The sequence below is a fragment of the Cedecea davisae DSM 4568 genome, assembly GCF_000412335.2.
In the GTDB taxonomy this organism is placed as follows: Bacteria; Pseudomonadota; Gammaproteobacteria; order Enterobacterales; family Enterobacteriaceae; genus Cedecea; species Cedecea davisae.
On record NZ_KE161030.1, the window covers coordinates 1,366,031 to 1,423,701 of the forward strand.

General features: G+C 52.5%; 41 protein-coding genes and 3 pseudogenes (1 of these 44 cut by a window edge). 20 read left to right on the forward strand and 24 right to left on the reverse strand.

The window, feature by feature from the left end:
- The 14 genes and pseudogenes from HMPREF0201_RS23310 to HMPREF0201_RS06455 all read left to right on the forward strand — a co-directional run.
- Nucleotides 1–2,180: pseudogene (locus HMPREF0201_RS23310) on the forward strand (hypothetical protein); the annotation flags it as partial.
- On the forward strand, nt 2,177–3,031 hold the full coding sequence (locus HMPREF0201_RS06405; protein WP_016535701.1) for a hypothetical protein: 855 nt from the start codon (nt 2,177–2,179) through the stop codon (nt 3,029–3,031). The pseudogene HMPREF0201_RS23310 and the gene HMPREF0201_RS06405, both read left to right, overlap by 4 nt.
- 726 nt (nt 3,032–3,757) lie before the next feature.
- Nucleotides 3,758–4,066, forward strand: a complete 309-nt coding sequence (locus tag HMPREF0201_RS06410; RefSeq protein WP_055696350.1) for a hypothetical protein — start codon at nt 3,758–3,760, stop codon at nt 4,064–4,066.
- Nucleotides 4,067–4,111: 45 nt separating this feature from the next.
- A complete protein-coding gene (locus HMPREF0201_RS22435; protein WP_071704081.1) occupies nt 4,112–4,369 on the forward strand; it encodes a PAAR domain-containing protein in 258 nt (85 codons plus the stop codon).
- Between the two features lie 89 nt (nt 4,370–4,458).
- The gene (locus HMPREF0201_RS06415; RefSeq protein ID WP_244878503.1) at nt 4,459–5,532 is read left to right on the forward strand and encodes a hypothetical protein; all 1,074 of its coding nucleotides are present in this window, start codon (nt 4,459–4,461) and stop codon (nt 5,530–5,532) included.
- 26 nt (nt 5,533–5,558) lie between these two features.
- Entirely contained in the window at nt 5,559–8,930 is a 3,372-nt protein-coding gene (locus HMPREF0201_RS06420) for an ImcF-related family protein (protein ID WP_016535705.1), read from the forward strand.
- A 98-nt stretch (nt 8,931–9,028) separates the two neighbouring features.
- On the forward strand, nt 9,029–10,798 hold the full coding sequence (gene tssF, locus HMPREF0201_RS06425) for a type VI secretion system baseplate subunit TssF (RefSeq protein ID WP_039898059.1): 1,770 nt from the start codon (nt 9,029–9,031) through the stop codon (nt 10,796–10,798).
- On the forward strand, nt 10,762–11,841 hold the full coding sequence (gene tssG, locus HMPREF0201_RS06430) for a type VI secretion system baseplate subunit TssG (RefSeq protein ID WP_016535707.1): 1,080 nt from the start codon (nt 10,762–10,764) through the stop codon (nt 11,839–11,841). Before tssF ends, tssG begins: the two co-directional genes overlap by 37 nt.
- 69 nt (nt 11,842–11,910) lie before the next feature.
- Nucleotides 11,911–12,438 (forward strand): type VI secretion system lipoprotein TssJ, encoded by a 528-nt coding sequence (gene tssJ, locus HMPREF0201_RS06435; protein ID WP_016535708.1) that lies wholly within the window; start codon nt 11,911–11,913, stop codon nt 12,436–12,438.
- A gap of 4 nt (nt 12,439–12,442) precedes the next feature.
- A complete protein-coding gene (locus tag HMPREF0201_RS06440; RefSeq protein ID WP_016535709.1) occupies nt 12,443–15,007 on the forward strand; it encodes a type VI secretion system Vgr family protein in 2,565 nt (854 codons plus the stop codon).
- Complete coding sequence (locus tag HMPREF0201_RS06445; RefSeq protein WP_016535710.1) at nt 15,004–16,557, forward strand: hypothetical protein; 1,554 nt, start codon at nt 15,004–15,006, stop codon at nt 16,555–16,557. Before HMPREF0201_RS06440 ends, HMPREF0201_RS06445 begins: the two co-directional genes overlap by 4 nt.
- Nucleotides 16,554–17,690, forward strand: coding sequence for an Imm72 family immunity protein (locus tag HMPREF0201_RS06450; RefSeq protein WP_016535711.1), 1,137 nt, complete (start codon nt 16,554–16,556; stop codon nt 17,688–17,690). The genes HMPREF0201_RS06445 and HMPREF0201_RS06450 overlap by 4 nt, the downstream gene beginning before the upstream one ends.
- 76 nt (nt 17,691–17,766) lie before the next feature.
- Nucleotides 17,767–18,024, forward strand: a pseudogene (locus HMPREF0201_RS22440) (phage baseplate assembly protein V); the annotation flags it as partial.
- Nucleotides 18,025–18,814: 790 nt separating this feature from the next.
- Nucleotides 18,815–19,744 (forward strand): annotated as a pseudogene (locus HMPREF0201_RS06455) (Imm72 family immunity protein); the annotation flags it as partial.
- A 461-nt stretch (nt 19,745–20,205) separates the two neighbouring features.
- Here the strand turns inward: HMPREF0201_RS06455 and HMPREF0201_RS06460 are convergent.
- From HMPREF0201_RS06460 to HMPREF0201_RS06490, 7 genes are read right to left on the reverse strand one after another with little or no spacing between them, the layout of a single operon-like run.
- Nucleotides 20,206–21,216, reverse strand: a complete 1,011-nt coding sequence (locus HMPREF0201_RS06460; protein ID WP_016535715.1) for a family 8 glycosyl hydrolase — start codon at nt 21,214–21,216, stop codon at nt 20,206–20,208.
- A gap of 34 nt (nt 21,217–21,250) precedes the next feature.
- Complete coding sequence (gene bcsD / locus HMPREF0201_RS06465; RefSeq protein ID WP_016535716.1) at nt 21,251–21,721, reverse strand: cellulose biosynthesis protein BcsD; 471 nt, start codon at nt 21,719–21,721, stop codon at nt 21,251–21,253.
- Between the two features lie 8 nt (nt 21,722–21,729).
- A complete protein-coding gene (locus HMPREF0201_RS06470; RefSeq protein ID WP_016535717.1) occupies nt 21,730–25,557 on the reverse strand; it encodes a cellulose biosynthesis protein BcsC in 3,828 nt (1,275 codons plus the stop codon).
- 4 nt (nt 25,558–25,561) lie between these two features.
- Complete coding sequence (bcsB, locus tag HMPREF0201_RS06475; RefSeq protein WP_016535718.1) at nt 25,562–27,952, reverse strand: cellulose biosynthesis cyclic di-GMP-binding regulatory protein BcsB; 2,391 nt, start codon at nt 27,950–27,952, stop codon at nt 25,562–25,564.
- Complete coding sequence (gene bcsA / locus HMPREF0201_RS06480; protein WP_016535719.1) at nt 27,949–30,063, reverse strand: UDP-forming cellulose synthase catalytic subunit; 2,115 nt, start codon at nt 30,061–30,063, stop codon at nt 27,949–27,951. The genes bcsB and bcsA overlap by 4 nt, the downstream gene beginning before the upstream one ends.
- 10 nt (nt 30,064–30,073) lie before the next feature.
- Nucleotides 30,074–30,862, reverse strand: a complete 789-nt coding sequence (bcsQ, locus tag HMPREF0201_RS06485; protein ID WP_016535720.1) for a cellulose biosynthesis protein BcsQ — start codon at nt 30,860–30,862, stop codon at nt 30,074–30,076.
- Nucleotides 30,853–31,329 (reverse strand): hypothetical protein, encoded by a 477-nt coding sequence (locus tag HMPREF0201_RS06490; protein WP_016535721.1) that lies wholly within the window; start codon nt 31,327–31,329, stop codon nt 30,853–30,855. Before HMPREF0201_RS06490 ends, bcsQ begins: the two co-directional genes overlap by 10 nt.
- Before the next feature lie 627 nt (nt 31,330–31,956).
- On the opposite strand from HMPREF0201_RS06490, the gene HMPREF0201_RS06495 reads away from it, so the two are divergent.
- Both HMPREF0201_RS06495 and HMPREF0201_RS06500 read left to right on the forward strand, forming a co-directional pair.
- Nucleotides 31,957–32,766, forward strand: coding sequence for a winged helix-turn-helix domain-containing protein (locus HMPREF0201_RS06495; RefSeq protein WP_016535722.1), 810 nt, complete (start codon nt 31,957–31,959; stop codon nt 32,764–32,766).
- A gap of 12 nt (nt 32,767–32,778) precedes the next feature.
- Nucleotides 32,779–33,264 carry a hypothetical protein gene (locus tag HMPREF0201_RS06500; protein WP_016535723.1) on the forward strand — a complete coding sequence of 162 codons (486 nt, stop codon included), beginning with the start codon at nt 32,779–32,781 and terminating at the stop codon, nt 33,262–33,264.
- A gap of 33 nt (nt 33,265–33,297) precedes the next feature.
- Here the strand turns inward: HMPREF0201_RS06500 and galU are convergent, their stop codons facing one another.
- The 5 genes from galU to HMPREF0201_RS06525 all read right to left on the reverse strand — a co-directional run bounded on the left by galU (nt 33,298) and on the right by HMPREF0201_RS06525 (nt 39,456).
- Nucleotides 33,298–34,179 carry a UTP--glucose-1-phosphate uridylyltransferase GalU gene (galU, locus tag HMPREF0201_RS06505; RefSeq protein ID WP_016535724.1) on the reverse strand — a complete coding sequence of 294 codons (882 nt, stop codon included), beginning with the start codon at nt 34,177–34,179 and terminating at the stop codon, nt 33,298–33,300.
- 149 nt (nt 34,180–34,328) lie between these two features.
- The gene (locus HMPREF0201_RS06510) at nt 34,329–36,911 is read right to left on the reverse strand and encodes an EAL domain-containing protein (RefSeq protein ID WP_016535725.1); all 2,583 of its coding nucleotides are present in this window, start codon (nt 36,909–36,911) and stop codon (nt 34,329–34,331) included.
- On the reverse strand, nt 36,908–37,924 hold the full coding sequence (locus HMPREF0201_RS06515; RefSeq protein ID WP_016535726.1) for a GGDEF domain-containing protein: 1,017 nt from the start codon (nt 37,922–37,924) through the stop codon (nt 36,908–36,910). Before HMPREF0201_RS06515 ends, HMPREF0201_RS06510 begins: the two co-directional genes overlap by 4 nt.
- Nucleotides 37,925–38,073: 149 nt before the next feature.
- Nucleotides 38,074–38,415, reverse strand: a complete 342-nt coding sequence (locus tag HMPREF0201_RS06520; protein ID WP_016535727.1) for a helix-turn-helix domain-containing protein — start codon at nt 38,413–38,415, stop codon at nt 38,074–38,076.
- Nucleotides 38,416–38,667: 252 nt separating this feature from the next.
- Nucleotides 38,668–39,456 carry a MipA/OmpV family protein gene (locus HMPREF0201_RS06525; protein ID WP_016535729.1) on the reverse strand — a complete coding sequence of 263 codons (789 nt, stop codon included), beginning with the start codon at nt 39,454–39,456 and terminating at the stop codon, nt 38,668–38,670.
- 125 nt (nt 39,457–39,581) lie between these two features.
- Here HMPREF0201_RS06525 and HMPREF0201_RS06530 point away from each other — a divergent pair, with 125 nt between their 5' ends.
- The 3 genes from HMPREF0201_RS06530 (at nt 39,582) to HMPREF0201_RS06540 (ending at nt 43,362) form a co-directional block, all read left to right on the forward strand.
- Complete coding sequence (locus HMPREF0201_RS06530; protein WP_016535730.1) at nt 39,582–40,280, forward strand: response regulator; 699 nt, start codon at nt 39,582–39,584, stop codon at nt 40,278–40,280.
- Nucleotides 40,277–41,458 carry a sensor histidine kinase gene (locus tag HMPREF0201_RS06535; protein WP_016535731.1) on the forward strand — a complete coding sequence of 394 codons (1,182 nt, stop codon included), beginning with the start codon at nt 40,277–40,279 and terminating at the stop codon, nt 41,456–41,458. Before HMPREF0201_RS06530 ends, HMPREF0201_RS06535 begins: the two co-directional genes overlap by 4 nt.
- A gap of 248 nt (nt 41,459–41,706) precedes the next feature.
- On the forward strand, nt 41,707–43,362 hold the full coding sequence (locus HMPREF0201_RS06540) for an SgrR family transcriptional regulator (protein ID WP_016535732.1): 1,656 nt from the start codon (nt 41,707–41,709) through the stop codon (nt 43,360–43,362).
- Between the two features lie 12 nt (nt 43,363–43,374).
- Here HMPREF0201_RS06540 and HMPREF0201_RS06545 read toward each other — a convergent pair whose 3' ends face one another.
- The 12 genes from HMPREF0201_RS06545 to HMPREF0201_RS06600 all read right to left on the reverse strand — a co-directional run bounded on the left by HMPREF0201_RS06545 (nt 43,375) and on the right by HMPREF0201_RS06600 (nt 57,005).
- Nucleotides 43,375–44,223: a hypothetical protein gene (locus HMPREF0201_RS06545; RefSeq protein WP_039898060.1), complete on the reverse strand. Its 849-nt coding sequence runs from the start codon at nt 44,221–44,223 to the stop codon at nt 43,375–43,377.
- Between the two features lie 32 nt (nt 44,224–44,255).
- Nucleotides 44,256–44,885, reverse strand: coding sequence for an IbrB-like domain-containing protein (locus HMPREF0201_RS06550; protein WP_016535734.1), 630 nt, complete (start codon nt 44,883–44,885; stop codon nt 44,256–44,258).
- On the reverse strand, nt 44,882–46,099 hold the full coding sequence (locus tag HMPREF0201_RS06555; protein WP_115586264.1) for a phosphoadenosine phosphosulfate reductase: 1,218 nt from the start codon (nt 46,097–46,099) through the stop codon (nt 44,882–44,884). The genes HMPREF0201_RS06550 and HMPREF0201_RS06555 overlap by 4 nt, the downstream gene beginning before the upstream one ends.
- Nucleotides 46,092–46,703, reverse strand: coding sequence for a hypothetical protein (locus HMPREF0201_RS06560; RefSeq protein WP_016535736.1), 612 nt, complete (start codon nt 46,701–46,703; stop codon nt 46,092–46,094). The genes HMPREF0201_RS06555 and HMPREF0201_RS06560 overlap by 8 nt, the downstream gene beginning before the upstream one ends.
- A 20-nt stretch (nt 46,704–46,723) precedes the next feature.
- On the reverse strand, nt 46,724–47,254 hold the full coding sequence (locus HMPREF0201_RS06565; protein ID WP_016535737.1) for a fimbrial protein: 531 nt from the start codon (nt 47,252–47,254) through the stop codon (nt 46,724–46,726).
- 10 nt (nt 47,255–47,264) lie between these two features.
- Nucleotides 47,265–47,762, reverse strand: a complete 498-nt coding sequence (locus HMPREF0201_RS06570) for a fimbrial protein (protein ID WP_160160634.1) — start codon at nt 47,760–47,762, stop codon at nt 47,265–47,267.
- An 11-nt stretch (nt 47,763–47,773) separates the two neighbouring features.
- On the reverse strand, nt 47,774–48,235 hold the full coding sequence (locus HMPREF0201_RS06575) for a fimbrial protein (protein ID WP_160160633.1): 462 nt from the start codon (nt 48,233–48,235) through the stop codon (nt 47,774–47,776).
- 61 nt (nt 48,236–48,296) lie between these two features.
- Nucleotides 48,297–49,037 (reverse strand): fimbria/pilus periplasmic chaperone, encoded by a 741-nt coding sequence (locus tag HMPREF0201_RS06580; protein ID WP_016535740.1) that lies wholly within the window; start codon nt 49,035–49,037, stop codon nt 48,297–48,299.
- A 13-nt stretch (nt 49,038–49,050) separates the two neighbouring features.
- Nucleotides 49,051–51,570, reverse strand: coding sequence for an outer membrane usher protein (locus HMPREF0201_RS06585; RefSeq protein ID WP_055696387.1), 2,520 nt, complete (start codon nt 51,568–51,570; stop codon nt 49,051–49,053).
- Between the two features lie 201 nt (nt 51,571–51,771).
- Complete coding sequence (locus HMPREF0201_RS06590; RefSeq protein WP_039898061.1) at nt 51,772–52,299, reverse strand: fimbrial protein; 528 nt, start codon at nt 52,297–52,299, stop codon at nt 51,772–51,774.
- Nucleotides 52,300–52,837: 538 nt separating this feature from the next.
- Nucleotides 52,838–54,295, reverse strand: coding sequence for a MocR-like pyridoxine biosynthesis transcription factor PdxR (gene pdxR / locus HMPREF0201_RS06595; RefSeq protein WP_016535743.1), 1,458 nt, complete (start codon nt 54,293–54,295; stop codon nt 52,838–52,840).
- 403 nt (nt 54,296–54,698) lie between these two features.
- Nucleotides 54,699–57,005 carry a molybdopterin-dependent oxidoreductase gene (locus HMPREF0201_RS06600; RefSeq protein WP_016535745.1) on the reverse strand — a complete coding sequence of 769 codons (2,307 nt, stop codon included), beginning with the start codon at nt 57,003–57,005 and terminating at the stop codon, nt 54,699–54,701.
- A 421-nt stretch (nt 57,006–57,426) separates the two neighbouring features.
- Between HMPREF0201_RS06600 and HMPREF0201_RS06605 the strand changes: the two genes are divergently transcribed.
- Nucleotides 57,427–57,671, forward strand: the 5' portion of a protein-coding gene (locus tag HMPREF0201_RS06605; protein WP_039898063.1) for a sugar ABC transporter substrate-binding protein. It continues 736 nt past the right edge of the window; 245 of the gene's 981 nt are visible here — the first part of the coding sequence; its start codon is at nt 57,427–57,429; the stop codon falls past the right edge of the window.

The window sequence follows — 57,671 nt, forward strand, 5'->3', positions numbered from 1 at the left end:
CCTGTACCCCGGATCCCGAAAAGAAGGACAACAGCCTCGACTTTTACTCGCTCTATATCGGGCTTGCTCCGCTGTCTGCTTTTCCAGAGCACAAGCTGTATCAGGTTACTGAGAAGGGTGACGGGCTGCATAAGCGTGAATACACCGGCAAAGAAAAAGCCGGAGATAAGGCTCCGGTCGCGGAGAAGAATAAACTAAAAACGGGCGACAGCGTCGTTGTGTTGCGTGAGATCACCTTTGACCTGAAGGGGCAGACGCAGACGTTTGGGCTTGCCCGGGTGCTGAACAGTAAATCCGAAATGACCGGCAACGCGTTCTGGGTGTCGCTCGACCCGCAATCTTTGGCATCCGTGGGTAAGCAGATGGCGCATCTGCCGGCCTGGATGCAGCAGGCCGTTACCCAGGGGACATTTGATACCGTCGTTAAACCGGTAACCAGAATTGAGGTTGCCGCAGGCGATGCGGTGGGTTACCTGGCGGAAGACATTGCCCCTTGTGACATCCACGGTGTGGAAAAAAGTGCTTTTGTGCATATTGAAGTACTCAGTACCGACAGCCGGATGATCGATTTTCTGAGCAATAAGGCGGAGGTGAAGAACGGCCCGAAATACGTTCATATCCACCCGGAGAGTTTTGTTTATGCCCGTTCCGGGGATACCTTCACCCAAACCAAAGGGCAGGTGAAGAAAGATATTCACAAAATTATGCCGCAGGACAAATGCCATCCGTTTACCGACAGTGGCGGTAAACGCTGGTTTGATATCGGGGACGGGGCCTGGCTCAGCGAAGTTGATGTGGAAGCGGATATTGGCCAGTACGACCTGACAAAGCTGGGCTACAGTACATTTGAAGAGCCGCCGACTTCCGATATGACAAAATCCCTGCATGAAGGGTGGATCAAAGACGGGTTCACCAGAATGGCGGAGTGGGTACGGCCTGAGCGCGGTATCCGGGAAAAACAGGTCTCTGACTACTACAAAGCCCTGCTGCGAAAAATGGACAGCGATAATAGCGGCGACCTTTCGGGTGCAGAACTGCGTCACGCGGTTAATTACGCGGAGCTGGATATCAGAGATATTGCAGCGAGAATGGTGGTCAAACACGACAGTGAATGGTTTGGTGGCAGCAGCCATCATCGCTGGAGAACATTTTTCAAGCAGCTGGATCTGCTCAGTATCAGCTATGTCAGACAGTGGTTTGACGACATGGAATGGATGAGCAAGGTGGACGGATTCAGCAGCGGTGCGCCTGTCTGGCATATGCATCCTGTGGTGTTTTTGTCAGCATTGAAAGAGACTGCATGTGATTGTGAATTAAAATATGCTGATAAATTTAAAGTAACAAGATATGGCACTCAATATGGTCCTATCTATAGCGGGAGCATTTCTTTGGATAAATACCCTCGCTGGGATGAGCTGTTGAAATCAGGTGAGATCACTGAGAATGAAAAAGACATTCTCATTGCAATGTCTCAAAATGAAGGGAATATGGATGCACTCCAGTCATACGATAGTGAGGTCATAACCGCAGGGGCTATGCAGAAGACGGTGAAAGATGGCACTGGGCTAGAGGGGAAAGGGGAATTATCCGCTCAGATAGCTGCATTCAGAGATTCACATTCAGATTTGTATATAGCCCATGCTTTCAATTGTGGTTGGACTTCCGAGGGAAGTGGAACATCTGCGATAGTATATTATCGCGATGCGAAATTGACCGGTGATAAAAAAATAACTGGAAAGGAGCTTAAGCAGCTGATTAGAAATGGATGTAGTGAAAGCACTTTTAGAAAGGTTATTCATAACAAGCCCTTGGCTGCATTGGTTAAACTCATGTCTCTTCCAGAGTACTTGGATTTACAAGTCCTTGATTTTGTCAAGCGCCTTCATCATGCAGAAAACGGTTCAGTGGGTAATGGGTTTAAAATTAAAGATTATACAAAAAGCAATTTTGGACGAGCGTTAGTTTTAGATGAATCTGTTAATAGACCAGCTAATGTTGCGTCGGATTTCAAAAAGGCAATTAAAAACTTCCATTCCCATAATCCATCAGTCAATACTGATCCAAAAACATGGGGGGCTCAGCATGAAGGTAATGAGCGTCTGCTACTGGATGAATATAGATTAACACGACGAATGACTGACTCAACTAAAAGATATAATCAATTGAAGGCAAAACTATGAAGAGCAATTTATCATTTTTGTTTATGACAATTGTTATCGTTTGTAATTCTGCGTATGCGGATATAGAAGTAAAGTCTCAAAATGGAAATTCAGCTATTTTTAGCCAGCCTAAACATGGCAATAACATTGAGTCAGATGCCTGGAGTAAATTGATATTTAGTCAAGATGGCAAGGAAATGGATCTTAGTCGTGCAGATCGATACTATACAGAAGATGGCTCTAGCAAGGTGTCACCTAGTGGCAGCTATCTTGTTGTTAATAGTGTTGTTGGGGATGTTCTTGATTCTGGTGACGGCTCTAAACAGTATGTAAGTAAAGCATATTGTAGTGTTGTTGATATGCGCAATGGGTGCATTGTAAGTGATTGGGATGGTGAAGCTTGTGGTTATCAATGGGCTAAAGGTAAAGACATCCTTGTCAGCTCTGATGATAGTGATGCAGACACTTTTGATTTTCTTTCGATGAAACCTTCTGTAAAAGGAATTAAGGATTCATTTTCAACCCTAAAAACAATGGATGCCAATAACTTGATGCACTGCGATAAAGTTAGTAGTGAAAACATTGATGATTACCAGATTTTATCAGAAAAAAACCAGGAAGTAAGGCAGATAGTTCTGAGTGGTATATTTAATTACATTAATAAGTTAGAGAGAGCCTCGTTAATTAGTGTCAGTAAGTCATATTTATATTCATCCCCGGACGAAAGTTCAATAACTAAAGCTTACTTGGTTGCTGGGGATAAAGTGAAAGTCATTCAGTTATCACCAAATAAGAAATGGGCGGAAGTAGGTTATATTAGCCCTAAAGGGAAAATGTTAGTTAAATGGGTTAAGTCAGATAATGTTAAATGATTCTGATGGCCCAAATAAGAAAAGTCAGTCTGGCAATATTATTTTTTACTTCTTATGTTTTAGTATTTGATATAAAACCTGTCCCATTAAACTAATTGTGATAGTTATTGGCGTTATATTGGTGAGGATGTATCATCATCCGACTCAGCCAGAAATAAGTTAACGGCACTACCTCATAGTGTTCTTTCTGCATTCAGGTTTTTCAAAGTTCACAAATATTTGGATATTCACTCTGGGACTGATGATTTCAATAAAATAATAGCGGTTATTAATGGCGATTTTAAAGAATATGATGGTTGCCTAAATGCATTTAATAAGTCTGTGAAAAACTTCATGCAGAGCATTTGAATAGAAAGAGCGAGGATGGAACATATCCATTTATATTCAGTGAAATATACAATAGTAAAATTTACTCATTTTGGTGGGTGCTTTGGCATGACCCCAGCTCAAGACGACATGACACAGAGAAGAATTAAGATGAAGTATTGGCAGGCTACAAGCGTGCAAAAGAACCCATAAATTCCCCCCTTACTTGTAAGACAGGCACATAGAAAAATTTACGGAGTTGAGTGTCAGGATGCACTCAATTATATAAGTGGTAGAATTACTACTCTGGTGGCATCTTAATAAAAGTATTAGTTTCGGTTTTGTCAGTATTTACTATGTCACTCACTTCCTTGGCTCATTCGAGTGAAATTGTAGGATGTTTTAGCGCAGGGAAGACGAATGTCAAATTCCTCCAAATATCTCTGGATGGATTGGATATTCGGTATGTTAAGTACGAATATTCAAAATCAGCTATTCCATTTTTTTGTAAAGACAGAAGAGAAACAAGATTCTGCTGACCGCCCTTCATCTTTTACAGCTGATTGGAATGAAATACTTAGCGGGGAAATAAGTGGTTATTATACGGTAATATCACAAGGTGCTCGATTTTATCAGTTTTATTATAAGTCATTAAAAGAGAAGGTTACTCAGTTCTCCGAAAATATAAGTGCATACAATGATGATCGTTCAGGTTGTGTGTGGAAATAATATTTTTATTTCAATATTACTCTGAATGTAACAATAGGAAGGCAGATGCAAGGAATAATCCGTCTCGGTGATAAAACTACTCACGGTGGGGCAGTGTTGTCCTGTTCAACAACCATGTTCTTTGGCGATATCGGTGTGGCACGTAAAGGTGACCGTGTTTCCTGCCCGGAGCATGGCGATACCACTATCGTCGAAGGTAACCCAAATTATCGCGATCGGGGTGTTCCTGTGGCATTCCACGGCCATAAGTGTGGCTGTGGATGTACGCTTATCAGCTCACTGCCCAATGCTCTGGTGGGGTAAACGTGCCGGTTGAACTTGAGCGCATCCCGCCCCGGGAGAAATTACCACCTCGGCCACGCTTCAAACGCTGGCTGCTCCTGGGCATTGCGATGCTGTTGGCAGGGGCCGCGGCCGCATTCCTGTTATGGAAGGGCGAGCGCTCAGGTGCAGCTTTCTGGGGGTTAGCAACAGGGCTGCCTGTCGTATTGTGGGGCTTTTTGGTTGTCGGACGCTATTTTGGCTACGCGCTCCTCCGTGGGCGTTGTGATGAGAAGAATGCCACGACTGCAGCCCGGTACCGGGCGGACGTTGCGCGCGGGCAGCGCTTTGCCTGGCTTATCGGCGAAGTCCTGATTAACGGGCTGGGGCCCGCCAGTCCGATGACGCATGAGGCTGTGTTAGCTAAAAAGCCCCTGATGATGCCCTGCGAGCCAGTCAATGGTGGCGACCCGATTCGTCACCGGGCGCTGACGGCCGCCGGGGAAATGGCCGACCGGGTAGCGCATTATCTCCCGGAAATTACTGCCCGTGTCCAGAATCTGGTGGCGTTTCTCCCGTCAACGCTGACCTGTTATCTGGCGGTGGATACCGGTGAACAGTTTTCGGCATTGCCGGCTCTCCTGCAAAAAAGCGTTACTCACCCGCTGGTGCGTATTCGCGACCTGACAGGGCTGGAACTCCTCGACTACTGGCTGGACTGCCATTATGACCGTGCTGCTGCGTTACTGGTGGTCAGCGCCCAGCTTTACGAACACCCGCCAGAGGACAGTGGCGAGGCCATTTCCGTGTTACTGCTGACCAACTGCCGTCTTAAGGATATCCCGGACGTATCGGTCAGGGTTCACCGGCCGCAGATTTGCCGCGATGGCAATCTCGACCAGGCATTTGAGCGCGTCATGATGTGGTCAGGACTGGAAAAAACAGCACTGAAGCAGGCATGGACCAGCGGTGGCCAAATGGCTTCCGGCGATATCTTCAGCAAGGCCCGGGAGGCACACGCTCCGGGACTTAAAGCCGATAAAATTATCCATATTGATACTGTTGTCGGGTTTGCGGGCATTTCCGCTCCCTGGCAAGCGTTACAGCTGGCAACCCGCCAGTGCCTGAACGACAGCAAAGCGCAGCTTACTGTCACGGAACTGGCTGAAGACAACCGACAACTCTGTCTTGTCACACCAGAATAACTCTCAAGGGATTGCTCTCCACCGTTATGAAAATCGCATCCACCTTTCTGCTTGCGCTGCTCCTGGGCGCTTTATCTGTCTGCCTCATTGGCGGCGCACTCTGGTTCTGGCCGCAGTGGGTTAAGGACACCTTCAACATGGGGCCGTTCAGCACGACCGGCATTGTGATCATCAGCTTGCTGCTGATGCTGGCGGCGCTGATTATCGGTTGGGTGCTTGAAACCATTTTCACTAAGAACGGTGAGAAGCAGGGAAAACTGGATGTGATAGCCTCCGGACAGCAGGCTGCTGCATCCCAGCCAGATGCAAAACATACCGACGCGGACACATTCCGGTTTGTGGCCGAGCCTCTGGTCGATCATCTGCGCCTGCGTTACCGCCTTCGCTGGAAAGCAAAAGTGCGCCTGCTGCTGGTACAAGGTAGCGACAGCGATATTGAGAAAGTGGTACCGGGTCTTAAGCGTGACCACTGGCAGGAGAGTGACGGGATTGTGCTCATTCATGGTGGCCTGGCTGAGAACGTGCCCGATGATGACCTTTTGTCCGTTCTGAAAGAGGTGCGCCCACAGCGTCCACTGGACGGCGTGGTGCAGGTGATGAATGCGGCCGCTTTGCCGGATACGGCAAAGCAGGACACTCTGGCCCGCATGCGCTATAAAACAGATGTCCTGCTGGGCTGGCAGTTGCCGGTCTGGTTGTGGCTCGTTCGTGAAGGCACCTGGTCTCATGACGGGGAGGGCGTGCCCCCAACCGGCGCGCTGTTTGGTCCGGGGGCGACAACGGAAGAGGCCCGCGCGACACTCACCACACTATCCTCAGAATTGCAGACGCCCGGCGTGACAGCGCTGCTTGAGAACTCACGGCACCACTGGCTGCTGAGCCTGTCAAAAGCCCTTCGTGGCTCGTTACGACGCTCCCTGGTGCCATTGATAACCACACTGATGTCCGGGCCAGCCCCTTACCGTCTGCGTGGGATGATGTTCAGTCCGGCGTTTTCGGAGACCGAAACGGTGCCGCATGCGCGCCTGTCACCGCGGGTGTGGCAGGAACTCGAAAACGACAGTCGGCAGGTACATGCCCGAAAAATCGGCTTCCACTGGCAAAAGCTACTGCGTCTGGTGCTACTGGGGCTGGTTCTACTCTGGGGGGCTGGTACGTTGCTGTCGCTATCCGTTAACCGCACACAAATCTGGCTGGCGCAGAATACGGCCCGGGTTGCCGCCGACACAAAACAGCCGCTGCCTGAGCGTCTGCGTAACCAGTTAGCATTGCAGCAGACCATCGCCCGCCTGCAGAACCGTGAAGTGCACGGTGCGCCGTGGTATACCCGCTTTGGTCTGAATCAGGACAGCGGAACGCTGAAGATGCTCTGGCCATTGTACGCAAGTAACAACCAGCAGCTGATGCGCGATGCGCTGGCAGACGAACTTCACCGCCAGCTTAACGCTTTTGTGCAACTACCACCGGCAAGCAGCGCGCGCACGTCCGCTACCCAGAAGACCTACGGCCTGCTTAAAGGCTACCTGATGCTGGCCCGTCCCGATAAAGCGGATGCGGGCTGGCTTGCCGGCAATATGCTGAAGGCCTGGCCGCACCGCAGCGGCGTGCCGGACAGCGTGTGGCAGACCCAGGCGCCGAAGCTGCTCGGATTCTATGCGCAGAACTTACCGGCACACCCGGAGTGGAAAATCACTCCCGACCGCGAAATGGTGGGAACGGTACGTCAGATTTTGCTCAAACAGATTGGTCAGCGTAACGCCGAATCTGGTCTGTATCAGGAAATGCTCGGACGTATTGCCCGCAACTGGCCTGATTTAACCCTGGCGGACATGACCGGTGATACCGATGCCTCATCCTTGTTCTCCTCTGAAGAAATAGTGCCGGGGATGTTCACCCGCCAGGCATGGGAAGAGCAGGTCGAGGATGCTATTGATGAGGTGGTGAAGACCCGCCGTGATGAAATCGATTGGGTGCTCACCGATAAAACGTATCAGCCAGGTAGTGATGTGTCGCCAGAAGCATTGAAACAGCGTCTGACGGAGCGCTACTTCACCGACTTTGGCAACGCCTGGCTCAATATGGCCAACAGCATTCAGTGGCACGAAGCGTCATCACTTTCGGAGGCCATTGCCCAACTGAACCTGCTGGCGGATGTGCGTCAGTCACCTCTGGTGGCATTGATGAATACACTTGCCTGGCAGGGACAGACCGGGGCTAAAGGAGAGCGGCTTGCTGACTCTCTGGTAGATTCAGCGAAAAAACTTGTGGGGCGTAAGAAGAGCGCAAAACAGTTTATAGAACAGACGCAGGGGCCTAAAGGTCCGCTGGACGGCGTGTTTGGGCCACTCACGGGCCTGATGGATGGGAAGGACGGTACCGGCTCGAACGGTAACCTCAGCTTCCAGTCCTGGCTTGCCCGTGTGACTCAGGTGCGACTCAAACTTCAGCAGGTGACCAGTGCGCCTGATCCGCAGGCGATGGCTCAAATGCTGGCCCAGACGGTCTTCCAGGGCAAAGCCATTGACCTGACCGATACCCGTGACTACGGCTCCCTGGTGGCGGCAAGTCTCGGGCAGGAGTGGAACGGCTTCGGGCAGGCGCTGTTTGTGCAGCCGCTTGACCTGGCCTGGCGTCAGGTGCTGGCCCCGGCGGCGGGCAGTCTCAACGCCCGCTGGCAGAGCACCATTGTTTCTCAGTGGAACAAAGCCTTTGCAGGACGTTATCCGTTTAAAGCGACCGGCAGCGATGCGTCACTGCCGCTGCTGGCTCAGTTCCTGCGCAGCGATTCCGGTCGCATTGCCGCGTTCGTCAAAACCAACCTCGGAGGCATGCTGCATCAGGAAGGCAGCCACTGGGTGGTGGATCCGGCTGCCAGTCAGGGAATGAGCATCAGCCCGGCATTTCTTACCGCCATTAATAAGCTTGCCGATATCTCGGATATCGTCTTTGCCCAGGGCGACGCCGGGATGCATTTTGAACTGATGGCCCGACCGTCGCGCGATGTGGCCCGTACCCAGCTGACGCTGGATGGCCAGAAACTGGATTACTTTAACCAGATGGCAAGCTGGCAGAGTTTCACCTGGCCGGGCAACACTTACTATCCGGGCGTGGATCTGAGCTGGCGCTCAACCAGCACTGAAATGCGCCTCTATGCCAGCAACCAGGGGAGCTGGGGCTTTATCCGCCTGCTCGATAAGGCGCTGATCGCTCCGCTCGACAGCAGCCGCACCCAGCTGGTGTGGATCACCCCGGATGGCAATCCGCTGAAATTCATACTGCGCAGCGAGCTTGGCGACGGGCCGCTGGCGTTGCTTAAACTGCAGGGCTTCAGCCTGCCGCAGACCATTTTTTCCGTGGGCGCTACTGATAGCGCGCTCACCCTTGCCCGAGACGAATAAATGGTGACTGCGGTTAAACATCTCCTGATATTCCAGGTCCTCATTGATGACGCCTTCCGTTTTCTTTTTGATATTTTCTACACTCAGGATCTCCGTACATGGATGATTTAACCCTGCGTTATTACGAAGCCGAGATGCGCTACCTGCGCGAAGCCGGGAAAGAGTTTGCCCGCGCCCATCCCGACCGTGCGGCCATGCTCAACCTGGATAAAACCGGAGCCCGTGACCCGTATGTTGAGCGCCTGTTCGAGGGCTTCGCCTTCCTGATGGGGCGCCTGCGTGAAAAGCTGGATGATGATCTGCCGGAACTGACTGAAGGGCTGGTGAGCCTGCTGTGGCCGCACTACATGCGAACCATCCCGTCGCTCTCCGTGGTGGCGTTCACGCCGGACTGGCGACAGCTGCGCAAAATGGAGGTGCTGGAAAACGGCTTCTCAGTGTTGTCGCGCCCGGTCGGTCCCGATAACACAGTCTGCCAGTACCGTACGACGCGTGAAGTGCCCCTCCAGCCGTTGCATTTGGCAGAAGCTCGCTTGCAAACGGAGCCGGATGGCCGTGCCGTCATTCGTCTGCGCTTTGAGTGCCCGGAAAAGGTGGACTGGTCGAAAGCCGGGATTGATAAGGTGGCCATTTATCTCGATGCCGACAGCCCGGTGGCCTCGGCACTCCACCTTGCGCTGACTCGCCGGGTGCAGGCGATGTATGTTCGCCACGCGGAAACCCGTACAGAGCGGGTCCGCTTTGAGGGCTGGTGTAAACCGATGGGCTTTGATGACGCTGACCGCCTGTGGCCGAAAGGGGACTCAGCGTTTAGTGGCTACCAGCTGCTGCTGGAGTATTTCAGCTACCGCGAAAAGTTTATGTTCGTGGAACTTAAAGGTCTGGAGTTTGCAGGGCTGAGTCAGAAAACCACCTGGTTTGAGACCGATATCGTGCTCGACGGCAGCTGGCCATCTGACATGCCGTTTGAGACCGACAACTTCCGTCTGCACTGCGCGCCGGTGATTAACCTGTTCACACTGGAAGCCGATCCGCTAACGCCCGATCCACTGCAAAACGAATACCGGCTGCGCCCGATGCGCGTGCAGGACGGGCACACCGAAATCTACAGCGTGGATTCCATTCACGGCGCGGTGAAAAACGGTAAACATCCGTATGTCCCGTTCACCAGTTTCCGCCACCGTGGCGGCATGATGCGCCACGACGCGCCGGAGCGTTACTTTCACATCCGCGTGAAGCGCGGCCCCTCCGGCCTGTATGACACCTGGCTTATCCTCGGTGGAAAGTCATTCGAGATGGAGCAACTGTCGCAGGTCCCTGAGTCGCTTTCCATCCGCATCACCGGTACCAACGGCCAGCTACCTCGCCGCTCACTTGAAAGTACCCTGCTTGACCGGGTGGTGAAGGCGGGAAAAGTGCCGGTCAGAGTCCTGAACCTGAAGGTGCCGACCCTCCCGCTCTATCCGCCGGCAAATGACCGCTTCCACTGGCGGGTGATGAGCCATCTGGGCTCAAGTTTCTTAAGCATGATGGATAACCCGGAGGTGCTGCGCGGGACACTGGCGCTGTATGACTGGACCGACGATGAGATGAACCGTCGTCGCCTGGAGGCGATTGTGGCAGTGAAGCACACCCTTATTCGTCGCTTTGAGAAGGGCTTTATGCTGCGTGGGGTGGACATTGAAATAACCCTCAATGCCGATAACTTTGCCGGTGAGGGCGATGTCACCCTGTTCGGGGAAATGTTGCACCGCTTCTTTGCACTCTATGCCGATGTGCACCTCTTTAACCAACTGACGCTGGTACTACAGCCGACAGGGAAACGACTGCGATGGAAAGAGAATCACAGCCAGCACATTCCGGGCTGACAGAGGCGCTTCGCGACGATATCTGGCGGGTTAATTTCTATCGCTTCTGCCAGTTGCTGGAGCAGGAAAATCCGCAGGCACCGAAGCTTGGCAGTACCGAGAAACTCTCGGTCGATCCTGTACGTTTTCGCCCGTGGCCGGGAATGGGGTTTCCGGTAAGCGAACTGAAGGCGGCCGAAACCGACGAAGGCCACCCGGACCTGCCGCCGACGGTGCGCACCACGTTCCTCGGGATGTACGGTGTGGATTCTCCGCTGCCGACAACCTACCTCGATGATATTGCGCAACGCCGGGAAGGGCATGAAGCCACCACCGCGTTTCTCGATATCTTCAGCCACCGCATCCACACCCAGTATTACCGTATCTGGCGCAAGTACGCCTGGCCGGCAACCTTTGAGGCGGGCGGCCACGATGCAACATCACAGTGCCTGCTGGGGCTGGTCGGACTTGGTATTCCGGGCACCGCAGAGCAGGTGGCTACTCCGGTGTCCCGCTTTCTGGCGCTGCTGGGCACCATGCGTCTGCCGACCCGTAACGCCGAAGGCATTCGCCAACTGGTGAGTCTGCTGGCCCCGGAGACCCGTGCCACCGTTATCAGCCCGGATCCGGTAAAGGTTCCCGTCGCAAAGCGCAGCGGGCTCGGCAAAGCCAACCGGGTATCTCTGTCACAGCGCGCCACGCTAGGCAAAACCGGCAAAGAGGCCTGTAGCCGCATCCTCCTTATGCTGGCGACTGACAACCTGCAAGAAGCGCAGAGTTGGTTGCCCGGTGGCCAGATACACACCGACCTGATGGTACTGCTGCGGGTATACATGGGTTACCGCTCCGATGTACGTCTTCGCCTTACGGTGCCGGTAAGTTGTCTGCCTGAACCGCGTCTGGGTAAGACCAACCGGGTACAGCTGGGCCGCACCGGCGTGCTGGGAATGAAGCGCGACCGCCCTGCGAAACGCAGCCATCTGACCGTGAGCCTTGGCTCTTATGAAGGTCTGGCTTGCGAAACCCTGCCGCCGGCGGAGCCTGGCGGCTACCGTTTTGACTGAAGTATCTGACTTCAACATCCAGCACATTTAACACGCCCCTGTTTCTGAAAGCCGAAAAGGACTCCACGAATGACTTTCGCTTCCCTGTCGCGCAGTGCCGCACTGATGCTGCTCTGTTCCCTGTTGACCGCATGTGGCCTGACTCAGGCCGTGTCGGATGGCGCGGTCAACGCAACTAAAGCCCTCTTCTACAAAAAAATAAAAGTGCTGCATCTGGATTTTGAACCCCGCTCGGCCATCAATGCCGATGAGGCGCAGATCCCGCTTGCCACCATGATGCAGGTGTACCAGCTTAAGGACCGCCAGAAGGTGGATGCGGCGGACTACCAGGAGTTGCTACGCGATGCGGATAACACCCTTAAAGAAGACATCGTTGCCAGCAAGTCGCTACTGGTGATGCCCAAAGGCAGCGTAACCCTGAATATGCCAATGAATGAAGAGGCGAAATTTGTGGCGGTGGTGGGGCTGTTCAATCGTCCGGATATCCTTAACAACACCTGGAAGCTGGTGCTGAGTCTCGATGACCTCGACCCGGACAAGCCGCGCACCATCCAGCTCAACAGCACCGGGCTGACCCTGGTCACGGTGAAGGAGTAATGCTATGGATACAATCCCGGATAATTGGCAGGGGCTATTTGACGGACAGACCCGCTACCGCCTTGAGATTAACGACAGCGTCCTGAAGCCGGATGTGCTGAACTTCCGCGGACGTGAAACGCTCAATGCGCCGTTCGAATGGCGCATTGAATTCACCACGACACAGAAAGATATCAGTCGCCGGGATGCGATGTTGAAGTATGCCACCCTCAGCATGCTCAGTGGCAGGGTCGTGCAGGGCATCATCACCGGCTTTGAGCACCTCCAGGAGACCGTTGACCAGACGCATTTTGCCGTAACGCTTTCCTCGCGCCTGGCGTTGCTCGCTCACACCCGTCGCTGTGCGGTGTACCAGAATGTCTCCGTACCAGAGCTAGTGGAGCGGGTACTGCGCAACCACGGGCTGGAAGGGTCGGATTTTGAATTTCGGCTGGAACGGGCCTATCCAGTACGTGAACTGATTACCCAGTGGCGGGAGACCGACCTGCAGTTTATCCAGCGAATCCTGGCCGGAGACGGTATCTGGTTCCGCACCGGGGTCAACATCACCACCGGGCTGGATACGGTGACGTTTGCCGACAGCCAGCTGCACTATCAGTTTGGTGTGCAGCTGCCGTACCGTGAGCCTTCTGCTCTTCATGATGGCGCGGTTGAAGCCGTATGGGATGCCAGAGTGTGGCACCACACCGTCACCGGTAGCGTGGCCATGCGGGATTACAACTATCGCACCGCCAGCACGCCAATGGATGCGACCGCAAGCGTCAGAAATGAAGCTGCCACCATCGGTGAGCACTACCGCTATGCGGCCCCGTACCGCGAAGCGGGCGATGACACCACCTCTGAACCGGAAACCGAAAGCGGAGCCTTTTACGCCCGCATTCAACATGAGCACGCCCTTAATAATGCCATCCGTCTGCATCTCTTCAGCAATGCCAGCCACCTGACGCCGGGGATGGTGCTGGAGACCGGAGACAGTGACACACCGGAGCTGAAAGAGGGGATGGTGATTACGCTCACCACCTTCCGGGCGGCTCGTGATACCCGTCTGCATGTCTCCGTCTGGGGCATGCCTTACAGCGAGCAGTCCTGCTTCAGACCAGAGCCAGCATCGCGCCCGTTAATTGCCGGCACGCTGACCGCTCGCGTTGAAAGCGATGAGAAGAGTGCGCTTTATGCCCATCTTGATGAGATGGGTCGCTACCGGGTGAAGCTGGACTTCAGCCGTGAAGACGCCGAACAGGGCCATAACTACCTGTGGATACGACAGGCCAAACCCTACGCCGGAGAAACCTGGGGCTGGCACACGCCGCTGATTGACGGCACGGAAGTGGGGGTTGCCTTTGATGGCGGTGACCCGGACCGCCCGTACATCGCCCATGCGTTCCATGACTCTGAACATCCGGATGTGGTCACCCGCGAAAACTGCAGCCAAAACATCCTGCGAACCGCGGGCCAGAACGAACTGCGTATGGAAGACCAGCGCAAGAGTGAACATATCGCGCTCAGCACCCCGTTCGGGGCCACGGCACTGAACCAGGGCCACATCGTGGACATGGAGAACGAGCCGCGCGGAACCGGGTTTGAGCTGCGCACCGATGAGTTCGGGATCATTCGTGTGGCGAAAGGGCTGCTTATCACTGCCGATGGCAAAGTGCACGGCGAAGGCGATGTGCTTGATATGGATCTGGCACTCCAGGAGATTGAGGCCGTCCGCGAACAAATCGAGGGACTGGCCAGCGCCGCTCGACAGGCGAAAGCCCTGGAAGCCGATATCGCCAGCCAGCAGGTGATGTTCGCTACACGTCTGAAAACCCTCAATAAGATGATCCACTTCTCAGCACCTGAGGGGATGGCTTTTACCAGCGCTGAGCATCTACAGCTGGCGGCCGCAGACAATCTCGCCCTGAATGCGGGCGGGAATATCAGCCTCGGTGCTGAAGGGCATATCACCGGACTGGCAGGCGACAGCGTGGGAATGTTTGCCCAATACGGCAAGCTGAGCCTGATTTCGGCGCAGGGGCCGGTACAGTTTCAGGCGCAGAATGGCGTGATGCACCTGAGTGCCGAGCAGAAACTGACTCTTATCTCTGCAACAGAGATGCTGCTGGCCGGTAAGAAGCGGATACGGCTGGTGGGGGGCGGGAGCTCCATCCTTATTGAACAAGGAAAAATAAAGTACGAGACCGCAGGGACTTACACCCGCAAGGCTCGCCGGCTGGATACGGAAGGCGGTGCTGCGCAGACTCCGGACGTGCCGTGGCTGCCTGATCCGCTGAAAGACCCCAATGATGCACTAATGCAGTATCTCTACCATGATGACACGCCGGTGGTTGGTGCACCGTTTACCGCAACACTTGCGGACGGTTCTGTGCGTACCGGTAGCCTCGATGGGGCTGGCTACCTGCATCTTGACACTATACCTGACGGCCCAATGACTGTTGAGATGGGGCCGGATGTGCGGGGTTATTTACGAAAAAACAACAGGGATAATCAGCAGTTTATCGGTTCCTCAGCGAGTGAGTCCGACATTGACGCCCTGATAATGAAACACAGCGGAGGTGTGGAATGAGTATGCCGGGCGTTGCGTGGTTTAAAGAAACCAGCCTGGAAACCAGCCAGTGGATTTGGGGAACGCTTCAGGGGGCGTTCAATGAAAAACAGACCATCGGGCAAGTTATTACCGATGCCGCCATCGGAATGATCCCCGTAGTTGGCGATGTGACAGCGGTGCGTGATTTGCTGGCCGTGTCGATTGGCTTGATTAATGAGCCCAAAAAGCGCGAAAACACCACCGAATGGGTGTTTTTGGTGATCCTGCTGTTTGCGCTGATCCCGGTGATTGGTGGTGTGATAAAAGGTGTCGGACGCCTGGCCCTGCGTGTAACTACAAAAGCGGCAGAAAATGTGGAAACACTCGCCGAGGTGGTTAAGTATCTGAACCGCGTTGGCGAAGGCGATGCGGTGAAATGGCTGAATAAACTGAATGTTGTTGAATATCAGGCGCGGCTGATTGAGAAAATGCGTGATTTTTGCGACACGATGATCACCGCAATTAATCAGATCCTGAAGGCCCGGGTCGGAAGAATGCTGCCAGATAAATGGCAGGCGGACTTACTTCGGGTACGGGATGGATTTGCTGCCCTTAAACCACTGGCTTCCAGGATGATCCCGCAGGCGCTGAAAGAGCTGGATGCGAAACTGCGGGTGTTGCAGGCGCTGGTATATAAAGGTGAAATCCATACGGTGGCAACGGGTAAGGGCAGGGCTGAAGTGCGGCGTGAAGCGGAAGCCTATCTTATCGAGCGCCCGTTACGGGAAGCGCCGAAGCAGGGCACGCGTTTTCCGAGTCTTCATGCTGAGGAGTTTCACCAAGGTAGACTCCAGCGTAAATATTTGAAGGCGGGGTATCCGAATATCGTTAGTTGGAAAGGAGAAAGCCCTGCATTCGTTAAAGGACAGCAGGTCTTTACTGATATAGCTTCTTTCAGCGGTGAAATTATCGCTAAAAGCGCCCGGGAGATGGCGGGCAGTACTATCTATCGCGCTTTTGGCAATGAGACGCAGTTGGCCACAAATCCCGGTGGCTCCTGGGCGGCAGGGGGATTCTGGGGCTACCAGAAAGTACCAGGCAGTGCAGAAGAGTGGCGGCAGCTATCGGCGGTGCTGGATGAGTGGAACGGCAACGGTTTTCTGGTGGTGCTGCATCTGCCGGAAGACCTTGCCATGCGGATGCCGGGCACTAATGCCTGGCATGGCAAGATTGCGGAACAGTTCGGGAGTGATATTCCCACTCAGTATCTGCAGGGCGGCGGTGAGCAGGTAATCATTAATCTGGATGAGATGCTGAAAAAAGAACTGAACCGTATCGGAGAGCAGGTTAAGGCGACAGGTCAGCCTACCAGCATTGAAATTAATGGCGTAAAGGCTGAGTTTTATCCCACTCATTGGAAGGACGTAGAGGGGACTTATGGTTATACCCGGCCGGAGGGCATTGAACCGCCGTACACCACATATAGCCGCGAACTGCATGACGATGAGCTACGCACCAAGGTAACGGGCAGAACGATACTGAATGCCGCCCGGACTGAGCGGCAGACTACGACAGGAAGCGAACAATGATGACTCTGGAAAAGAAATACCCGATGAGCGATGAACAGGTGCGTCGCAAGCTGTTCTGGCTGTTACAGCGGCTGAGCAGTTACACTCTGTGGCAGCGTAAACGGGATGCCTGGGCGTATTTTACCCAGCAGTATGAGCAGGCGTTAAAAACCTGGCCGGAGGAGATAACGAAGGGGTTCCACCCGAAGAGTATTATTCGAGCATATGATGCCCTGCGCCTTTACGATGAAGGATTACCGGAACTGGCTGTGGGCAACCGGCAGGTATGGCAAATGAATACAGGTGAGTTCGATCAGCTTTTTCGGCCAGTTAGTTTAATAAGAACTTATTTTTACTGGCCCTGCCATAGTGAGCGAGGCGGGCAACGAGAGCCTTACCCACCAGAAATAGAAAATATTAATCAGTGGCGGGTTGCAGCAGAATACCGGGGCGATAATTTATTATATCCGCCAGCAAATAATGTATGTAATATTTTTGATGCTGAATATTTATTAAACCCTAATAATTATATTTATAACTTAACTCAGCTGGCTTTCCCGGTATTCCCGAAAAACCTCCCGTCCGTTCCTGAGCGCAGCGATATCATTATTAAAACCGATGACCCGGTGCCCTGCGACGGTATCTGGGAACCAGTAAAAATAGAGTATCACCATAAGTTACTGGTAATTAAAAACGGTATCAGTGGGTTTAAAAATCTTGGGGCTTATAACTATTTTATTCGCGGAATGAATGCGCCTCGTCAGGTGTATTACGATGTATTAATTGAAAGTGATACAGAAATGCTTGTCACTGACGATCCCATTCGATACCGCGACGTTCACTGGCGTCTGGTCTGGGAAGATACTCGCTACTGTGACGGCATTATTCCGGATGAGTCAGAGTATTTTCTGGATGATGCTCCGGGTAAACGAATTACCTGCCAGACCGGCGAGCAATGCCCTCATTCCGGGAAATGGTCCACGCTTGCCGGAGGACATCAGCAGTTTATTGATATTAAGACCGGTGTATTGATGCCGGAGGCCACGAAATATCAGAGTGATATGTATGTACCTGAAATAAAGTTCCCCGCAACATGGAGTCTTTTACATCGTGAAGACGGAGGCAGTGTTTATATAAAGTCGGAAGATAATTAGATATCTGGTTTTAGCTACAGGTAATGGGTTGGCTTTTTTACTGGCTGAAGGCGTATTAAAAGCCGGGAAAAGGGGGGATATCTCTGCCTGGCTGTCCAGCCTGGGCCGCTACCGGGTGAAGCTGGACTTCAGCCGTGAAGACGCCGAACAGGGCCATAACTACCAGTGGATACGACAGGCCAAACCGTACGCCGGAGAAACCTGAGGCTGGCACACACCGCTGATTGACGGCACGGAAGTGGGGGGTGTTTTTGACGGTGGTGACCCGGACCGCCCGTATATTGCCTACGCGTTCCATGACTCTGAACACCCGGATGTTGTCACCCGTGAAAACCAGCAGGCAGAACATCCTGAAAATGCTCCGCTTCTCAGCGCCTGAGGGGATAGCTTTACCAGTGCTGAGCATCTGCAACTCTCGGCAACCCAATTACAGATAGTGAGCAGAGGAAATATGGTGTCTGGGAAAAATAAAGAAATGCTATTAAATACTTCAATAGGAATTTTAGGGTGTTTTTTGTCATTGTGGTTCATCAGATTGGATACGAATTGTATATGAGCTACTTCACTCCACGTAGCCGAGGTGTCTCGCCAGGGTTTGTGATGCTATATATGAGGTGCATTATTATCCCAGTGGTGTTTATCTCTTCTTTTATAAAGATTAAACATTCATTGATAATAACTAGTATAGCTATTATATATATGATTTATTCATGGTACGAAACAAATCCTCTTAGAGTCGCTTTGATGTTTTTCTCATGCTCAGCCGGTTATGTATCCGTGATTATTAGTAGAGCAATTAAGAATATATTTACAAAAAACACACAACCGAATCTGACACGAACTGGATGAACGATTTAAAAGAGCGGTGAATAATTATGGCAAGCAGGTTAAATCCAGTGGTCGGGCAATGACGGTAGATATACAGGGTGTGAAGGCTGAATTTTATCCTTCAGAGTCGAAAGAGGTGAGCGGAAAATATGGATACAGTGCACTGGAAGAATTTACCACCCTTATGCGACCAGCTCGCGTGTATTGCAGGACGATGGACTCCGAAGCAAAGTCACACAACGCAGCATGATCAACGGTGTTCTTGTTGAGCGGCAGACCACGACAGGAAGCGAACAATGATGACTCTGGAAAAGAAATACCCGATGAGCGATGAACAGGTACGGCGCAAGCTGTTCTGGCTGTTACAGCGGCTGAGCAGTTACACTCTGTGGCAGCGTAAACGGGATGCCTGGGCGTATTTTACCCAGCAGTATGAGCAGGCGTTAAAAACCTGGCCAGAAGAGATAACGAAGGGGTTCCACCCGAAGAGTATTATTCGAGCATATGATGCCCTGCGCCTTTACGATGAAGGATTACCGGAACTGGCCGTGGGCAACCGGCAGGTATGGCAAATGAATACAGGTGAGTTCGATCAACTTTTTCGCCCAGTGGATTTAATTGAATCTTATTTTTATCTACCCTGCCATGAGCATGGGGTACAGAGAGAACCTTATCCACCAAAAGTAGAGATCTTGAATAAATTACGTATTGCCGCAAGTTATTGGGGGGATAATTTACTTTACCCACCGCATGATAATGTCTGTAATTTTTTTGATGCCGCGTATCTATTGGACTCCGACAGCTATAATTATAACTTACATAAGCTATCTTATCCCATTTTTCCCAAAAACCTCCCGTCCGTTCCTGAGCGCAGCGATATCATTATTAAAACCGATGACCCGGTGCCCTGCGACGGTATCTGGGAACCAGTCAAAATTCAGTATCATCATAAGCTGCTGGTAATTAAAAACGGTATCAGTGGGTTTAAAAATCTTGGGGCTTATAACTATTTTATTCGCGGAATGAATGCGCCTCGTCAGGTGTATTACGATGTATTAATTGAAAGTGATACAGAAATGCTTGTCACTGACGATCCCATTCGATACCGCGACGTTCACTGGCGTCTGGTCTGGGAAGATACTCGCTACTGTGACGGCATTATTCCGGATGAGTCAGAGTATTTTCTGGATGATGCTCCGGGTAAACGTATTACCTGTCAGACCGGATGCTGATGAGACCATGATTTAGGCCAGTGTGTAGAAGAATAAATATTCCAGGCAGCAGTTGTGGGTTTCGGCGGTTTTATATTCCGAGGTGCGGCCTGTCATTTTGATTATCGGCAGTAATAATAGAATTTAAAAAATGGGAGTGGTGTGAGGCAGGCGAAGGATTGTGAACGCTTATTACGGAGTGATTTTCGAAGGCCGTCCTATGTCGTCGGGTCTGTGCTGCTTCAATTTTGATAATTTTAATTATTCCGTAAGGGTTCAGCGATAATTATGTCAGCAGAAACAAAATTTCTTAAAAAATTCAGGCCCGGCGTTCTTCTCCTTGTGCTTTTGAGAGCAGAAGCCAGGCTGATATTGCGGATTTTTTCCTGGAAATGATAAGTCGCGCTTCGTGTCAGCATTATTCCGTGCGTAGCCGGGAGATATCGCTATCTCCCGCTCTGCCCCTATAAAAGCAACTAAAAAACGACGGTCGAGCCGGAGTGAGCTGTGAGGTTTACTTCCATAGCAGCGGCTTTCGTCAGCAGCTTCAGGCTTGATGAATAGTAATCTTCCCCGACGTAACGCTTGTCCCAGTAATCTTCTCTTATACTTCCTACGGAAAAATCTCTTACCGCCTGCATCCCGCCCGGCAGCGGGTACTCGGCAACGGTGCCGGTGAAGACGTTGATCCACGCGGGCGCATTCCATTCCGGCTGTTTCTCCCAGAACGAGCTAAAGATGCGGTTCTGCGGCAAGTCTTTTTGATACCAGTTCAGGTAAAGCGGGATACGTACCGCGTCAAAGCCGAAACGAGCGGGCCAGTCGGTGGCGGGCTCAACCGTGCCGTCTTTATTGACCGTCACCCAGTCGACAGGGAGGCGATGCTCGCCAAAGCGCATGGCATCGAGGAGCGTCAGCCCGTCGTCGATCATTTTTTGCCATTCCGCGCGATGGGAATAACTATAGAAGTCGCGCCAGGCCGGGAAGATAAAATAGGACGGGTTCAGGTTGATAAAATCTTTATGCGTAAAGCCTTCAACGCCGGGCAGCATAACGGTTTTTCCCGCCCAGTTAATTACCGCATGTGAAAGCAGTGCGCGCTGGATCCCTAAAGAGGCGTCGATATAACGCTTTTCGTTCCAGCGGTTACCGGCGCGCAGCAGCGCCCAGCCGATCAGCATATCGCCATCCGTCGCGTCGTTACGATCGTTAACCTGATGCTTTGCCGGATCGTAACGCCATGAAAACAGGCCGATATCCTCCCGGTATAAATTTTTATGCGTCCAGTTCCAGAGACTGTCGAAAGTAGCGCGATCGCCGTTGATCTCGGCGAGCAGCATGCCGTAGCCTTGCCCTTCGGAATGGCTGATTTGCTGGTTGCCGCTATCGATAACGCGTCCCTGGTCAATAAAGCGCTGTTTATAAGATTGCCAGTTTTCAACGTTTTGCGACGCAATGCTCTGCGCGCTGAAAAATAGCATTAACATGCTAACTCCCGACCAAAGCCATTTGATATTCACTTCACTTCCCCTCTGTCTGGTAACGAAAATTCAGAGCCTCCGGGCTTTGTCCCGTCAGGCAAAAAAACATCTCTTCTGTGCCGCCCAGCGCCCGGAGCCACTCGCTCCAGCATCCTTCCATCAGGGATGAAAAGCCGTTTGCCCAGGCCGATAAATTGTCCTCCTGCCCGGCATGTGGCCAGGCGAGATGAGTCACTTCCAGGCCGCGATCATCGGCCGCAATTTGCACCATGCCCCAGTTAAACTGCGCCAGCAGGTTATTGGCCCCGTCTTCCAGATCGCCAAGCGTTTCGCCGGGCGGGAGCGGGAACTGGCGCGCCAGCTGTGCTCCCGTGCGGTGCAGGAATGCGTGCCCTTCATCACGGCTGGCTACCGCAAGAATGCTGGTGCAGAGCAGGGCGCTAAGATCCTGCCAGCCGGGCTGATACTGCTGCCGGCGGCAGTAGTCGGCGAGTGTGTCAGTTATGCTCATGATCTGCCTTATTGGTTATCCAGTAAGTATTTGAAATAAATCAGGGCGTTGGCCTCCGAATACTCTCCGGCCGTGTCGTAGCTAAGCTTGCCGCCAACCGCCATCTGCGGATTGAGTTTGTAATTGCCCTGAAGCTTGAGGTTGTAGCTCACTCCGGTGGAGGTTTTGGCGGCGTAGTGGGACTCGCGCCCAAAACCGGCATCAACCAGCCAGTCGAGGTTGTTCTGCCATTCTGATTCGGTTGGGAAGTAATCGCTTTGCTTCTGGGAGTAGGCCTGGTAGCCCACCGAGCCGGAAAGTTTGTAATTCCAGTTCCCCGCATTGCGGCTGTATTCCACCGGCAGCGATACGCTGATGTAGTTTTGCGGGCTGAAGTAGCCGCCCTGGCCGAAGCTAAAGTTGCCGAGGTTTTTCGCGAAGTTCATATAGTCGGTATTCACGCCGATTTTCACTTCCCGGTCTTCGGCGTGCAGCGGTCGGTAATAGAACCCGGCGTTGCCGAGCACGGCCTGGTTTTCAGGCACGTTTTGTCCCTGATATTGATAGAACGAGCCGCCGCCATAGGCTCCGGCGTCGCCGTTGTCATAATTCACGCTAAGGCCGCCGCCGCTTTTCACTACGGCCCCCCAGTTTTTACCGCTGTATTTATCTTTGGTGCCAACGTAGGAGAGCAGGCTATCGGTCACGGCGCGGCGTTCGGCGTTCAGCGTTAACTGGGTATTTCCGGCAACGGTTGGCGACCAGCGCAGCCCGCCAACAAGGTTGTGTGAACCCTGGCCGAGCGGCGTGGTACCGATGTCGGCCTGGTACTGGTCGCCGGTTAACGCGAGGGAAAGCTCTGCTCCGCTTCGGCGCTGTTCGCCGCTGGAGCCTGCGGCATAGTCGTCAGGGCCGAAGGTATGCGGCTGAATAACCTGCTGCTGCGCAAGGTTGAAGGCGTCCTGAGCATCGGTTTCATCGCGCATCGCGATTTCGCACGCGGAAGAAGTCGGATCCTGGCACGCTTTAATCCGGGCGTTGGATTTGTCCGCCAGCGCTTTACGTGCCGCGTCGGCGGCGGCGGTGGAATCTGCGGCCGATTTCTGTGACGCCTGGGTTGCCTGCCAGGCTGCGGTGGCCTGCTGTAGCGCCCCCGAACCGAAGCGGTTGCTCGCCTGGCCGGAAGTGCTGCCCGCATTAAGCATCACAGGCGTTATGGAAAACTTCAGCCGGGACTCGCTAAACGGTACGGTAGAAAAAGCCAGCGAAGTTTTGGTTTCGCTCAGACCGCCCAGCCCGTCCTCGCCGTCCCGCTCGCGCAGGCTTAAAGAGGTTTCGACCCAGGAGGCCAGTTTTTCGCGTGTTTCATCGAGCAGTTTGCTAACCTGGGCAATAAGCTGAGGTTTCTGGCTCGAAGAGCCCGCGCCTGCTAACGAAGCTGCGGTCTGCCACGGTAGCGCCGTTGACTCCTGCACATCATCTACAAACGGATTATCCGCAATGTCTAACCCGCCAACCGTTGCCGTGCTTCCGGCGCGGGTGATGCCCAGCAACTGTTGTTTTGCCTGCCGCAGCAGCGTGAGCGCCTGGCGTGCCTCGCCGTTACCGCGCGCAACACGAGCGGCAAGGAATAAATTTTCGGGAGAGTTTTTGTCGTCCAGCTCGCTTAAAAGCTTACCGGCCTGCGGATTGTCGCCAGAGGCTAATGCCAGATTGATAGCCCCGGTCAGCGCATCCTGGTTATGTGGCTCCTGAGAAAGAACATATTGATAGACGCTGCGGGACTCTTTGAACATCTTCCCGGACTGATAAACACGCGCCATGGCGAGCATCAGAGCTTTGTTATGCGGGTCATCATGCAGCTTAACGATTAGCGTGTCGTAGGCCTGCGCGTACCGGCCCCGCTCGCGGAGCTTATCCGCCTCGTTGATAATGCTGCCCAGTTTAATTTCGGCAATTTCACGCGGTGAGCTTTTCGCCAGCAGGACGGGGTTTGCCAGCAGGGCATCCGCTTCGTTAGTTAGCCCGGCCTTATAAAGGCTTGCAGCCAGATGCCCGGCATCTGCCGGGGAAACCGTATCCGCATTGCTGAGCGGGAGCAGCAGGTTTTTTGCGCCGGCATTGTCGCCTCCGGCAATCAGTTTGTCCGCATTGGCAAGATCCAGATTAAAGGCGGCGCGGCGGCGCAGGGCGCTGATGTCTTTGTTCCACTGGCCGCGCGGGATGCGGTTGATCGCCGCGATAGCCTGGCTCCACTGTTTATTTTCCCCGCGATAAAGAGCGGCAACGTAAAGTTCGTCTTTGCGCGGGCTTTGTTCCATAGGGGCGATAAGTCGGGCGGCCTGACCCTCGTCACCCTGTTTTAGCAGCACCCGGGCAAGATCGAGCCTGACCCAAGCGTTTGACGGTTGCTTTTGCATCGCGCCGCGCAGCAGCCGTTCTGCCTGCAAGGCGTCTCCTGCGTCGAGCGCCTGCGCCGCCTGCCGACGAATCGGGTCAACGCTAACCGGCTGGCCGCTGGCAACTTTGGCCCGGAAGGCGGGAGGCAGGGTCTGGAGCAGCTTCGCCGCTTCATCGGTTTTATGCTGCTGGGTTAATACATAGTAAAGCGCCTGCTGCACTTCCGTGGACGGCGTTTGAGCCTTGAGGGTGCGGTAAGCCTGCTCCGCCTCCGGCAGGTCACCTTTGCGGCGCAACACGTCCGCACGGAACAAATTCACCGCCAGGTTTTCGTCCCCGGAGCTGTTGAGTAAAGGCTCGCTTGCGGCCAGCGCTTCGTTCCAGTTGCCCCTTGCGGCCTGCGTTTTTGCCGTGCTCAGGGCGGCGTAGAAGCTCGCTTTCTCCGCAAGGCTCGCCCATTTTCCCTGGTCTGCGCCGGGCCGGGAGGCGGCGCGTTTTAAATAATCATGAGCTTCGGCGAATTGTTCTTTGCGCATGGCGATAATGCCGAGACCGCCCAGCGCGCTGCTGTTATCCGGGTCGGCGTTCAGCGCCTGTCGGAAGGCTTTATCCGCGCCGCTAAGATTGCCTTTTTCCACTGTCCGGTAGCCTTCGGAGACAGTGCTTCCGGTGACGTTGCTGGAATAGTGCGCTTCTACTTCTGCGTCGTTAGGGTGATTTTGTTGCCAGGCTTCGAACAGCGGGCGGTCGTCCGCACGAGGATGCAGCCATAGCAGCGCCTGCCGTAGATCCTTTGCCGCTTCGGGCGTGGAGGGCGAAAGCGTTGCCAGCAATGCAATCCCTTCGCGGCGGCTCTCTTCCTGCCAGGTCAGCATTTTGCCTAACGCAAGCGTCGTTGCGGCATCCCGTGGGCTTTGCTGGTGGCGCTCAGTCAGGGCGGTAATCGCCTGTTCGCGGCGTTCCGGGATGGCGGCCAGCGTCTGGTAATACTCGCTGGCGAGCGAAGCCGCAGGTTCACCTTTAATAAACAGTTCTTCATAGACTTTGACCGCGGCGGCCGGGTTGCCGCTTTTGACAAGTCGTCTTGCCTGAGCCAGGCGGCCTGGCGCAATCGCCGAGGTTGCCACTTCACCCTCAAGCTGCTGGATTTTGGCACCGTCCGGGCTGGCCTTACGCAGCTTTGCCTTCCACGCTTGTGCTTCCTCTTTTTTCCCCTGCTGCAAAGCGTAAAGCGACAGCAGATAGAGCGCGTCCGGGTTGTTGGGTTCAACGCTAAGAATTTTTTTTAGCGCGCTTTGCGCATCTTCCGGGTGATTGCGCTCGTGCCAGAACTGCGCCTGGGCAAACAATTGCTCCAGCACGCCCTGGGCGCTAAAGCTTGAGAAGGGAAGCGCCAGCAGGAACAGGCTGCTTAACCCAAAAGCCGGTAAGGGTTTATTAATTTTTTTGTTTTTCATTTGCTTATCTGTCGCCGCCGTTACGGCGCTGGCCGATATAGTTCGCAAGGCGTTTTGCCGCCTGGTTGCTCAGGTAGAAGTAGAGGGAAAGCCCCAAAAGCGCCGCCAGCAGGGCGCACATCAGCCCCAAAACCAGGAAATGCTGGCTGGCATACCAGAAAATTTGCAAATACCACGGCATTTGCCCGGAAACGTAATGGTCGCCAATGTGCCAGCTGTGCACGCCGTCGCTTTTGCTGATAAGGGCGAGGTCGCCGCGAATGGCGGCGTTCACCGCCGGTTTGCGCAGATCGTCCGGGAGCTGAGCCAACTGCTCGTCTCCCGTGGCCGTAGCGAGGATAACGCTGCGCTTCGACGCCCACGGGGAGCTGAAGCTAACGAACCCTCGCCAGTCGGCGGCCGAAGCCAGATAGCGCGAAGCGGCTTTGCTTTGCCGGTGCCAGTCGCCGAGCAGGAAAGCTTTGGCTTGCTGCAAGTAGTCGAGCTGGCGTAACTCAAGCTGGCCTTCCTGGAAGGCAAAGGGGCTTTGGGCGAACAGCGACTGAATGAAAGCCTGCTGCTGAAGCGTGGCTATCGCCAGCACGTCTTTGTTCTGCAAGGATTGTCCGGCGTGTTGCGGCGCATCGTCGCCCAGCAGAACCCGGGCACCGTGAGAGGTCACGCCGGTTGCATTTCCCTGGCGGGCCATGAGCGTCATCAGCGTGCTTATCTCGGTCGCATCCGGGTGGGAAGGCATCAGCACCAGCGTTTGGGAAAGATCGGCCTGGCGTGAGAAGGGGAAGCCCGCGCCGACGAAATACGAAAGATTCGGCAGCTCGCTGAAGTGCCAGCTGTGGCTAAGATCGAGAGTCGAGTCAGGATCAATCGAGCTTTTCATACTGGTGTCGTTCAGCACCTGACAGGGCGCTTCTTTTTTTGCTTTGACGGCAAAATAGAATTCGAATTGGTTATCGCCATAGATTTGCCAGGGCTGAATATGCAGCGTTTTCTGCTCCTGGCGCGTGTCGCCGCCCATCAGGTGCCAGAGGCGCTCGACCGCGCCGCTGCTGTTCACCGGCAGGTTGCGCAGAAAGCGGCCATTCAGCGAGACGCCGAGCGCGGAGGTGTCTTCATCTACCCAGCTATTGGTCGGGAAACGGTAGCCGAGGCGAAGGGGGAGGGTATCGCCGTCCCACATAAACAGATCCGGCGCGGTGCGAAACGCCACGCGAATCGTTTCGTGGCTCAGACCGTGAACGTTGAACCGCGCTTCGTCTTTAAGCAGTTCACCCAGCGCCACCGGGTGGTGAGTATCGAGCCAGCGCGGCGCGTCATAGGCCTGGCGCTGAGGGATGCGCTGCGCCGGAATGGCACTAAGCTTCGCGCCCTCCGGTAGCTTGCCGTGTGTCAGCCCGTAGGCCGCGCGTTGCAGTTCATCCGGGGTCTGCCCGCTGACTACCAGCAGCTTGTACACCGGATTAAGCGGGTTATTGGTTATCCAGAGCGAAGCCCCTTTTTCCTGCGGGATTTGCAGCGTGCCGATGGACTCGCCGGGATGAGCAAAGACGATGGCGTTGCTCATCGGCAGTTCGCCCAGGCTTACGGGCAGGTTGATGTCTTTATAGTCGGCATGGTAGCCGAGGAACGAGCTGACGGTTGCCGCCGCGCTTAAAATGTCCTGCCCTGGCGTGCGGGTGAAAACCATGGCGACCTGCTGCCTGCCCATTTCCAGCGGGTCGATAAACGGCCACGGGAAGCGGGAAAGGTCCGGCGCGGTGTCCAGGCGCAGGCCCTGATAGTCAATTCTGCTGTCGGGCTGGATGGTCAATTGGTAGCGTTTTTCGCTATCGACTTCGCACTGCAACGTTTTTGCGTTTTCCAGCGTCACGCTCAGGTTATTGGTGGCAACCAGCATCGGGGCGGGAATATCCAGGCTAAAAGAGGTTGTCTCGTCGCTGGCCTGGCTCAGGGGGAGCTGCGCCAGCGGCTGGCCGTTGAGCATCACGTTGAGATAGTGCTGCCCGTCGACCAGGGCGGAGGAGACGTTTATTTTCAGCAGAAACTGAGCTTTGACCACCACGCGGTCGCCGGGCAGAGTAAAGGTAAACCCGCTCTGTGGCTGGTGGCCGTCCAGGCGTAGCCCGTCGGAAATTCCTGCATCTTTCAGGCTCAGGCTGCCGTTAACCTCAGGTTGAGCCTCCGGGACGGTTAAGGGCTCATCGGTAGTGAAAACCTCACCCGTGCTCTGCGGTACTTCAGTTTCAGGCTGAACGGGCGTTTTATCCGGTATGGTTTCGGCCGGGCGCGGCATCTGCAATGTTTCAGGCAGGTCAAAAGCGGGAGCTTCGGCACTGCACAGCCCGCTTAGCAAGACGAACAGCAGGGCTTTGCCGCGCGTTGAAGAGATAAGATTCATGCGGCAGCCTCCGGTTTAGCTTTTTTTGCCTCGAATTTCGCGAGCTTTCTGTTGCGGCGGCTACGCCAGAAAATGCCCCACAGTCGACCCGCGCTGCGCAATACGCCCGCCATAGAGCGGCGAAGGCTGTCTTTTGCGTGCGGCGTTTCGAGCCAGGCATCCGCCCTCGCCAGCACTACGCGCACCAGCTCGCGGCGCTTATGCAGGGGAATATCGCCAAACTGCAGGCGCAGAATGTCGTCGTTGGCGAAAACCTTTTTGCCGGGGATGCAAACCGCCGCGCTGTTGAGCAGCAGTTCCACTGCTTCAACTTCTTCGTTATTCAGCGCCGGGTCGGGGTTAATCACCTGCATTCCGCCCATCGACAAATCGCGGCTGACGGTGCGCAGGCTGGCTCCGTTAGTGAAATGGACAATGGTCGGGATAGCGATATCTATACGGATGCTTTTACGCACCTGTTTTGACTCATTGGCCACGGCAATCGACGCCAGCAGAATAATCAGGCTGTAGGTGGCCCAGCCGACGTTGAGCAACAGTACCCACGGCTCGATACCCAGACGCGTTTGGGTAAAGAAGCGGGCGATACCCGCAATCACGCCCGCACCCAGCAGCACGGCGACCACCATGTGGGGCATTACGATGTGGGCGTCGAAGTATTCTTTCTCCAGCGTGTCGCCTTTATCCGTCACGTTGAATTTGCCTTTGCGCGGCGAAAGGAAGGTTACGAGGGTCGGAATAACCAGGTGGAAGCACATCACCGTTTCGTAGACTTCGCCCCAGAAGGAGAAGCGATAGCGGCCGTTGAGGCGGGAGTTAAGCACCGTCGCCATCACCAGATGCGGCAGCGAATAGGCAAAAATCATGCTGGCCGAAGAGGCAATAATGTTTTGATTAAACAGCAGGTAAGCCAGCGGCGCGGTTAAAAACGCAATGCGCGGCAGGCCGTACTGGAAGTGCAGAATGGCGTTTAGATAACACAGGCGCTGCTGCCATTTTAAGCCGCGGCCAAACAGTGGGTTATCCAGCAGCAGGATTTGGGTCATGCCGCGCGCCCAGCGAGTACGCTGGATGACGTGCAGCGTGAGGCGCTCGGTAGCCAGTCCTGCCGAAAGGCGCAGGCCGAGAAACGCGGAATTCCAGCCCAGACGCTGCATTTTCAGCGCGGTGTGGGCATCTTCGGTCACCGTTTCGACGGCAAAACCGCCGATCTCTTCCAGCGCACAGCGGCGGATAACCGCGCAGGAGCCGCAGAAGAAGGTGGCGTTCCAGTTATCATTCCCTTTTTGAACCGGGCCGTAGAACAGCATCCCTTCGTTCGGGGCCTCGCCCGCGGCGGGCAGGTTGCGCTCAAACGGATCTTTTGAATAGAAGTAGTGCGGCGTCTGGATAAGCGCCAGCTTTTCATCACGCAGGAAGCTACCAACGGTCGCCTGCAGGAAACCTCGCGTCGCAACGTGGTCGCAGTCGAAGATGCAAATAAGTTCGCCGTTTGTTTTCTTCATCGCCTTGTTGAGGTTACCGGCTTTGGCGTGCGCATTATCGTCGCGGGTGATATAGCCGACGTTGGCCTCGGCGGCGAAAACGGCAAATTCGCTGCGTTTCCCGTCGTCGAGAATGTAGATTTTGATTTTATCGCTCGGGTAGTCCATGCACTGGGCCGCCAGAACCGTATCCCGCACAATATCAAGACTCTCGTTATACGTTGGAACGTAAACGTCAACCGTCGGCCAGAGCGAAACGTCTTCCGGTAGCGGCTCAATTTCGCGCTCCAGCGGCCAGATAGTCTGCATATAGCCGAGCAGCATAATGGTCCAGGCGTAGATCTCTGCGGCAAACAGCCCCCAGCCGAGTGCGGCTTCAACCCAGGAGTTAAAGGAGAGCGTAGAGGTGGCGCGCCAGTAGATATAGCGGGTCGCCATCAGCAGCGACAGGGCGACAAGCGTTGTCGAAACCTTTTTATTGCTGCTGCGCCCCGCAACCAGCAGCACGCCTATCATCAACAGGCCAAACATAAACTGTTTATGTGCGGTCATCGGAGTGAGGACGATCAAGGCCGCAGCGGGGAGTGCGACCAGCAGTAAAAACAGCGTTGAAAGCAGGCTTTTCATCATTGAGTCATCGTCAAAGGGTTGGCAAGACGTCGTTGTTGCCGACGGTGATGTTCAGCAAATGTGAGAGCTGTTTTTCCAGGGCATCGATGTCGAACAGGGCTGAACTGGATGGGCGATAAAGGCGCAGCGGTTTTTGGCTCGCCAGCGCGGCAGGGACGGAGCTGTCCTGGTGTATATCGCCCAGCAGCCTGTCGCCGATGCGCTGGCGGAGATATACCCCGATGTCGTGGTTCATCTCGTAGCGAGGATCGATTTTGTTGAGTACAAAATAGTGCTGCCCGTTTTTGTTTAGCGGCATGCCGAGGAACGCCTGCTTGTCTATTTTTTCCAGCAGCGTCGGCGCGATGCCGTCGGCCAGCAGCGTGACAAGATGCAAATCGATAAGCTCGTGTAGCGCCCCAAGTGCGGCATGCGGCCCGGCGGGCATATCCACGATAATGACCAGACCCTGGTGTTTAGTGATGCCGGCCAGGCTGCGGCGCACGGTTTCCGGTTTTTCGCTTAGCAGGTGCTGAAAAGCCTCGCGCTGTTCCCGGCTTGCTTCGCCGTAGGGCAGTAAATAAAGATTGGTATCAACCTTGAGGATGTTCTGTCCCCAGTCCGGGGTAGTCACGGCGTGGGGAACGAATCCGTGAGCGTCATCCAGCGTGAGGTTAAAATGCAGACGCAGCGCGTTCTGCTCGTTTAAGTCCAGCAGCAGCACCTTATTACCTCGGGTCGCGTAAGCGCTGGCAAGGTTAGCGGCGATCGTGGTACGCCCGCTGCCCCCCTGGGGAGAACAAATGCAAATCATCGGCATGATGCGATCCTGTTGAACAAGGTTGAAAGCGGCAACTCACGCTCGGGCTGTGCCTGCTGGTTATTGGTCTGGTGATGACCAGAGGGTTTGAACAGCGTGGAGAAGCGTTCTATTTCTCGGTCTGAGAATGCTTTGTCACCAGCCGATGGGCGGGTTCTTACCCTGGACTGGTCGCCAGCGGCGCGGCCTGAAGGCTGGTTTTCTGCAACGATGACCCGGGATGGGGAATCCGCTGGTGGTTGAATCTCTATCGCTGCGGGCATCTTTTTTTCTATCGCAGCAATATTATTAAATTCGCTGGTGCCGGTAATTTGTGGATTAATCGCGTCGCTCAGTGCAAGCCCATTTATTCTTTCAATGATGCTCCATTTCGCCAGAGCATTATCCGCGTTGTATTCTGATAATATTTTATAGTTGCCGACACCGGTTTTAAGAGTGAAGCCAGTGATATCGTCATAACCTTGCATAAATATACCTTTCAATAATTATGCTCCGTAATGGCGAAAATTAAGGAAGCATGACTAAGTTGCGATAATAATTACTCGCCGCGCGCCGAACTGATGCAACTTGACCGCTGTGGCGGATAACCATTTCGGATGCGGTTGAGTATATTTGACGATGCCTCGCAAAAGAATATATACCTTAAATTTACATATATTTATTGATTTAATTTCAATTTATAATTGATTTATAGGTTTTAATATTGGTGGTTGGGCTGATTTTCGATATTTTGAACTTGTCGTTTTGTTGGCCGCTGGGTTTTTTTTATGACCATGGTGACTGCTGTCTGTAACACGCATCGATAAGTGGATACGAATGCATAACAATTTTGCTGTATAATATTTACAGGGTGCGTAGTTGAGAATCAGAATAAATATCCTTTGACTCCATTGCCTTATTTTTATTGTGGGTAAAAGGGATTGCTCCTATTGATACTTCTGAGCGTCACTGTTAATGCTATTGTATAATTTTAAATAAATCTGATGAAGGCGACGAAATTAAATTGTATAAAGCTCTATTCGCTACTTATCTACTTGATAAATATCTTCCCGGCACCTTATACTCACTGCTAATTTACATATAAAGGTGAGCTTATGCGTTATCGTATTAATCACTCGATAATCTATACGCCTGATGATGGCACGGTTAAGCTTACCGCCGACGGTGAGAACGAAATCTCTTCCGGAGAAATTTCTCTGGCGCCGACGGCAAACCGCCTTTTAGCTATGCTGATTAGCCACCACGGCAGCATTCTTCAGCGTGATGAACTGCTGAACAATGTCTGGGATGCACACGGCCTGCGCGCTTCAAACAACAGCCTCAACCAATATATCAGCGTATTAAGGCGCAACTTCGCCGACCTCGGGCTGGAGGAAACGGTGATTGTCACCATTCCAACCGTGGGCTTTATGTTCAGCAAGGATATTCAGGTCATCGTTGAAGATGCCCCGGCTGCCGGGGCGCGGGTTCAGGCATCCTCCTCCCCGCGGCCCGCCGCCTCTCCGCCCGGTGAAGGGGCAGAAGGTGCTATTCCCCGCGCGGCAAAATTTAAGAAATGGGCCATAGTGGCAGCCTTAGCGCTGCTTACCGCGGCTAACGGCTGGTTTTTCCTTCGCCCTAATTCCGCTGCCCCAGTGTTTGAGCAACGCTTCCTGCTAGGCACGCTGGAAAGCTGCCCGGTTTATACCTTCTACAAAACGGACAGTTCCAGCCAGAGCAAGTATATGGACCTGGTGCGCAAGAGCATGGAGCGAGCCAGTTTTCACTGCAAGCCGGATAGAGAAATCTTTTTCAAAATTGAAGATCGTGCGCTTTATCATCAAAAAGCAACGATGTTTATCGCGATTTGTAGCCGACTCAAAGAGAATGAATTCTCCGGCTGCCGCAGCTATTACACTAACTAAGCGACCGTTCTGATGAGAAAAATAATCGTTGCCGTGCTGTTCATTAACGTCGCTTTTGCGCTTTGGGCGCTGTACCTGCGCGCGCCGCTAACCTCCCGGGGGCTGAACGTTTTTTGTGAAGCATCGCTTAAATTGAGTAACGACAGGGATGGCTCGGTATTTGATTTCGACGGCACAATAGTCACGCGATTTAAAAACGACGGGACGGGCTACCTCGACCTGCTGGGCGTTGCCGGCCGGCAGGGGAAAATTTATAACGTTTCTCGTGAGGTTAACTTTAGCTGGGTACCGAAAGACGAGGACGGTATTTATGGCATCACGCTGCATACCGCCACGGTGACCCAGGGGGATAATACGCCGAACGAACTGGTGGAAAACAACATTACCGGGCGTATGAACGTGGTCAACAGCTACATTGTGCGCCACGCCAACCACAACACCTGGAGCATCGGCAACATCTATACGCCAATTGTTATGTGCGTGGACAAAAAGAACTAATGTCTCGGGAGCAGGTTTTCGCTCCCGAAACTTTCAATTTTTTACCGCCGTTTCTAACCACTCTCGAAATACTACCCCCAGAGCAGGGTTAGCCAGCGCGTGCTCGACAAACGCCTGGGCATAACCTAGTTTGTTGCCGCAGTCGTGGCTTTTCCCTTCGAGCGCAAAAGCCGCAACCGGCTCAAGCGACATCAGTTTTTCAATCGCATCGGTAAGCTGAATTTCATCCCCGGCACCCGGCTGCGTCTGGCTTAACAGCGGCCAGATATCCGGTGAGAGCACATAGCGCCCGACGATGGCGAGGTTAGACGGCGCGTCTTCAGGGCGTGGTTTTTCCACCACGCGGCAGGCAACGTGGCTGCTGCCGGGTTTCAGCGTCGCACCCTGGCAGTCGGCCACGCCATAGTTCGCCACTTCATCCCACGGAACCGGGGCGACCATTATCTGGCTCATACCGGTTTGCCGGTAATTTTGCAGCATGGTTTTCAAATTGCCGTGGCCTGGCTCAATGATAACGTCGGGCAGAAGAACAGCGAAGGGGCTATCGCCGATCAGCGGCAGGGCACACAAAATCGCGTGTCCCAGCCCTTTGGCCACGTTCTGGCGGACCGCCATGATCGAGACATCCGGCGGACAGATAGATTTTACCTCTTCGAGCAGCTGGCGTTTGACGCGCTGTTCCAGCATGGCTTCCAGCTCAAAGCTGGTATCGAAATGATTTTCGATGGCGTTTTTGGAAGAGTGGGTGACCAGCACAATGTCTTTGATACCCGCCGCGATGCACTCTTCCACGATATATTGGATCAGCGGCTTATCAACCAGCGGCAGCATCTCTTTCGGAATGGCTTTGGTTGCGGGCAGCATACGGGTGCCAAGACCCGCCACGGGAATAATGGCTTTAGTAACTGAACTCATGAGGTCCTCGGTAAAGATATAGGCTTATAAAACGTGGTTTATCTGCACAGCAGGTTTGCCTGCTGTGCGGGGATTTAGCTAAAAGAGGATGACGGACGAGAGACGCGTAAGCGGGTTACGCGTGGGGTAAACTCTCGCCGTCAAATTCGTCAGGCGTTGGCGCTGCGGCCAAGCCAGCTTTTACCGGTGTCGAGCATCTCTTCCGGCCAGTCTTCAAATTTCATCGGTCGGCAGAAGTAGTAGCCTTGTGCTTTCTCGCAGCCCATTGAGGCCAGTTTTTCAGCAACCTCTACGGTTTCCACGCCTTCGGCAATCAGCGGTACGTTGAACCCTTTAGCCAGCAAAATAACAGCCGAAATAATGGATTCATTTTTCTTGTCTTTAAGCACGTCCATCACGAAGTTTCTGTCGATTTTCAGAGCGTCGAACTCCAGCTTATGCAGGTAAGAAAGGCTGGAGAAGCCGGAGCCGAAATCGTCGATGGAAAGGGTGACGCCGTTTTTACGCAGCGTGGCGATGGTCTCTTTCAGCTCGTTATCGCCTTTGATCATGCTGGTTTCGGTAATTTCGATGCAGATATTGCTATTTTTCAGCCCGGCAGCGGCGATGGTGCTCAGCAGGTAGTCGCAGAAGTCCGGCTGGGTCAGTTCGATTATCGATACGTTGATGTGCAGCTTGAAGTCGACGGGGCAGAAGCCACGCCCAATCTGCGCCGCGAGTTCCCCGCACGCCTGGTTTATTATCCAGCGGCCAAGCTGGATGATAAACCCGGACTCTTCGGCAACGGCAATCAGCTTATCCGGACGAACCATACCCAGTTCAGGGTTGTTCCAGCGCAGCAGGCACTCGGCCTCTTTCACCGTGGTGGAGTCCAGCAGCACTATCGGCTGGTAAACCAGGAACAGCTCCTGATTTGGAATGGCGCCATACAGATGGTTAAGCATGGTGATGTTATTCAGCGCCTGCTCACGCAGCAAATCATCGTAAACCCGCGTGTGAACATTTTCGCTCTGGCGAGCCGACTGCAGCGCGATGTTGGCGTGGGTGATGGCGGTGCTTAACGGAACGGTATCGTCAGGGCAGGTAACAAGGCCTGTGTGGCCGGTAAAGACAAACCCGGTATTTTCGTACTCGCCTTCCGCTTCCTGCATCAGGCTCATCAGGCTTGCGGTGTAGGTTTCAAGCTGTTCCGGCATGTTCACCGGGCAGCAGATGATAAACCTGTCTACCGCGTCGCGGGCCAGCACCACATCTTCGGGGAAGTGGCGGCTGATAAAGTCAATAAAGGCCTGGAGATAGCGCGTGGCGTAGCTGCTGCCGAGGTTGTTTATCATGGTCTGAACATTGCTCAGACTCACGATGCCAATTACGCCCTGGAAAGTCGGTTTCGCCTGGGTCAGCGCCGCCAGCAGCCCTTTTCGGGTCAGCAGGCCGGTTTCGCTGTCTATGTTTATCTGGTCTTCGAGCAGGGCAAAAGCGCTGTCCAGGTCGTTAGACATCTGGTGCAGGGCGCTGTCGAGCGAGTTCACTTCCTGGAACGACCAGCCCTGATTACGCTCAATTTTGCGACGCAGGGCGATGTCTGGTGCCTGCTCAGCAATTTTTTTCAGCGGGTTGACTACAACAGAAAGAATGCGATGGGCGATGAAGCAGCTGACTAAAAAGACCAGTACGGCAATCAGAATAGTGATGCTGCGGTAGCCGGAAAGTTTACCGAGCAGTTCATTTTCAGAAACCAGCACCACCATGTGCCAACCCTTGAGGTTTTGAGAATCGCCCACTTTGATGACTTTGCAAAAGTAGCGTGTGCCGTCCACTTCAATTTTATTAATGGTGCCGTCGTCCTTGCGCAAAAACTCGGCGGTAGCCTTGACGACCGGCTCTTCGCTTTGCGAAACCAACGGCAGGTCGGCGCCGCTTTGCTCGGCCAGGCCGTGAACTCTTTGGTTTTGAATCAGCTCCGGGGCAGAGGTGGCGATTATCTGCTGTTTGTCGTTTACCAGGTAAATCAGGCTATGTTCTGCGGTGGTGAGACTGGTAAGAAAGCGGCTCAGGCGACTAAGGCGTAAATCGCTGGAAACCACGCCGATATACGCGCCATTGCGGTCAAGAACAGGGGAGCTAAAGGAGATACTGACGCCGGACTCGGAGTTTACATCGCGGTAGGCGTTACTCCACATCGAGGTGTGGGCCTGGTTGACGGCGCTAAACCAGGGGCGTTCAAACAGGTTGTAGTTATCGACGGTGTACATCACCGGGCTGGTGTCGGTGCCGTCGCGATAAAACACCAGTTTGTTATCGGTGTCGGCGTTCTTTTTAATCTGAAACGTCCAGTTTGACTCCAGATCGCGGTTAAAGCCGACATAGTTACCCTCAACGCTGCCGAAAGCGATGGAGCTCAGCAGCGAGTCACGGGTAAACATCTGGGTCATCACTTTATATAAATAGTTGCTGATGTCGGTGAATGCTTTGCCTCTGTCGCCCGCATCCAGCGTTTTAATGAACAGCGTGGCGATAGAGTTAGCCTGCTGCGGGATATAAATATAGTAATTAAGCGCGTTTCCCACGGCCTCGCCGCGGGTATTTATAATGCGTTCACTCATTACGTTGAGGGTGTCATTTTCGCGGTAAAACTGGATATATACCACGCTGACGATAGTCACCGATGCAAAGATAAAGAACACAATAAATATGGCTGTTCGCAGTGACAGCTGAAGCTTCCTGACCATCATTTGTCTCCCTCAAAAGTGAATGAATTCTTGCCGTCCCGTTTGGATATATACAGATTTTGGTCGGCTTGAATCATCGCTTTTTCAACGTTACCGTCGCAGCGGGCAACGCCGATGGACAGAGATGGCGTGAAGTGGCCGCCTTCCGGCAGGGGAATTTTCAGTGAGTTAATAGTATCAATAACCCGGCTGGCGGCGATTTTCGCGCCCGCTTGATCGGTTTTGAACAGGAATATTGAGAATTCATCCCCACCCATTCGTACTACTTTGTCGTGATCGCGAATATGTAGCTTCATGCTATGAGCACATTCCTGCAGAACTCTGTCGCCAAAAGCATGGCCGTAATTGTCATTCACCGATTTAAAATCATCGACGTCAATGGCAAGGATGTAGCAAATCCCTTCGCTGTCACGGATTTTACTCATATATCGACGGTTGTAAACGCCGGTCAGCGGGTCAATCATATAATTTCCGCGCAAATTGCGCAGGGAGTAAAAATAATAAACTGCCTGCACGCAGCGGATAAATGCCATGATTGTTGGAATAAGAATAAGGATCAGCAGTTGACGATTATAGTAGGTTTTAGTGTCGTCAAGCAGGCTTTTGGCAAGGATTGAGAAGCGATTGTCGTTAATGGCAATCTCGTGATAGACCTCGCGGGTATCAAGGTCGCGAGTCTTCAGGTATATATTTTCCGCAAAGTGTTCTTCTTCGTACTTTACCGCATCGCTAATCGGAGATCTAAAGACACTTTTTACATAATCGCTATACAGTCCGGCTATCTCTTTCTGGTAGCCCGCAGAGTCTCCTGCATGGCGGAAGATAATGTCATTAATCTTAGTCAGATAATCAGACTTCATAATCGAGATATTAAGCACGCTTTCTATCTCATTATTCATCTTTTCAATTTTGGTATAGAAGAGTGCGAAGCAAATCAGGCTCACTACCAGCGAAGTGATAGTGATGAAATAGTGCCAGCTGGCGGAATTGTTATAGACGTCGTTAAGGCGTTTCATAGACTGACCCAATTTCGTTTAGAAGTAATGGGTACACCCTACCAGCGATCGCTTTATTTGGTTATTTATAGAGTAAAATGCATCATATTTATTATATAATTCTAATTATAAATTAATTTATAGATTTTAATGTTGCGATGCGCGTTGCGTCAGCGGTGAGTTTTCGCCTGCTGCTTTCGATAGTTCCCCGGAGAAAGGCTGAAGTTGCGGGTGAAAAGGCGGTTAAAGGTCTGCTGTGATTCGAAGCCGTACTTCATAGAAATGTCGACAATTCTCTCCTGAGTGTTTCTGAGATCCTCGGCAGCAAGGCAGAGCTTTCTTTCCCTGATATAGCGCCCGAGGCTGGTTCCTTTGCACTCCAGAAACAAACGCTGAAAATGCCATTTAGAATAGCCCGCGTAGCGAGCCACCTCCTCAATACTCAGCGGTTGATGAATATTATGGTCAATCCAGTCGGCGATTGACTCGACCACCAGAGCAGAAAAGTTCATGCATCGATTCTCCGCAAAAAATTGTTGCCTGCTAAAGTGAATGGCAGGTTTGATGAATATTAGCGACTCAGTCTTTTGATCAGATATCGTAAATAGTGAGGTGAGAAATAATCGCAGCTGGGCTGCGGCCTGGCCTCATTGATATCTGATTTTATATCGTTGATGCGTTGGCCAGGGCACAGCGCCAATAACATGAAAATCATCGGAAGTGCGATCTTCATAAATATAAATAACGTCAATTTTTGGCTTAGCTCAGAAGGTATAGCTTATTGCCAGAGCGCCCGTCGTGCCGCCGCGCTGCATCACTATTGGGCTTCTGGCGGCGTTTTTTGCCAGCCACGTATAGTTAACGCTAAACCATCCGCCCCAATGCTCGCTGAACTGATGAGTCCACGTCAGGCCGGTATCCGTCCCGTAAAACCCTCCGGAAGTGCTATAACGGGCGTAACCTGAGCGATCGCTTTGCTTGCGGCTTACGCCGTACCAGGTGTTGAGATAGCGAGCATCGCCAAATAGCGCGCTGGTCTGGAAGGTGAGGCTGTTATCGTCATCCATAACGGGAATATAATTTATCGCCGTTGAATAAGAGGCGCCCAGGCCGTCGCTCAGCGGTAAAGTCGTTTTGCCTTCAAAAACCAGCCAGGGAGTAACGGCCCAGCCGAGAGCAATAGCGCTATTAACCGTTGCAGAAATATTTCCCATGCCTTTTAATTTATCTGACCCTTTACGCCAGCCGGAGTTCTTATCGGTGCGCCCTGAATCATAACCTATTGTCGGCTCTAAATATAAGCCGTCGTCATTTTGAAGGTGAACCCCAAGCCCTTTTATAGAATCGAGAAAGAAATTATTTTCCTGCCAATGAATTAACGGTATAACGCTTGTGTTTTGCTCGTCAGAACCGCTATAGCGAGGGGAAGTAAGTGCGCCCAGGCTAAAAGTTACTGCCGACTGCTCTTCCTGGTAATTACTTGCCCAGGCCGATGAAATACCTGATGTTATTAATGTGGGTATTATGTATAAGAAACTTTTTTTAGTTAACATAATAATTCTCGTTGTCTTCTGTTTATATTTTCATGCATCATTAATTACGCCAGCCAGGGAATTATGCGTAAGGCTTATCAATGAAATGCCAGGGATTTGTGAAGAAACTGTCAAGGTCGTACTAAATGCAAAATAAAAGAGTCCTGGTGATTGAAGATGACGCTGATGCGGCTAACGTGCTGGAGGCATATCTCAGGCGTGAAGGCTATAGCGTTGCGGTAGCGGGAGACGGACTGGCGGGCATGAATAGGGTGCTGAGCTGGAAGCCGGATCTTATCCTGCTGGATGTGATGCTGCCCGGGATGAACGGAACGGAGATCCTTGCCGCCGTCAGGCGCAAGGGCAATACCCCGGTGATTATGATAACCGCGATGGGGGAGGCCTACGACAAGATAGGCGCACTGCGCTATGGGGCCGACGACTATGTTGTTAAGCCCTATAATCCTGGCGAAGTGATGGCGCGAGTGCAGGCGGTGCTCAGGCGCAGCAACGTCAATCAGGAAGCCAGAGAAGAAGTTTTACGCCGGGAGCGGCTGGAAATAGATACCGTGAATATGGTGGGCAAAGTCCTGACAGGAGAAGGTGGATTTATCCGTCTCGATTTAACCCTGACGGAGCTGTCGATTTTGACTGCCCTGATGCGGGCTTCGTCCAGGCCGCTAAGCCGCCAGTTCTTGCTTGAAGAGTGCCTGCCGGAAAGCGATGCCCTCGAACGCGTGGTTGATACTCATGTTTATAACTTAAGAAAAAAACTTGAGGCCGCAGGCGTCGAAGACGTTATTTTTAATGTTCGCGACATCGGCTACAGGTTCTGCAAACCATGAAAATTAAAAAACATAACTCTCTGCTGTTATGGATCTCAGCCAGAATTATTGTGGTTGCGGTTAGCGTGGTATTTTTTATTGTGCTGGCTATGTGGAGTATTTATGCGGTGCAGTATTATTGGGTGGTACACCGCATGTCGCCTGCTCTTTATGCGGAGTTTTTAACGCTCAGGGAAAATCCGACCTTAGATCTCTTACGTTTTCATGAAATAGTCGATGCGGGGTGGGGGCTTGAATTCAGCACGCCGTCATTAAGTTCGCTTAACTGGGGCTGGCTATTTATTTTCATTACCATGGCAACGCCGTTCGTGATTTTAAGATGTTTACGTGCCGCCCGCCCGCTCGCCGCTCAATTTAGCAGCCTTACCGAAGTGGCGGAAATTGTCGCCCAGGGAAGCTTCGAACGCCGGGCTAAGCTGGTGAATGAGTGTCCGGAGGAAATAGTCAGATTTACCCATAATTTCAATAAAATGATAAGCCAGCTGGCGCTATACGAACGTGAACTGAAAGCGGCCCACGTTGCTGCGGCGCATGAGCTACGCTCGCCGCTGACAGCGGCAATGGGCAGGCTTCAGGGGATGATTGATCACGTTTTCCCTGCCGATCAAAAACAGCTAAATATGGTGATGACTCAGTTAAAAAGCCTGGGTCGGCTGACCGATGATCTGCATTTTTTGTCTCTCGCAAGCGCAGGGCAGTTAACGCTACAAATGGGCGTACTAAATCTGGAAAGCGTTTTAAATGAGCGGCTGGCCTGGCTTAAACCCCAGCTGGAGGCCGCCGGTATGTCGGTTTCACTGGAAGCTGAAGGCGAGTTTTACTATGTCGGGGATGAGTCCAGGCTGGGGCAGGTATTCAATATTATCATCGAAAATATGCTGCGTTATTGCGCCCGGGGTGACAGCATGCAGATTTGTATGAGCCGAAGCGAGCGGGGGATTGAACTCACCTTCCAGGATTCCGGGCCTGGCGTAGCGGAAGATTATCTGCCGCATATATTTGAGCGTTTTACGCGAGGTGAACGCTCGCGAGCCCGAGACTCCGGCGGCAGCGGGCTTGGGCTTTCCATCGCGAAAGAAATTTGTGCTGCCCACCACGGGCGGATAACGGCCAGCCAGCCGCAAGAAAAGGGACTGCTGATAGCGATCGGTTTACCAGTATGGATCCCTGACAATTAAAATATTAATCTTATGAAGATATTTTTTGTTTTATTTTTAATATTTGTAATACAAATTGTTAATGATTATCGGTTTTCCTAAAGAAAAACCCTAAAATAAGGTGGTTCTATAAATAAGGCGTGCCATGGGTCCATAGCTTAATGAGCGCTAAATATAACATATCGCCATTCAAAGGCGTGATTAAGTGTAGTGATAATATTTAAAGACTGATCGGCCTTTATTATTTCGACAATTAATAGAGGCCACAGATGAAATTAAAGCGTCTTGCGAGGCAGTATCGCCGCCTGCTACAGCGCTGGCAAACCATGCCTGTTACCATAACCCTTTATGATATCTCCGATGTTCTCGCCTGTAGCCCCCGTTACGCGCGCACCCTGTTAACCGCCATGAGTGAGCAGGGCTGGTTGGGCTGGTCCGCACAGCCTGGCCGGGGAAACAGCGGCTATCTCCAGTGTTTGCTGAATGAAAACGCGCTGCATGAAATAGAGCACCGCCAGCCGGTCAGGGAAACGGAAACATCCACATCCGATTTTTCGGCTTCGTCGGCGTCCTTGCCACTTCATTCTGGCATCAAAATTACCTTCTATCGCCCGCTTGCGGCTATTACTCCCTCATTGCATACCAACTGGGCGGAGCGCCATCTGTTGAGAATGGTTCATGCGGGCCTGACGCGTATCTCGGACGAGGGATGGGTGAGGCCCGATCTGGCCTGTGCCTTCGAGCACAGCGATGATTTTTGCGAGTGGCGATTTTATATTCAGCCGGGGCTAGTCTGGCATAATGGTGAGGCATTGCACCCGGCACAAATTGAAAATTTTGCCCGCGACAGGTTAATGCCGGAAATCGCGAATATAGAGCAGGCAGAGCTGCTGGGAAGCAGCACTCTGATCCTGAGGCTGAAAACACCAGACACGCGGCTTCCTTCCCGGCTGGCGAACCCCGCATACTTTTTGGCGCACCCGGAGGAAGGAGAATGCGGGCTTGGGCCTTATGCTATTGTGTCGCACTCCAGCGAAACGCTTCACCTGAGAGCCTGCGAACATTATTACGGGCGCAAGCCGGTGATTGAAAAAATTGAATATCAGGCGACCTATCAGTTGCCGGAAAAATGGACTCAAATCAGGATAGAGGATTATACCCCTGCCCGCGAAATGGTCAGCCATGCCTCACGAAATGCCGTGGGGATCCTGCTGCTGGCTTTTAATATGAATCGCCCCGGCATTACCCCCGAACAACGAGCGCTGGTGAATGCTCTGGCGAGCCAGTCGGTTGCCGAATTGCAGGCGGAAAATAAGCTGGCAGCCTCTTCGGAATACTTCGATATTGAGGACAGCAAAGCCCCTGCGGATTTTACCGTGCCGCTGCCGGAATCTTTGTCGATAGCTTATTTTTATACCGGGGAGAGCGACCTGATAGTGGGGCGGCTGGAGCATAAGCTTAAATATTACGGTTGCCGCCTGAAAAGCACGGCTATTAGCCCGGACCGTTGGTATCTGGAGCGGGGTTGGCATGAGAAAGATCTTGGCCTGGCGTTTTTCCAGCCGGGCCACGATATGGAATTTTCAGTGGAAGACCGTTTCCGAAATGGAACCATGATTCAGACGCTGGTATCGAGCGATATAAAGGCGAGGGTAGAGAAGTTTTTTGCCGCTGCGGCGCTGAGCGATAACTATAAAAAGCATGTTAACCGCGCGGCTCGCCTGTTTCTTAACAGCGATGGCCTGCAATTGCTTTTTTCATACCGTTTCTCGGTCCAGGTTTCTTCGGCGCTAAAAAACGTGCAGTTTACCCCGGAAGGCTGGCCGGACTACTCCAGGATGTGGATTGACGAAAGCTACACCGGGCCCAATGTAGCTTCGGTCATCCAGAATCAAAAACAATCCAGAGCATACTCATTTTGCTAGCGGCTATGCTGTTCAGGGGTATTCTATATAGATAATGGTGCTGGCTTCATAACTCCCGGCATCGGCATCGGGGGCGATAGATAAAGTGCTTTTTATATTCATTACGTTAGCTCCGGACTTTAAATTAAATATCCTGCCGCCAGGATAATCAGTTCCATTTTTATTAAATACTAACTTTGAGATGACGCCGGGTGCTAATTGCAATGTATCCTGACCGATTATTAAGCGAACGCCAATCTCTGCCGTGCAGTTAATCGCCATTCCAGAAATGACTTGTGAAGTTTTAGCGGTAGTCAGAACATTTTTGTGATCTTGAGTGATCTGCGGTATTCCAAACTCACAATATTCATAGGGCGGTGGTGCCTGTAAGCAGCCGTTTGCAGGATAATTTACAGCTGTTTCAAATGATACTACGCCGGGAATGGGGCCAAAGCCAAAACCAACGCATAATGCACTGAATCTCTGATGTGTCAGAGTTGAGATCATCTTGATTATACTATTATTGGAAAGCCCATGGTTCCATGCATATAACCCGGCTTCACTTATCGTCATGTTTTCATCAATACCTGCTAGCATATTCTCTTTGCTACCATAAGCATAAATGGTAGTAGCTGATTTGTCTTTTGTCTTGGTAACAATGCCAAAATTTCCATTATTACCTCCACCTCCCCCTGTGTAATAGTCTTTTACAAGGATATCCCCCAACGGGCCAATATCCATAAGCTGACTGGTGATGATTAGCTGAATGTATTCGGTATTTGATGGATCTATTTTGACGCTGGTCACCATCGGGAATAAAGACGCGGTGCAAAATTGGCTAAACAGCAGTACTAAAAAAGAAAAAACTATCCTGATAGACATAAACATTTCCTTATATGTAAACGTGGGCGGGTTTATTTTACCGTCCACGCTTCGCTAAATTTTTCCCCGGCAAAAAGCTCCGCCAGGCCGCTTATCTGTTTGAGACGCAGCACTTCATCGGTGTCCATTCCCAGCTCCAGGCCTATCTTTTCGTCTTCCCAGCCGAGGCGGGATAAATCCCGCACCACGCCAGACATGGCGTCTATCTGGTGTTTACCCCTGGCGCGGTTATGGCGAACCGTGGCCGCAACCCGCTCGGCCAGCCCCTGGGAGTCGGCGTTTACCACGGTGGCGGGCAGGTAGCCGGTTAGCCCGCCGCTGCTTTTCACGATGTTTTTCCCGAGCTGGTAACGGTGAAAGCCATCTACCAGCTGGTATTTTTCTTTTAGCGGGGAAACCACCACCGGCTGGGTAAAACCTTCGGTTTCCAGCGAGTGTTTCAATAGACGTTTCTCGACCGGAGCCATGGTGTTGGGGTTATAGTCATTGGCCGTAATGGCGTCCGCGTGCAGCCATAGCACGCAGTCAACCGGCTCGTTTTTAAACGGGCTGTGCCGGTGCAGGCGTTCTTTTACCGCATTCTGGGCGGCTATTTTTTCTTTATCGCCGGGGATGTTTTGCAGCAGGAGATCAAGTTGATGAAGTAACTCATTAAGCGTCATAGTATTCCCCACTGGCTTCTTTTTTTGTTCATGCGCTCAAGGTAGCGCTGGTAATGCCGGGGCTTATTCGGGCTGAACGACAGCATTCGGCACCAGTAATCATTTTTCAGCAGCATTTTGCAGACCCGACGCCAGGAGGGGACATCTTTGTACCCGAGATCTTTTTCCTGCTGGTCGGGAATATTTTCCGGGAAGCCGTGCTGCTGGAACCATTTAATGTAAATGGCAATTTTATTGCGGTAGTGCTCTGCGGTTTGCTCCGGCATGGAGTCGAGCAGGAACATGGCATAACCCTGCCAGTTAAAATGCTCCGGCTTTACCAGCACCTTGTTTAAGGCATAAAAGGCGCCGCTCTGGCTGCCGTAAAGCGCTCCGCTATGCGCACCGCTGACTCGGGAGCATATTTCGCCCCAGGTCTCCGGCTCCAGAATATGAAATAACCACAGGCTACGGCGCTGCTCCGGCCCGAAGGGTTCGCAAACCCGCATTGAACGTACCGGAACGCCGGCCTGGTGCATTCTGTCGTAGAGCGCGTTGTAGCAGGCTTTATATCGGGTATTAAAAATCCAGATATCCTCAATTTTCCAGTCGTAGAGAGGTGAAACCGTATAGTAAAAACCCTCCTGAGCCGCCGTGGTCCATGGCTTGTCGTCGGCGTAGCGAGTTTTGCGTTGAGAGGTGATACCGATGTAGCGCTTGTAGGATTCCTCCGCCCGCATGCCGGTTGCAACCGCCGCGCCTTTTCCGCCAGACAGCCAGCGGGAAAATGACGGAACAAACTCTTCAAAAGTCATGGCGTAGTAGTAGAAAGGAAAATAGCTTTCATCGGTGATTGCCTGCCCGGGAGGAGGGCGCACCCACTTTTTATCACGCTCCCAGGCAACCCATTCCGGCTGGAACTGCGAGACGCCGTTAATAGTGGTTAACGGAAGCGCAACCCAATAGAAGCTTGAGATAACATCGCTATAAAGCGTCTGCATGCGCACGACATGATCGATGGTGTACTGAAACTGTATTTCCCAGTCGATAAACAACACCGAAAACTGAGTTTTGCGGCGCCGGGCAATCTCCCCGGCAAGATGAAACAGCACGGTTGAATCTTTGCCCCCGGAAAAAGAAATACAGACGTGAGGAAAAACTTCAAACAGCCATTCAATTCTTAACCGCGTGGCCTGCAATACATTCAGGCCAAGCGGTATTTTTGCATCATTCAACTGGCTCACCTTGCTCCGTCGTTATTATCTTTATTTCCCGGTAGTGATTGATTAATTTACAATCGAGCTGGTGACCCTGAATGCCGAGATACGAAATCATCAGCTGCTTATAGCGGCTTATTTTTTTTATATTAATCCCAAGGCGCTTCGACACCTGAATGGGGGGCATATGTTGAAGCAGCTTTATGACCTGCCCCTGAAGTTGCGTTAGCGGCACTCTTTTATTTTCTTTACCGCTTCGATAGGTGATATGGGCAATTTTTACCGCAATCTCCTGCAGGCTGGCGGAGAGCTTTAGCGAAAAACGCTGAGGGACCAGGGAAGCCAGCACGGAATTTGCTTCGCTGTGCAATAAAAGCTGCGGAACTTTGGGCTTTATACTGTGGAGCATATGGGTGACGCTAAGCGTGCGGTGGCGAGAATATCTGTCGCTGGCGACAATGATGATGCCCTGAACGCTGTCTCCAGGCTCTGCGGGACACTCCTGCCACATCGTATTCCCGGTAATGATGGCGCGCGGCATAAACGAGTGGATTAATAATTTAAGGCCATACAACGCTAAGGGGTTGTCGCTGATAATGATAAATTCGATTTCTTTTGTCATAATTTTTCCCGCCAGCGCGATCAGTGGTAAGTCAGCTCAAATGTTGAAGATGCGGTAAATTCGCCGTGCCTGATGCTGTTGTTTTTGAGCGCTTCTGCCTCACCCTGCACGTAGGCCTGCAATGCTATTTCGCTCACTCCCTTTTGCAGTTCGTGGGTAGAGCCTGCGCCATTGATCTCGACTTTATCGCCGTTAGCTTGCTCTATGCCGATGAGGATCCCGGACGATGCAGGGCTGTTCGGTATCAGGAGCCCCTGAGCATCTGCGTTGCCGCTAAATTTCACCGTTACCAATCGCGCAATATCGGGGTCGCAGTCCTGTAAAACCAGCTTAAAAGGGACTCCGGGCGTTCTCTGATTCAGGTAGAGATACTTATCAACAATTGTGCCGAAGCTCAGCTCCACCGTTTCATCCCCTGGGGCTATTACGCAGGCTTCTGCCACCAGCGAACCGTGCAGCCAGAGGTTTTGCCCTGGCAGCCCGGCAGCCTGAGCCTGTATCGCGACCGGGGTTAGCAGTAGTGCCTGGATACTTTTTATGAGTCCTTTCATTTTGCCTCCTTTATTGATATTGGGCGCTGAGCGTGGCCCAGGCCTCAAATGTGCCTTGCGTTAGCTTGCCGTTGGGGTCTTTTACCGGAACCGCTTCCAGGGTTGGAGCCGCGTCTTTATTTATCTCTATTGTCTCCCCGGGTTTGAACACCGTATTGCCCCGGTAGATTTTTATGCCAAGACTTTGCCGATCGGAGCGCAGCGCATCGCCGTCAAAAGTCGCCGCTTCCCCAATCAGAGAAAGCGTTAGCGCAAGCTCACCTTTGCTTGTTTCCTCGCAATCTATCTGGTAGTTCATTGCCGTACGGTACTGGCTGCCGTCAATTTTGCGGATGCTTACGCTGTCGCCAAAGTTGACTTCCACCCTTGCCCCCTCGCTGATGGTGCACTGCGGTAGCGAATACAAATCCCCTTCGAAGGCTATATCTCCCTCGATTGCGGCGGCGGTGAGCGGCGGTATCAGCAGCCCGATCGAGAAAACGATCGGGAGAAGAGAGATTATTTTCATCATCATGTTCCCTATTGATACTCCACAACCATCCGGGCAGTGGCGGTAAAATGCCCGGTGTCCAGGCGCGCTTTGTCCCGCTTAACCAGCACGGCATTAAGCCGGGGAGTATCCGGTAAGGTGAAGTTAACCGAGGTATTCACGGGCAGAGGCTGGCCGTCTTTCTGTATTGCAATCGCCAGCCCGGTTCTGCTGGTTTCAAGCGTCCCGGCGCTAAAGCCGGAGGTACCCGAGACGGTAAGCGTGAGCGCCATATTTTTATCTTTACAGTCCAGGTCATAAATAATCGGCTGGTTATAAATGCCCTGATTAATTTTCTCGATAAACACGTCTGCAAAATTAACTTCTATAGGCTTATTGTTGTTCAGCACGCAGAGCGGCTCTTCAAGCGCCACTTTTACCGTAAGATTCATAAAGGGCGCGGCTGCCTGTACGGGCGACATTGCCCAGCTCGCGAGCATGGCTGCTGCCAATAAAAATAATTTCCTTTGCGCCATCATCTTTCCTTAATTAATGCCGGGCGGGGAAGGGCAATTACTTGTCCACGACTTTGCAATGGTCGGTACTACAGCTGAAATTTAGATCCGGACGCCCGCCGTAATCATTTATATAGGTCAGCACCGGACTGGCTCCCAGACCGTCTGCGGTAACCGACAGCATGGCGCTGCTTTTCGGGGCAACCATCAGCGGCCTGAAGCTGGTATTGTTTTGTGCATCTTTATGGCTGGCGGCATTGATCAGCGTGATGTAATAACCCGTTGGGTTATTTACGCTGTATTTGTTGCCCTGACGCGTAAGCGTTAGCTGGTTTTGCACCGGCTCTGCGTTAGGCGCAATTTCCAGCGATGCCGGGCGGTAAAACAGCTTAATGCGCGTTTGCAGGGCCAATTGCAAAGTATTGGGCTTGCTGCTCTTCGGTGGGATTTCCCGCAGATTGAAGTAGAAGAGCGATTCGCGGTCCTTTGGCAGCTTCGCCACGTCAGGCAGTGCCTGTATTCTGAGCTGGCTGGATTTGCCTGCTTCAATACGCTGAATCGGCGGCAGTACCATCAGCGGTTCTTTGACCTTTTTACCATCGGCGTCTTCAATCCAGCCCTGTGCGAGATAGGGCAGTTTGTCGTTTCTGTTGTTCACGCTCAGGCTGATGCTTTTTTGGCTGCCGTCGAACACAACGCGGGTTCTGTCCAGCGCAATTGCGGCGCTGGCATCGGCGGCCAGCATGCTTCCCAGCACTATTGCTGCGAGCAGCAAGGGTTTGCTTGTTAAATTCGACATTCTTGTTCCTTATTCATGATTTTGCACACGGGAGCAGCAGACTTTGGCTCAGTAGCTCCTCGGGTAAAGCCTGTGGGAGATGGATTTCACATTCTTCGCCACCGTTCCAGCGCACGGTCATCTTCTCGCCGGGATTAACGCCGCTGAGGTAGACGTCGCCTTCGTTAGTGACGATCCCGGTTTCTTGTTTATATGCATTGCTTACCGTGGCACCGAACGGAGGCGTGGAGCCATCCGCCAGCCTGATGACCGCCATGGCGCGGTTACCGCCAAGCACTTCGAATTTCCGGTAGCCAATGGCACCCTCCGTCAGAGTGCCCTGTACTACGGAGGTTTTGGCTTCGGCGTTATCGCCCAGGTTATCGAGGTCGATCCTGACTTTGCTGGGGTAAAAGCTGGCGATCTCCGCGACGACGGCTTTGCCGAACATATTGGTGCGGGTGCTGCGCCCTCCGGCCTGCACCGGGACACCCGCTACGCCGTTGGTATCCACCAGCATGCGCGTTCCGCCGTTTATGCCGCCACGGTGCAGCGCACCTCCCTGAGATGTCAGCGTGATACCGCCCTGAGCCGATAGCGCCAGAGAGCTGTAGCGCCCCTGCTGATAGCTGGCATTGGCGGTGAGTCTTGCGCGATCGCCCTCGTGGGTAAGGAAACCACTGCCGTTAACCCCGCTGCGGGCGGTCCCGGCGGAAAGCTGATAGGTATCCCGCTCGTTCAGGCGGTCGTAATAGCCAAGGTAATGCGTGGTATCGTTGCTGTTAGCCGTTGAGCTATAGCTGATGCGGCCCTGTCTTCCCCAGGGCACGGAGAGCGAGATATAAGCGCCGTCATCGCTGGTATTGTTGTTTTTATTGCGGTAGAGCGACATTGAAGCGCTGATGTTTCGCCACCTGCCAATATCAAAAAAACTCGACAGCAGCAGGCTGTAACGGTCGCTGTTTGTCAGGTTCCAGTACGTCTGGTGGTTGTAGCTGAGGTAGCCGCTCAGGCCGAGGTCACGAAAGCTTTTATTCAGCGAGATGGTGTAGAGTTCTTTGCTGCCGCGGGTATAGTCTCCGTTTCGCTTCGCCGTCAGGTAGTCGCTCATGCTCATGAACTCACGTTCGGAAAAGCGGTAGCCGGCAAATGTTACCTGGCTATCAAGCTCATCAAAGCGCTTTGAATAGCTCAAACGGTATGATCGACCTGAAAGCGTTTCTGCCTGCCAGGGTAGCGTTGCGCGTGACTGAGTGGCGTCAAACGAGAGTGCGCCAAACATCATCAAGTCCCGGCCAACACCGCTCGAAATGGCAGCATAATCATTACTGCCGAGCAGGCCACCATAGAGCGACCAGCCGTTACTCACGCCCCAGGAAAACTCTCCGCTGGCAAAAACAGAGTCGCTAACGCCGCTATCGATATCGCTCGGGCGGCCCACGGCCAGCTTGTAGCGCACGCTGCCGGGGCGCGTCAAATAGGGAATATTGGCGGTGTTAAGGGTAAACGTCTGTACCGAACCGTCCTGCTCTTCGACCCGCACATCCAGCTGCCCGGTGGTGGCGTCGCTGATGTCCTGAATGCGAAACGGGCCTGAAGCAACCTGGGTTTCATAAAGCACACGGCCCTGCTGGCTTACCACTACCGTTGCGTTTGTTTTTGCCACTCCCGTAACCTCTGGCGCGTAGCCGCGCAGATTGGGCGGCAACATGCTGTCATCGGATACGAGGCTCGCTCCCGTATAACGGAAGCTGTCAAACATGCCCGAGTCGAGATAATTCTCACCCAGCGTCAGGCGTGAGCGTAGAGAAGTAATGGCCCGGTAGGCGTAGTAGCGGCTCCACTGAAACGGGTTCTGGCTGGCATTTTGGCCCTGTGGCGTAGGGGCAATCGTGGCCTGCCAGTCGGCGCGGATGCGCCATGCGCCGTAATTAATGCCCGTAGTCCCGTTGCCGCTGAGGGTGTAAGCATCTGCTCCACCCTGGCGGTTGCTTTGCGCCCGGCCGTTGAGGTTGTAGTCGAGCAAAATACCCGGCAGGCCGTTATCCCAGCGGGAAGGTGGGTCCCAGTTTTCCGCGCTGTACTCAAGGTAAGTCTGCGGCATGCTGATGTAGACCGAGTTTTGTGCTAAATCGGCACGAATTTCCGTTCCCGGTAGCGAGTCTACCCGCAGACATTTTTTGCCGACCTGCCAACTGAGCTGCCGCAGGTACTCGGGCTTTAATCCGAATAGATCTATTAATCCAGGAGACAGGCACACTTCACTTTCTTTGGGGTTAGCCTGTGGCTGATAGAAAACAACTCGCTGTTGAGATAAACTACTTTTATTAAGGAATACCGCCATCTCATATTCGCCGGGCATAATATAACCGCTGTGCGAGAAATTACTTAAATCAACGTTTTGTCGGTCTTCTGAGTCAAGCACATCAAGATTAAACTCAATCTCTTCACTCTTCCCAATAGCGTGACCTGCAAAGGAGCCTATGGCAATAAAAATACCCAGACTTAAAAAATGAGGATGAAAACTAACTTTTTCGCCTTTATTGTTTTCCATGGCAATAACCATTATGTAGACTTCTGCATTCCTTTGGGAAACGGGTGGAAATAAAGTCTAACTCCGTTATTTAATGCCATTTTTTAAATAATGGCACGTAAAAATAAGCCATACCCAGGCGGATAAATATCAGCCCGTGATAACCGCATTTTTTATTAGCAAATTCAGTCGCTAACCTGCAGGTCTAAATAAAATAATGAATTAGTTATAGTCTAATGTGAAGTTGGCAATGGCGGTAAATTCACCGGGCACTACCGGTTTTTCTTCGCTGCCAAAGCCTTTCAGGTTTGCCGAAAAGTCCAACTCGTTATTTCCGGTGGCGAGGTTATAAGCCGGGGAGGCTTCACCCATTTTAATCTGCCGGCCTTTGTAATCATTGATGGCAATAGCAGCGCCACTGGCCGAACCAATGAGGCGCAGCAGGGTGGTATCTTCATCGGCCTGAAGACCTTTAAATGTAGTGGTCACGGAGCCAAGCGTTTCGCCAGAACAACCTTCGAGCAGGATTTTAAATGGCTTAGGTGTGGAAGAACTGCCGTTGCTAAGGTGCAAATTTGAGGTCGCCCCCAGCTCAACGGTTTGATCGGCGGTGTTCGGGTCCATAGAGCAGGGGGCATCAACAATAGAACCACTAAAGTTAACTTTTCCCGACCCGCCAATACCTACGGCACTGGCGGCACTGGCGCAGACCATTGCGCCAAAAGCTACGGTGAAAATAAATTTCTTCATTTTCAGTTTCCTTATAATTAAATCCATTTAACCAACATGATATATAGCTAAGTTGAGGGCGCCGTTGCGGAATATGAAACTGTTCTACCGTGGAGCGCCGTTAACTATATTGATCGGGCAATAAGTGTTATTGCCTCGCAGGAAGCAAGTTTGAAAACTGTTTTAGCCTGAATCCTGACGACGGGTAGTTTTCCATCAATGTTGACAATCGTCAAATCAGGGTGTAAATTGCATTTGTTGTTTTAAGTTATTGAATTTAAATTAAAAAACATATTTTTTTAATTTAAATATGTGATTGATGATGGTCACGAACGGAGTGTAATATTGCGAGGTAAGGATATTCATCCGCTTTTATCAGCATAAAACTCTGGTTGTCTGGAATGTTCTTAGTGGATTCATGGCCTGGTTAGATTTTAATCTTACCTGATAAAATAATGTGTCCTACCCATCCCGTCTTACATTCGCAAATGTCACCTTTCGCCCAGCAGGGACAAGCATAACGAGAGTCCTTACGGGCGAAGCTGGTATATCTTCAGGTTTATTTTCTTTGCGATTCTATTATCTGATTTATTTTTTCAATATACATTTCATACAAATCAGACGGCGTATTTGCATAACCTATTATCACCCCATTTGCTTTTATTGCCGTCCCGGGGGCACAAAATAGCGAGAGTGGAAGCATATTTATGCCATGCTGCTGTGCCTGCTCGACTAATAATTTGTCGTTGATTTCTGCAGGAAGATTAAGCGTGAGTTGGGTACTACCGTGCTGGCCGCTTATTTCATATGAGCAGTGCAGGCACTTTTTAAGGGCTTTTATTAGTTTATCTCTTTTTTGCTGGTACGCTTTGCCCATTTTATTGAGATGACGAATAAAACGACCGCTTTCGATAAACTCGGTGAGAGTGAGTTGAGTCAGGCGGTTTCCTCCGTGCGGTAACGTGAGCAGCGATGCTTTGATCTCAGGAGACAGCGAGGGGGGCAGGACGGCAAAACCGATGCGTAAAGCGGGGAACATCATTTGGCTGAATGAGCCGATATAAATCACCGGGGCCTGACTATTTATTCCCTGCATAGAGATAATGTGCGGGCCTGCATGATGAAATTCCCCGCCATAATCATCTTCTATAATTATCGCATTATGTTTTATAGCATTCTCAACAAGGCTTACTCTGCGTTCAAGACTCAACACTGCGCCGCTTGGGTATTGGTTAGAAGGGGTGAGGTAAATGATTCTGGGAGGGTATTTTTGCCACATCTCCAGGCTGGGGTTGATGCCATCCCGGTCAACGTCGATGGGTAAGACGTTGAGTCCCGCGTTACGAAATGGGCTTTTGGCAAACTCATAACCGGGATTCTCTACCCACACCAGGTCACCTTTTTGGGTAATGGGGCGCAGGCACATTTGCAGCGTTTTATGCAGCCCGCTGGACAATATTACCTGCTCCGGCATGCAGTTAACGCCCCTGGAAGTGGCCAGGAATGACGCTACAGCTTGTTTTAAGGCCGGTTCGCCGTCCGGAAGCCCATAGTTAAGTATGGTCGAGCCGGCTTTACGTGAAGCCCTGTCTTCAGCCCGGCGCCATTCATTATGTGGAAATATATTCAATGCAGGGATGCCGGGAAAAAATGCCGAGTTAATGACCTGCTGGGTGATGTCAATAGAACCCATAGAAATTGCGGACTTATTCACCGCCGCCGGAAGCACGGGAGCGCTTTCTGGAGACATAGCGGAAATACGTGTTCCGGTATTATCGGATATAACAAACCCTTCTGCAGCCAGCAGTTCATAAACAATGATCACAGTATTTCGACCGATATTCAGCGTTTCGCACACTTTGCGTGTGCCGGGTAATTTGTCCCCGGGCTTTAATTTTCCCTCGTTGATGGCATTTTTTATTCGGTAATATAGCTGTTGCTGTAATGAGTCGCCTGACTCCCTGGATAAAGGCGAGTTGAGAAAATCAAAATCAGGAAAATGCATAGAAGGCTTCATGTTATCCCTAAGATATGAAAGACCTGCGTGCTAAATAGCCAAGTATTGCTGTTTTGCCGGATAGCCTACAATACATATATTTATACAATAGGAATTATCACCTTTAATTCACTGCTAATTTATGATCGCGTAGTCAATTCTAATGCTTTTGAGGTATCTTTTTACTTTTAAGGAGTAAGTTTATTACCTGTTGCCATAATGGCAGTTTTTCATGTTCGAAGGCAGTGAATTTAACTTTGGGGCAATATTAACGTTAGCTACGGCAGAAGGATTGATCAAAATAAAAGCAGGGGATCGACATTTGGCAGGCAAAAGTCGCCAGCCAGAAATAGTTCTATTAATTATCAGCTGGCGAAAGCATTACCCGGCATATTAGCCGGGATTCTACCTTGTGGCGTGTGACTCAGCTAACAAATGCAGGGGGATCAAATGCGGTGACGGGCGGCAGGGTTTCACGCCAAAGTTCTATCTCTACCCGGCAGCTTTGGGCGCTACAGCCCTGGCCCAGGCGTGAAGAACCCCGGTCTTCGGTCAGCACGTTTGGATTGCCGTGCTTATCAAGCGACCCCGGCGTCGCCGGATCCAGCGGGTCATACCAGGCGCCGGTGGAGATTTGCACCACGCCTTGCAGGATTTGCTCACTGATATGCACGCCCGCCAGGATAGCGCCGCGAGCGTTAAATACCCGCACCACTTCGCCTTCATTAATTCCGCGCTTCCGGGCATCTTCAGGATGCATCCACAGCGGTTCGCGCCCCTGAACTTTAGTCTGGAGGCTGACGCTGCCGTGATCGTACTGGCTGTGCAGGCGCGTGCGCGGCTGGCTGGAAAGCAGATGCAAAGGCCATTGTTCCGCCTCGCGCTGCTGGAAGCTGGCTTCTTCTTCGTCCCAGAACGGGTAGCCCGGGCATTCGCGGTAGCCAAACCCGGCTACCGTTTCAGAATAAAGCTCGATTTTCCCCGATGGCGTGGAAAGCGGGAAACGCTCAGGGTCGGCACGGAAATCAGCCAGAAAGACCTGCGGGGCAGCCGGGGCGGTAAACTCCAGTTTTCCCTGTTCCCAAAAGTCATCAAACGGCGGCAAATCGACGCCATCTTCCCCGGCGCGTTCGCGCGAGGACTCATAGAGATGCGGTAGCCATTCGGCGGCGCTGCGGCCTTCGCTAAATTTCTCATGAAAACCGAGCCTTTCCGCCAGCGCGCAGAAAATAGCGTAATCGTCTTTCGCTTCTGCCACGGCGGGAATTTGCTGGCGCATGGCAATCATAAATCCGTCGTGGCTGCCGCTGCCGATGTCATCGCGCTCCAGTGAAGTGGTGACCGGCAATACAATATCGGAAAACTTGGCCTGTGCCGTCCAGTATTGCTCATGGGCAACCACGGTTTCCGGGCGTCGCCAGGCTTCAACCAGCCGGTTGAGATCCTGGTGATGGTGGAAGGCGTTGCCTCCGGCCCAGTAAACGAGTCGAATATCAGGGTAGCGGCAAAATTTGCCGTCGAACTCGTATTCCCCGCCGGGATTGAGCAGCATGTCCGAAAGACGTGCCACCGGGATGACCGTTTTTACCTTGTTTTCCCCTGCGGGCAGGCGAGGGCCGGAGAAGGGAACTCGAGCGGCACCGGCAAGGTTGGTGCAGGCGTAGCCAAAGGCCAGGCCGCCGCCGGGTGTCCCTATCTGGCCGAGCAGGGCGGTTAACGCCACCGTTGCCCAGTAGGCCTGCTCGCCCTGGCGGGCGCGCTGAATCGACCAGGAAATATTGACCATAGCTCGCTTGCCGGACAGGGTTCGTGCCAGGCTCAGGATTTGCTGCTCGTCGATCCCGGTAATGGCCGCCGCCCAGCCTGCGGTTTTTGCCACGCCGTCTTTCTCGCCCAGCAGGTAGCCGCGCAGCTGTTCAAAACCAACGGTATGGCTGCCGATAAAGGCGCTATCGTGCAGGGATTCGGCGACCAGCGTATGGCAAAGCGCCAGCAGCAGCGCAGTGTCGGTGCCGGGCTTAATTGCCAGCCATTTAGCATCACGTATTGCGCTAAGATCGTTCTGCACCGGGCTGATGTTGACGAACTGCACGCCGTTTTGCTCAAGGCGTTCTAGCCAGTGCTTCAGCATATGATCGTTCGCGCCGCCGCCGTTGACCTGCGCATTTCGCAGCGGCAGTCCACCGATGGCGACAAACATCTCGCAATGCTCCGCCAGCACCGAAAAATGCGTGTGCTGCTTATGCAGCGGACTCAGCGGCCCGAGAATGTGCGGCAGGATGCGTTCGCCCGCCGCGCTGCTGTAGGTATTTGTGCTGGCGGTATAGCCGCCAAATCCTTTAAGAAAGCGGTGCAGCTGGCTTTGTGCGTGGTGAAAACGTCCGGCGCTGGCCCAGCCGTAGGAGCCGCCGAAAATAGCCTCGTTACCGCAACGCTCCTGTACCGAACGAAGATCCCGTGCCAGCAGGTCCAGCGCTTGTTCCCAGCTCACCTCTACAAACGGCTCTTTGCCGCGCCCTTCGCGGGATGCCGGGCCATTTTGCAAATAGCCGAGGCGAACCGCCGGGCGGCGAATGCGCGTATTACCGGTGACGGAATCCGTTAAGGACTGACCAATTCGGGAAGGGTATTTATCCCACTCGACGGGGGAAACGGCGGCGATGCGTTCGCCTTCGGTCGTGACCTGGTAAGTGCCCCAGTGCATTACCGCCAGCTGATGTTCGGCTTTCATGCTCGTACCATGCTTTGTTAATAGCGCTAAACCGGCATCATAAAGGTGGAAACAAGAAAAAATAAAATCCGCTCAACAATGCGAAATGGGGTAAATGATCGCAATATCAGTTGATGCTGTTTAATTTTTATAAAACGGCAGTGTTTATAATTAATCTTCCTTAATGCATCGCTGTTTAATATTATTTTGTAATTTTAAAAATAAAGCCAAAAAATGGCGTTGCCCTTTGTTTTATTGTGGTTGAATTTTTCTCTTGTTGCTGTTTTACATGTATTTTATTCATGTTCATAAGGGTAGTTGCAAAGTGACATAGCGGCGTGACTATGGAAATATAAGATATATCTATTTTTTATTTGGGTCGGGTTCTGCTTGTTGTCATGCTGTGGCATTAATGACCAATGAATACGGGATAATTATAGCAATGAAGGTTAAAAAAAGAATTTTGTCTGTCGCCGTGGGCCTGATGACGCTGGCATCCGGGGCTGCTTTTGCCGCAGACTCACTTTCGTTACAGGGTAAAACCATCGGGGTTGCGGTAGTGGGAACCCAGCATTTCTGGGATCGCGAGGCGTATAAAGGCGCGACCGAAGAGGTTGAAAAACTCGGCGGCAAGGTCATTGGCGTTGACGGCGGCAGGGACAACCAGGTTCACGCTAATAACCACGA

Excerpts from the sequence above, each read along its gene's own strand:
- tssG (WP_016535707.1), top strand. The coding sequence starts at position 10,762 with ATGGAAAGAGAATCACAGCCAGCACATTCCGGGCTGACAGAGGCGCTT.
- HMPREF0201_RS06570 (WP_160160634.1), bottom strand. The coding sequence starts at position 47,762 with ATGAAAATAATCTCTCTTCTCCCGATCGTTTTCTCGATCGGGCTGCTG.
- HMPREF0201_RS06460 (WP_016535715.1), bottom strand. The coding sequence starts at position 21,216 with ATGTTAATGCTATTTTTCAGCGCGCAGAGCATTGCGTCGCAAAACGTT.
- HMPREF0201_RS06525 (WP_016535729.1), bottom strand. The coding sequence starts at position 39,456 with ATGTTAACTAAAAAAAGTTTCTTATACATAATACCCACATTAATAACA.
- HMPREF0201_RS06490 (WP_016535721.1), bottom strand. The coding sequence starts at position 31,329 with ATGCAAGGTTATGACGATATCACTGGCTTCACTCTTAAAACCGGTGTC.
- bcsD (WP_016535716.1), bottom strand. The coding sequence starts at position 21,721 with ATGAGCATAACTGACACACTCGCCGACTACTGCCGCCGGCAGCAGTAT.
- galU (WP_016535724.1), bottom strand. The coding sequence starts at position 34,179 with ATGAGTTCAGTTACTAAAGCCATTATTCCCGTGGCGGGTCTTGGCACC.
- bcsA (WP_016535719.1), bottom strand. The coding sequence starts at position 30,063 with ATGATGAAAAGCCTGCTTTCAACGCTGTTTTTACTGCTGGTCGCACTC.
- tssF (WP_039898059.1), top strand. The coding sequence starts at position 9,029 with ATGGATGATTTAACCCTGCGTTATTACGAAGCCGAGATGCGCTACCTG.
- HMPREF0201_RS06580 (WP_016535740.1), bottom strand. The coding sequence starts at position 49,037 with ATGTCGAATTTAACAAGCAAACCCTTGCTGCTCGCAGCAATAGTGCTG.
- bcsQ (WP_016535720.1), bottom strand. The coding sequence starts at position 30,862 with ATGCCGATGATTTGCATTTGTTCTCCCCAGGGGGGCAGCGGGCGTACC.
- HMPREF0201_RS06560 (WP_016535736.1), bottom strand. The coding sequence starts at position 46,703 with ATGACAAAAGAAATCGAATTTATCATTATCAGCGACAACCCCTTAGCG.
- HMPREF0201_RS06550 (WP_016535734.1), bottom strand. The coding sequence starts at position 44,885 with ATGACGCTTAATGAGTTACTTCATCAACTTGATCTCCTGCTGCAAAAC.
- HMPREF0201_RS06585 (WP_055696387.1), bottom strand. The coding sequence starts at position 51,570 with ATGGAAAACAATAAAGGCGAAAAAGTTAGTTTTCATCCTCATTTTTTA.
- HMPREF0201_RS06495 (WP_016535722.1), top strand. The coding sequence starts at position 31,957 with ATGCGTTATCGTATTAATCACTCGATAATCTATACGCCTGATGATGGC.
- HMPREF0201_RS06405 (WP_016535701.1), top strand. The coding sequence starts at position 2,177 with ATGAAGAGCAATTTATCATTTTTGTTTATGACAATTGTTATCGTTTGT.
- HMPREF0201_RS06410 (WP_055696350.1), top strand. The coding sequence starts at position 3,758 with ATGTCAAATTCCTCCAAATATCTCTGGATGGATTGGATATTCGGTATG.
- HMPREF0201_RS06470 (WP_016535717.1), bottom strand. The coding sequence starts at position 25,557 with ATGAAAAACAAAAAAATTAATAAACCCTTACCGGCTTTTGGGTTAAGC.
- HMPREF0201_RS06590 (WP_039898061.1), bottom strand. The coding sequence starts at position 52,299 with ATGAAGAAATTTATTTTCACCGTAGCTTTTGGCGCAATGGTCTGCGCC.
- HMPREF0201_RS06515 (WP_016535726.1), bottom strand. The coding sequence starts at position 37,924 with ATGAAACGCCTTAACGACGTCTATAACAATTCCGCCAGCTGGCACTAT.
- HMPREF0201_RS06500 (WP_016535723.1), top strand. The coding sequence starts at position 32,779 with ATGAGAAAAATAATCGTTGCCGTGCTGTTCATTAACGTCGCTTTTGCG.
- HMPREF0201_RS06600 (WP_016535745.1), bottom strand. The coding sequence starts at position 57,005 with ATGAAAGCCGAACATCAGCTGGCGGTAATGCACTGGGGCACTTACCAG.
- HMPREF0201_RS06440 (WP_016535709.1), top strand. The coding sequence starts at position 12,443 with ATGGATACAATCCCGGATAATTGGCAGGGGCTATTTGACGGACAGACC.
- pdxR (WP_016535743.1), bottom strand. The coding sequence starts at position 54,295 with ATGAAGCCTTCTATGCATTTTCCTGATTTTGATTTTCTCAACTCGCCT.
- HMPREF0201_RS06445 (WP_016535710.1), top strand. The coding sequence starts at position 15,004 with ATGAGTATGCCGGGCGTTGCGTGGTTTAAAGAAACCAGCCTGGAAACC.
- HMPREF0201_RS06415 (WP_244878503.1), top strand. The coding sequence starts at position 4,459 with ATGCTGTTGGCAGGGGCCGCGGCCGCATTCCTGTTATGGAAGGGCGAG.
- HMPREF0201_RS06510 (WP_016535725.1), bottom strand. The coding sequence starts at position 36,911 with ATGATGGTCAGGAAGCTTCAGCTGTCACTGCGAACAGCCATATTTATT.
- HMPREF0201_RS06540 (WP_016535732.1), top strand. The coding sequence starts at position 41,707 with ATGAAATTAAAGCGTCTTGCGAGGCAGTATCGCCGCCTGCTACAGCGC.
- HMPREF0201_RS06565 (WP_016535737.1), bottom strand. The coding sequence starts at position 47,254 with ATGAAAGGACTCATAAAAAGTATCCAGGCACTACTGCTAACCCCGGTC.
- HMPREF0201_RS06450 (WP_016535711.1), top strand. The coding sequence starts at position 16,554 with ATGATGACTCTGGAAAAGAAATACCCGATGAGCGATGAACAGGTGCGT.
- tssJ (WP_016535708.1), top strand. The coding sequence starts at position 11,911 with ATGACTTTCGCTTCCCTGTCGCGCAGTGCCGCACTGATGCTGCTCTGT.
- HMPREF0201_RS06535 (WP_016535731.1), top strand. The coding sequence starts at position 40,277 with ATGAAAATTAAAAAACATAACTCTCTGCTGTTATGGATCTCAGCCAGA.
- bcsB (WP_016535718.1), bottom strand. The coding sequence starts at position 27,952 with ATGAATCTTATCTCTTCAACGCGCGGCAAAGCCCTGCTGTTCGTCTTG.
- HMPREF0201_RS06545 (WP_039898060.1), bottom strand. The coding sequence starts at position 44,223 with ATGTCTATCAGGATAGTTTTTTCTTTTTTAGTACTGCTGTTTAGCCAA.
- HMPREF0201_RS06420 (WP_016535705.1), top strand. The coding sequence starts at position 5,559 with ATGAAAATCGCATCCACCTTTCTGCTTGCGCTGCTCCTGGGCGCTTTA.
- HMPREF0201_RS06520 (WP_016535727.1), bottom strand. The coding sequence starts at position 38,415 with ATGAACTTTTCTGCTCTGGTGGTCGAGTCAATCGCCGACTGGATTGAC.
- HMPREF0201_RS06530 (WP_016535730.1), top strand. The coding sequence starts at position 39,582 with ATGCAAAATAAAAGAGTCCTGGTGATTGAAGATGACGCTGATGCGGCT.
- HMPREF0201_RS22435 (WP_071704081.1), top strand. The coding sequence starts at position 4,112 with ATGCAAGGAATAATCCGTCTCGGTGATAAAACTACTCACGGTGGGGCA.